Raw genomic sequence first — 56,437 nt, 5'->3', positions numbered from 1 at the left:
GCTCGGGGACGTCGACGAGTTTGTAGTCGGTGACGGGCGGGCGCCTGATCCGGCCGCTGCGCATGATGCCGCCGCCGGTCTCGGTCGCGCCGTAGCCGTCGGCCACGGTGACGTCGAGCAGCGACTCCATGAAGGCGTGCATCTGCTTGGACAGCGGCGCGCTGCCGCACATCGCCGAGATGACCCGCCCGCCGATGAAGTCTTGCCGCAGTTCGGCTTTCACCGCCTCGTCGCGCTGTTCGGCGGTGAGGCCGTCGCCGGCTCGTTGGTCGAGCTCCTTGCGGTAGCGGCGAAAGAACATGTCGCACACCCGGGGGACGAGGTTCAACGCGGTGGGCCGGACCAAGCCGATGTCGTCGAACAGGGTGGACATGTCGCTCTTGGCGGCGAAGTAGCCGATGCCGCCGGAGGACAGGGTGGCGATCAGCCACTCCAGCCCGTACACGTGCGACAGCGGCATATACTGCAGGTGGATGGCCGGGATCACCCGGCCGATGTCCACCGAGGGGCTGTGCGGGCGCTGCCAGATCCGGGTCATCATGTCGGCGGTGTACATCGCGCCCTTGGGGGTGCCGGTGCTGCCGGAGGTGTAAACCAGTGTGGCCAGCGGGTTTTCGCCCTGGCCCGGAACGTGGGCCTCCGGCGCCGGGCGCCCGCGACCGGACGCGAGCTCGGCGGCGAGCGCCACCATCTCGGCGCCGTGCCCGGCGTCGCGCAGGCGCGCGCGGGCGTCGTCGTAGCGGCCGCGCTGTTCGTCGTCGTCGCTGGTGTAATCGAACACCACCAGGCGCTGGACCGACGGTGCCTCGAGGACGACATCGACCGCGGTGCCGAGGGACTCGACGCTCACGGCCAGGATGCGCGGCGACGTCTCGGCGACGATCGGGGCGAGTTGGGCCGCCGTCGAACTGGTCTGCAGCGGCACGAACACCGCGCCCAGCCGGATGCACGCCAGGTAGTGCACGACGTAGTCGATGCTGGTGAAGCCCAGGACGCCGACGAAGTCGCCGGGGCGCAACCCGCCGGGCAGGCCGGAGCGCCACGCGGCGGCCAGCGCCGCGACCCGGTCACCCAGCTCGCGGTAGGTGATGGTCTCGAACCCCGACAGCAGGGACGTCGCCGCGCGCCCGGTCGCCGGATCGCGCGCCACCTCGCAGGCGCGCTGGCCGAGGGCGGGCCGATCGGCATAACCGCTCAGGTAGATGTCGACGACCTCGGCCAGCCGCAGTCCCGCGCGGTGCGCGGCCTCGGTCACCTCCTGCGACGGCGCGGCGGCCCGAAACTGCGGGTCGTTGGCGTACAGCTGTTCGACGCGCTCGGTCAGGCGCTGCTCGCGGCCCGAGTCGGTGACGGTGTCGGTCATCGGCGGCTTCCTCTCATCGCGGCGCGTGCCGGTGCCGTATACCCGTCCTGGCCCGTTCTAGCGGAGCCCGGTCAGCCCCACTGCCGTTCGATCGCTTTGATCAAGGCGGTCAGCGTCGCGTTCACCGGCGCCGCGACGCCGACCCGTGCGCCCTGGCGCGGCACCGCGCCGTTGATGACGTCGATCTCGCTGACGCGGCGGGCCTCGTGGTCCAGCAGCGCCGACGGTTTGGCGTCGGGCATCTGCGCGCCGAAGTCGCGCGCGTGGGCGACAGGGTCGGTGACGGCCACCGCGATGCCGGACGCGCGGGCGACGGTCCACGCCTCGGTGGCGGCGGCCCGGCTGACCGGAGCCATCTCCGGATCGTCCATCACCTGGCCGACGGTCATGCCGGTCAGCGCGCACGGCGCGCTGTAGGCGGCGTTGCAGATGAGCTTCTCCCACTGCATGGCGGCGATGTCGGTGACCGCGGCGGCGTCGAATCCGGCGTCGGTCCAGGCCCGCGCGATCGTTTCGACCGTCGCATGCGGCAGCGACGAGTGGGCGCCGAAGCGCATCGCCCGCATGGCGTTGTGATGCACATGGCCGGGGGCCACCCGCGACGCCCCGAACCCGCTGGCGATGCCGACGGCGACGCGCTCGGCGCCGACGATGCCGGCGACCGTCTCCGCCGATCCCAAACCGTTCTGGATGGTCAGCACCGGTGTGGCCGGCCCCAGCATCGGAAGGGCTTGGCGCGCACCGACTGTCACGTCGGCCGCCTTGATCGCCAGCACGATCAGATCCATCGGCTCGTCCGGCGCGGTGGTGCTGGCCCGCAGCGGCACCACCCGGTCGTAGCCCGGGCCGGTGACCCGCAGGCCGTCGCGGCTGATCCGTTCGACGCTGGGCTCGTGGCGGTCGATGGCCAGCACGTCGTTACCCGCGGTCGCCAGCCGGGCGGCGTAAATGGAACCCATTGCCCCGCAACCGATTACCGCGATCTTCATCCGCACCCTCCGGTCAGCTCCGCGATCAGTTCGGCCAGGCCGGCCTTCTCCTCGAGGCCGAACCCGGCTGCGTCCGTTGGCGCGATCCGGCCGCCCGAGACCACGCAGGCATCGGAATAGCCGCCGAACGGCGCGAACACTCCCGGGTAAGCCTCACACCCGCCCAAGCCGAGCCCGGCGGCGACGTGCAGGTTGATCAGGTGCCCGCCGTGCGGAAACGCGAACCGGCGATCGAAACCATGAGCCTCCAGGACGTCGAGCATCCGCATGTACTCGCCCAGCCCGTAGCTCAGCCCCGGATCCATTTGGAAGACATCACGATTCGGCCGCATGCCCCCGTAGCGAACCAGGTTTGTGACGTCCGGCACCGAGAACAGGTTTTCGCCGGTGGCCACCGCGCCGTCGTAGCGGTCCGTCACCGCGCGGTGCAGCGCGTAATCGAGGGGATCACCCGGCTCCTCGTACCAGCGCAGGCCGTAGGGGGCCAGCGCGTCCGCCCAGCGGGTGGCCTGTGCGCGGACGAAGCGGCCGTTCGCGTCGACCGCGACCCGTCCCGCGTCGCCGACGGCGTCGACGACGGCCTCGATCCGCGTCAGGTCCTCGCCCAGCGCGGCGCCGCCGATCTTCATCTTGACCGCGTCATAGCCGAGGTCGAGGTACCCGCGCATTTCGCGGCGCAGCCTCTCGACGCCGCCCTCGGCGTAGTAGTAGCCGCCGGCGGCATACACCGGCACCGCCGGCGCGGGATCCCGCCCGGCGTGGCGGGCGATCGTCACGCACGCGGGCTCGTCGCGCAGCTTGGCGTTGAGGTCCCAGCACGCCAGTTCCAGCGCTCCCGCTGCGGCCGCCCGGTCCCCATGACCGCCGGGTTTCTCGTCGGCCAGCGCGCGCGCCACGACCGCGGCCGGATCGAGGAACCCGGACGCATCCAGCAGCGTGTCGGGGGAGGCGGCCATTACCCGCGGGATCATCCGGTCGCGCAGGATCCCGCTCTGCGCAAACCGCCCGATCGAGTTGAACGCCACGCCCGCCACGGGCCGCCCGCCCCGGATCACGTCGGCGATCACCGCGACCAATGAGACGGTGTGACCGGAGAAGTTGACCACCGCGTTGGCGGGCCCGCCGCGTCGACCGCCCTCGAGGCCGACCGCCCGCTCGACGATCGCCGCGATCCGCATCACCCGCGCGTTCAGGACGTCAGGGTGAGCAATACCGCCTGCTCGAACGGCAGCCTGGCGAAAACCCGTCGCACGCCGCGGGACACGTGCGCCGCCGCCTCGGCCTTGGAGACCACGCGCGGATCGGCGACACCCACGGTTTTGCCCCGGGTGCGTAGGCGCCCGCCGCCCGCCGCGGTCAGGTTCTTCAGCCAATCCCGGTCGGGGCCATACGTCAGCAGGATCGCCACCCCGGGTTTGCCGTCGACCTCGGTGCGAAACACGTTCACTGGTGTGCGGTACGGCTTGCCCGAGCGCCGCCCCACGTGCTCCAGGATCCCGAAGGACGGGAGCCAACCGGCCCACATCCGCTGGATCGGGTTGGTGACGTGACGGTTGAACCGGGCAAGTCCTTGGGGGAGTTGCATCCTCCCATCCAACTCGCAGGCCCCGGGCCAGGACAACCCGATCTTTGTGGGGCCACGGGTCTAATGTCGTCTCATGGGGCAGGCGGCAGGTAACGAGGCCGCCCGGCGCGCGGAGGAGCTGGTGCGCCGGGGGGAGGAACTCGCCGCGGGCAAGGCCGTCACCGTGGACGACGCGCGCCGCGCCGCCGAGCGCGCCGAGGCGTCGCACGAGCGCGACGAGGAGGCTCACCGCCGCGGAGTGCAGCGCCACTACGACGCCGCCGTCGCGCACGAGCGGGCCGCCGAAGTCCATGAGCGCGCGGTCGCCCAGCGCCTCGGCGATGTCGCCGCGCACCAGCGCGCGGCGGAAAAGGAACGCGACGCCGCGCGCCACGACTATCAAAAGGCGCAGGAAGCCGAACGGCAAGGGGCCTGACCGGCCGACCGGCCTGCCCTGCTACACCCTGTAGTTGGACGGGCCGCGAAGGCTGGGACACTAGTCGTCATGGGAAGCAGTGATCGGGCGACCGCGCACGCCACCGGAGCCCCTCGGGCCACGGCGGCCTCGGCGCGGCTGTTCGAGGACGCCTGCGCCGTCATTCCGGGCGGCGTGAACTCTCCCGTTCGAGCATTCACCGCGGTCGGCGGGACGCCGCCGTTCATCACGCAGGCGCGCGGCTGCTGGCTGACCGACGCCGACGGCAACCGCTACGTGGACCTGGTCTGCTCGTGGGGCCCGATGATCCTGGGCCACGCCCACCCCGCCGTGGTCGACGCCGTCGCGAAGGCCGCCGCCTCGGGCCTGTCGTTCGGGGCGCCCACGCCTGCGGAGAGCGAGCTGGCCGCCGAGATGATCGGGCGGGTGGCACCGGTCGACCGGGTCCGCCTGGTCAACTCCGGCACCGAGGCCACCATGAGCGCGGTGCGGCTGGCCCGCGGCTTCACCGGCCGGGCCAAGGTCATCAAGTTCTCCGGCTGCTACCACGGCCATGTCGACGCGCTGCTCGCCGACGCGGGCTCCGGGGTGGCGACGCTGGGTCTGCCGTCCTCACCGGGCGTCACCGGGGCGACGGCGGCCGACACCATCGTGTTGCCCTACAACGACATCGAGGCCGTGCGCGAGACCTTCGCCCGGTTCGGCGACCAGATCGCCGCGGTGATCACCGAAGCCAGTCCCGGCAACATGGGGGTGGTTCCCCCCGCGCCCGGCTACAACGCGGCACTGCGGACCATCACCGCCGAACACGGCGCGCTGCTGATCATCGACGAGGTGATGACGGGCTTCCGTGTCAGCCGAAGCGGTTGGTACGGAATCGATCCCGTCGACGCCGACCTGTTCACCTTCGGCAAGGTGATGAGCGGCGGGTTGCCGGCCGCCGCCTTCGGGGGGCGGGCCGAGGTGATGGAGCGGCTGGCGCCGCTGGGCCCGGTGTATCAGGCCGGCACGCTGTCGGGAAACCCGGTCGCGATGGCCGCCGGGCTGGCGACACTGCGCAACGCCGATGCCGCCGCCTACACGACCCTGGACGCCAACGCCGACCGCCTGGCCGGGCTCTTTTCCGACGCGTTGACGAATGCCGGTGTGGCGCACCAGATTCCGCGGGCCGGCAACATGCTCAGCGTGTTCTTCTCCGACACTCCGATCACGGACTTCGGCTCCGCGCGCGCCAGCCAGACCTGGCGTTATCCACCGTTCTTTCACGCGCTGCTGGACGCGGGCGTCTACCCGCCGTGCAGCGCCTTCGAGGCGTGGTTCGTCTCGACCGCGCTCGACGACGGCGCCTTCGACCGCATCGCCGAGGCGCTGCCGGGCGCCGCGCGGGCCGCCGCCGAAGCCGAGGAGGGGAAGTCCTGATGGCCGAGCAGACCCGGGTGCACGTCGTGCGGCACGGCGAGGTGTACAACCCGAGCGGCGTCCTCTACGGGCGGCTGCCCGGGTTTCACCTGTCCGAGGCGGGCCGGGCGCAGGCGGCCGCGGTGGCCGACGCCCTCGATCACCGCGACATCGTCGCGGTGATCGCCTCGCCCCTGCAACGCGCCCAGGAAACCGCCGCGCCCATCGCCGCCAAGCACGGCCTCCCCGTCGACACCGACCCGGACCTCATCGAATCCGCCAACTTCTTCCAGGGCCGGCGCGTCAGCCCCGGCGACGGCGCCTGGCGCGACCCCAGGGTGTGGTGGCAGCTGCGCAACCCGTTCCGGCCGTCGTGGGGGGAGCCCTACACCGAGATCGCGGCCCGGATGGAGACGGCGGTGGACAAGGCCCGCGCCCGCGGCGCCGGCCACGAGGTGGTGTGCGTCAGCCACCAACTGCCGGTGTGGACGCTGCGCCTGCACCTGACCGGTCAGCGGCTGTGGCACGACCCGCGGCGGCGGCAATGCGGCCTCGCGTCGGTGACCACCCTGGTCTACGACGGCGACCGGCTGGCCGGCGTCGAGTACTCCGAGCCGGCGGCCCCTTGAACATACGAGGGCTGGCGATGACCGGGGCCGCGCTGGCGACCCTGGTTTCCGGCCTGCTCGCCGGCTGTTCCTCGGGCCACGATGCGGTCGCCCAGGGCGGCACCTTCGAGTTCGTCTCGCCCGGCGGCAAGACCGACATCTCCTACGACCCGCCGTCCAGCCGTGGCCGCCCCGGCCCCCTGGCGGGCCCCGACCTGGCCGACCCCGCGCACACGCTGTCGCTGGACGATCCGATCTTCGCCGGCCGGGTGGTGGTCATCAACATCTGGGGGCAGTGGTGCGGGCCGTGCCGCGCCGAGGTCACCCAGCTGCAGCAGGTGTATGACGCCACCCGCGGCGCCGGGGTGTCGTTTCTCGGCATCGACGTCCGCGACAACAACCGGCAGGCGGCACTGGACTTCGTCAACGACCGCCACGTCACGTTCCCGTCGATCTACGACCCGGCCATGCGCACGGTGATCGCGTTCGGCGGCAAGTACCCCACCACCGTGATCCCCTCCACGCTGGTCCTGGACCGTCAGCACCGCGTCGCGGCGGTCTTCCTGCGCGAGATGCTGGCGGGCGACCTGCAGCCGATGGTGCAACGATTGGCCCACGAGTGACCGGTTTCACCCAGATCGCCGCCGCCGGACCGCTTTTGGTGGCGCTCGGCGCGTGCCTGTTGGCCGGGCTGGTGTCGTTCGCCTCGCCCTGCGTGGTGCCACTGGTGCCCGGCTACCTGTCGTACCTGGCCGCCGTCGTCGGCGTGGACGAACAACCGCCCCCCGGCGCCGTGAAAGCCCCGCCGGGCGCGCGCTGGCGGGTCGCGGGATCGGCGGCGCTGTTCGTCGCCGGGTTCACCGCGGTGTTCATCCTGGGCACCGTCGCCGTCCTGGGCATGACGACCACGCTGATCACCAACCAGCTGTTGCTGCAGCGGGCCGGCGGCGTGCTGACCATCGTGATGGGCCTGGTGTTCGTCGGGCTCATCCCGGCCCTGCAGCGCCAGGCGCGGTTCAGCCCGCGGCAGCTGACGACGGTCGCCGGGGCGCCGGTGCTGGGCGCGGTGTTCGCGCTGGGCTGGACGCCGTGCCTGGGGCCGACGCTGGCCGGCGTGATCACCGTCGCCTCGGCCACCGACGGCGCCAGCGTGGCGCGCGGCATCGTGCTGGTGATCGCGTACTGCCTGGGGCTGGGGATCCCGTTCGTGCTGTTGGCATTCGGCTCGGCGGGCGCGGTGGCGGGCCTGGGCTGGCTGCGCCGGCACACCCGGGCCATCCAGGTGTTCGGCGGCGTGCTGCTCATCACCGTCGGCGCCCTGCTGGTCACCGGGGTGTGGAACGACTTCGTCTCCTGGCTGCGCGACGCGTTCGTGTCCGACGTGAGGCTCCCGATTTGAGGCAACTCCTCGCGTGGGGGCGCAACACGTGGCGCGCGCTGACCTCGATGGGCACCGCGCTGGTGCTGCTGTTCCTGCTCGCGCTCGGCGCCATCCCCGGCGCCCTGCTGCCGCAGCGCAACCTCAACGCCGGCAAGGTCGACGACTACCTCAAGGCCCACCCCGTGATCGGGCCCTGGCTGGACCGGCTGCAGGCGTTCAACGTGTTCTCCAGCTTCTGGTTCACCGCCATCTACGTGCTGCTGTTCGTGTCCCTGGTCGGCTGCCTCACCCCACGGATGATCGAGCACGTCCGCAGCCTGCGGTCCACCCCGGTCGCCGCCCCGCGCAACCTGGCCCGGCTGCCCAAGCACGCCAGCCACCAGATCCGGGCCGGCGCCGAAGAGCTCAACACCCTGGCCAACGCGATCACCGACCGGCTGCGCGGCTGGCGCACCGCCATCCGCCACGAAGACGGCGCGGCTTCCGACGTCGTGGAGGTGTCCGCGGAAAAGGGCTACCTCCGCGAATTCGGCAACATCGTCTTCCACTTCTCGCTGCTGGGCCTGCTGGTCGCGGTGGCCGTCGGCAAGCTGTTCGGCTACGAGGGCAACGTGATCGTCATCGCCGACGGCGGCCCCGGCTTCTGTTCCGCGTCGCCGGCCGCGTTCGACTCGTTCCGAGCCGGCAACACCGTTGACGGCACCTCGTTGCACCCGCTGTGCATCCGGGTCGACGACTTCGCGGCGCACTACCTGCCGTCCGGGCAGGCCACCTCGTTCGCGGCGAACATCGCCTACCAGTCCGGCGAGGACCTGACCGCCAACACCTGGCGCCATTACCGGCTCGAGGTCAACCACCCGCTGCGGCTCGGCGGTGACCGGGTGTACCTGCAGGGGCACGGCTACGCGCCCACCTTCAGCGTCACGTTCCCGGACGGGCAGGTCCGCACGTCGACCGTGCAGTGGCGACCCGACAATCCGCAGACCCTGCTCTCCTCGGGCGTGGCCCGCATCGACCCGCCGGCCGGCACCTATCCCACCCCGGCGGAGCGCCGCGCGCACCAGATCGCGATCCAGGGCCTGCTCGCGCCGACCGAGCAGCTGGACGGCACGCTGCTGTCGTCGCGGTTCCCGGCCCTGAACGCCCCCGCGGTGGCCGTCGACATCTACCGCGGCGACACCGGCCTGGACACCGGGCGGCCCCAGTCGCTGTTCACCCTCGATCCCCGGCTGATCGAGCAGGGCCGGCTGACCAAGGAGAAGCGGGTCAACCTGCGCGCGGGCCAGGCGGTCCGGATCGACCAGGGGCCGGCCGCCGGCACCGTGATCCGCTTCGTCGGCGCCGTGCCGTTCGTCAACCTCCAGGTCTCCCACGACCCCGGCCAGACCTGGGTGCTCGTCTTCGCGATCACGATGATGGGCGGTCTGGTGGTGTCGCTGCTGGTGCGCCGCCGCCGCGTGTGGGTCCGTCTGACGCCCGACGCCGGCGGGGCACCCGGTACGGTGAACGTCGAGCTGGGCGGGCTGGCGCGCACCGACAACTCCGGGTGGGGCGACGAGTTCGAGCGATTGACCGAGCGGTTGCTGGACGGATTGGGCGGGGCCGGCCGCGCCGAGACGCCCCCCGCGTCCCAAAGGAGTTCTCAGGTGGACGTCACATGAACACGCTGCACGTCAACGTCGAGCTGGCGCGCTACTCCGACTGGGCGTTTACGTCGGCCGTCGTCGCGCTGGTCATCGCGCTGCTGCTGCTGGCCTTCGAGCTGGCGTACGCCGGCGGGCGCCGCGCGGACCAGCGCGCCCGGGTGCTGGCCGGCGCGGTGAGCGCCGACTCCGCCACCCCCGGGGTGGTCGAACAGCCGGACCAGCGCCCGCTCGACGAGCGCGTCGGGCGGGCCGGGTTGTCCGTGGTGTACCTGGGCATCGGCCTGCTGTTTGCCTGCCTGGTGCTGCGCGGCCTGGCCACGGTGCGGGTGCCGTGGGGCAACATGTACGAATTCATCAACCTGACCTGCCTGTGCGGGTTGATCGCCGGGGCCGTCGTGCTGCGCCGCCCCCAATACCGTCCCCTGTGGGTCTTTCTGCTGCTGCCGGTGCTGATCCTGCTCACGGTGTCGGGACGCTGGCTCTACACCAACGCCGCGCCCGTGATGCCCGCGTTGCAGTCCTACTGGCTGCCCATCCACGTGTCCGTCGTCAGCCTGGGATCCGGGGTGTTCCTGGTCGCCGGGATCGCCAGCATCCTGTTCCTGCTGCGCACCTCGCGGCTGGGGGATCCCGATACCGACAGCGCCGCGGCCCGGCTGGTGCGGCGCTTCCCGGACGCGGAAACCCTGGACCGCATCGCCTACCGCACGACGATCTTCGCGTTTCCGGTCTTCGGGTTCGGGGTCATCTTCGGGGCCATCTGGGCCGAAGAGGCCTGGGGCAGGTATTGGGGCTGGGACCCCAAAGAGACCGTGTCCTTCGTCGCGTGGGTGATATACGCCGCCTACCTGCACGCCAGGTCGACCGCCGGATGGCGGGACCGCAAAGCCGCGTGGATCAACGTCGCGGGCTTTGTGGCGATGGTCTTCAATTTGTTCTTCGTTAATCTGGTGACTGTCGGCCTGCATTCGTATGCGGGCGTCGGGTGAGAGCGAACAACCGCCCCGAATAACGCACACAACGGAATAGCGCACGACAAGCGCACAACAAGGGGGAATGCAGTGTCCGAGCATCCAACGGCGGGCGTGGGGGCGCCCGAACAACCGACCACGCAAATTCCCCCACAGACGTCATCGGCGCCCGCCCAGCAGGACGCGGGCGAACCGCAACCGGAGTCGGGCGGGGACGCCCCGACTCGCGCCTTCGCCGGATTCCGCACCGAGCGCCGCGTCCCCACCCCCGAACACCAGCAGGCGGCCCCGCCCACCGCGCCGCGGCCCGGCGCCATGCCGCCGTGGGACTCCACCCCGGTCACCGGCATCCCGCGCGTCGACCCGACCGCCTACGGCGCCTATTACGCCGGGCCGGACGCCCCGCCCACCCAGATGCAGGGGGCGCCGCAGCGCCCCGAGCACCTCCCGCACACGCCGTATCCGGAGCTGTCCACCGGCATGTTGCTGCGGCCGGTCCAGCCGCCGCCGTCCGACGGGTGGCGGCTGCTGCTGTACAAGATGTCCGGCGGGCTGATCAACCTGGGCGAAAGCCCCCGGGCCAGCCGCTACAACAACCTGGTCGCCCAGGTGAACCGGCCGTTGCGCGGCTCGTACCGGGTGGCGTTCCTGTCGCTGAAGGGCGGTGTCGGCAAGACGACGATCGCGGCGACGCTGGGCGCCACCTTCGCCTCCATTCGCGGCGACCGCGTGGTGGCCGTGGACGCCAACCCCGACCGCGGCACGCTGAGCCAGAAGATCCCGCTGGAGACCGCCGCGACCGTGCGTCAGCTGCTGCACGACGCCGGAACCATCGAGCGCTACAGCGACGTGCGCCGCTACACCTCGAAGGGTCCCAGCGGCCTGGAGGTGCTCGCCTCGGAGACCGACCCCGCGATCTCGGAGGCCTTCAGCGCCGAGGACTACGGGCGGATCCTGGACATCCTGGAGCGGTTCTACGGCCTGGTGCTCACCGACTGCGGACCCGGCCTGCTGCACTCGGTGATGAAGTCGGTGCTGGACAGGGCCGACGCCCTGGTCGTGGTCAGCTCGGCCTCCATCGACGGCGCGCGCAGCGCGTCGGCCACGCTGGACTGGCTGGACGCCCACGGCCACGAAGACCTGGTCCGCAATTCGATCGCGGTCATCAACGGGGTGCGCCCGCGCCCCGGCAAGGTCGACATGAACAAGGTGATCGAGCACTTCTCCCGGCGCTGCCGCGCGGTCCAGCTGGTGCCGTTCGACCCGCACCTGGAGGAGGGCGCCGAGATCGACCTGGAGCGGCTGCGGCGGCCCACCCGCGAAGCGCTCACCGAGCTGGCCGCCATCGTCGCCGACGGATTCCCCGGCGACCAGCGCAACCCGGGAGTCCTGGGCTAGCGGCGGTCGCTATCCAGCTGGCTAGCGCGGGTTGTTATCGCCGTGGCCCAGCCGCCGCAGGAAATCCGGATCGTCGTCGGGTCCGATGACGCGCGTCTTCGGTCGGTGGACCTGGGATCGCGCGGCACGCCAGCCGACGTAGATCAGCGTTCCCAAAATCACGACGAGCAGCAGGTAGACCACACAACACCTCCTTCGGGCGAATATACCCGCGCCGTAGGCTTTGGCTGTGTCACACGAAGGTAGCGACAACACCATCGGGGGCCCGGGAAACGGCGCTGGCGGCGAGAGCGCCGAAAACCACGTCGTCGTCCCCGTTTTGGCATATATGGCGGCGCGGTTGCTGCTGGCGGTCGTGCTCACCGCCGTGATCTATGGCGTCGCGCGGTTGGCGGGCATCACGCAGTTCCCCCTCGTGGTGGCCGCGCTGTTCGCGCTGATCATCGCGATGCCGCTGGGCATCTGGGTGTTCGGGCCGCTGCGCCGGCGCGCCACCGCGGCGCTGGCGATCGCCGGCGAACGGCGCCGACGGGAGCGCGAGCTGCTGCAGGCCCGGCTGCACGGGGACGCCCCGCCCGACGAGACGCGCGAGGACGGGTGAGGGCTCAGCCGTTGGGCAGCCGGACGACCTGGGCGGCATAGCTCAGGCCGGCGCCGTAACCGATCAGCAGGGCCAGGTCGCCGGCCTTGGCCGCCCCGGTCGCCAGCACCTCGGCCATGGCCAACGGGATGGACGCCGCCGAGGTGTTGCCGGTGTGCTCGATGTCGTTGGCGATCACCGCGTCCGGCCGCAACTCGAGGCTCTTGGCCAGAATCTCGTTGATTCGGCTGTTGGCCTGGTGCGGCACGAAGACGTCGATCTCGTCGGGCCGGATCCCCGCCGCGTCCATGGCCTGCTGGCCGACCTTGCCCATCTCGAAAGCCGCCCAGCGGAAGACCGCGCTGCCCTCGAGCCGCAGGAAGGGGCGCGGGCCGGTGGGATTCTCCAGGTAGTCGAGCCAGTCGATGTCCTGGCGGATGGCGCTGGCCTGGTTGCCGTCACTACCCCAGACGGTCGGCCCGATGCCCTGCGTGGGCGTCTCGCCCACCACCACGCCGGCCGCGCCGTCGGCGAAGATGAAGCAGTTGCTGCGGTCTTGCATGTCGATCGTGGGGGACAGCTTCTCCGAGCCCAGGACCAGCACCCTGGCGGCGGTCCCGCCGCGGATCATGTCGGCCGCGACGCCCAGCGCGTACCCGAACCCGGCGCAGCCCGCCGAGATGTCGAAGGCGGGCACGCCGGTGGCGCCCAGCGCCGCCGCGACCGCGGGGGCGCACGCGGGGGTCTGCAGGAGGTGGGTGCTGGTGGCCACGATGACGCAGTCGATGTCGGAGGCCTCGAGGGAGGCCTTGGCGATCGCCTCCCGCCCGGCCTCGGTCGCCATCGAGGCGGCGGATTCGTCGCGTGCGGCGAACCGGCGCGTCTTGATCCCGGTGCGCGAATAGATCCACTCGTCGGAGGAGTCGATGTTTTCGCAGAGCTCGTCGTTGGTCACCACGCGTTCGGGGCGGTATGACCCGACGCTGAGCAAGCCGATGTTGGTGGGCCCGCTGGTCGCGGAAATCTGCTTCATTGCGGTCCTTCGCTATCCCCGGGGCAGACGCAAAAGTACCCCACCAGCGCCGTTTTCGGGGGCCTTTGCCTCTGCTCGCACTCTAGGTACCTATCGCCAGCGCGGCCGCCACCGCGATCGCCCACACCACCATCGCCAGCCCGGTGTCGCGCAGCACCGGGATCAGCTCCGGGCCGCCGCGGCCCGATCGCACCGGGGCCATGGCGCGCAGGGCCAGCGGCGTGGCCACCAGTCCGGCGGCGCACCACGGGGTGGCCACCATGAGCGCCAGCGTCAGCACACCGGCGGTGCCCAGCAGCGCCTGATACAGGACGCGGGTGCGGGCGTCGCCCAACCGCACCGCGAGGGTGATCTTCCCCGACCGCGCGTCGGTGGGGATGTCGCGCAGGTTGTTGGCCACCAGCACCGACGACGACAGCGCCCCGACCGACACCGCCAGCAGCAGCCCCACCCAGTCCACCCGCAACGCCTGCGTGTACTGGGTGCCGAGCACGGCGACCAGCCCGAAGAACAGGAACACCGCGACCTCGCCAAAACCGGCGTAGCCGTAGGGTTTCGAGCCGCCGGTGTACAGCCACGCCCCGGCGATGCAGGCCGCGCCCACCGCGATCAGCCACGGCGCGCTGAACAGCGCCAGCACCACCCCGGCGAGCGCCCCGATCGTCAGGCTCGCGAGCGCGGCGCCCAGCACCGCCCGCGGGGCCGCCAGCCGCGAGCCGACCAGGCGCACCGGACCGGCCCGGTCGTCGTCGGTGCCGCGGATGCCGTCGGAGTAGTCGTTGGCGTAGTTGACGCCCACGGTCAGCGCGAGCGCTACGGCCAGCGCCAGCAGCGCCTTCCACCACACCGCGGATCCCAGCCAGGCCGCGGCGCCGGTGCCGGCGACGACCGGCGCCACCGCGTTGGGCAACGTCCGCGGCCGCGCACCCGAAACCCACTGCCCGAGATTGGCCACAACGTCATCCTGCCAGGATGCGGGCCGCCGCTCCCCAGGCCCCGCGATCACCGCGTGGTCATGCACCACAATGGTCGGATGCTCGGAGTCATCGGCGGCAGCGGCTTCTACACCTTCTTCGGATCCGACGCCGACGACGTCACGGTCGACACCCCCTACGGAGCGCCCAGCGCCCCGGTCACCGTGGGCGCCATCGAGGGACACGACGTCGCCTTCCTGCCCCGCCACGGCGCCAAGCACGAATTCTCCGCGCACACCGTTCCCTACCGGGCCAACATGTGGGCCCTGCGCAAACTCGGCGTGCGGCGGGTGCTCGCGCCGTGCGCGGTCGGCAGCCTCAAACCCGAACTCGGCCCGGGCTCCATCGTGGTGCCCGATCAGCTGGTCGACCGCACCCGGGGCCGCGCCGACACCTATTTCGACTCCGGCGGGATCCACGTCGACTTCGCCGATCCGTACTGCCCGACGCTGCGCGCGGCGGTCACCGACCTCCCCGGCGTGGTCGACGGCGGCACCATGGTGGTGATCCAGGGGCCGCGCTTTTCCACCCGCGCCGAAAGCCGGTGGTTCGCCTCCGCCGGGTTCTCGCTGGTGAACATGACCGGATACCCGGAGGCCGTGCTCGCTAGGGAGCTCGAAATCTGTTACGCGGCAATCGCTTTGGTGACCGACCTGGACGCCGGCGTGAGCGCCGGGGAGGGCGTGCGGACCGTCGACGTGTTCGCCGAATTCGAACGCAACATCGGGCCGTTCAAGGCGTTGGTGCGCGCGGCCATCGGCCGGGTCGCCGCCGACCGCACCTGCACCACCTGCCTGCCGCACACCGGGGTGACGCTGCCCATCGAGCTGCCATGAGGGTGTTGTTGACCGGCGCGGCCGGGTTCATCGGCTCGCGGGTGGGCGCCGCGCTGCGCGCCGCCGGCCACGACGTCGTCGCCGTCGATGTCCTGCTGCCCGCCGCGCACGGCCCGAACCCGGTGTTGCCGAAGGGATGTCACCGCGTCGACGTGCGCGACGCCGACGCGCTGGCCCCGCTCCTGGACGGCGTGGACGCGGTGTGCCATCAGGCGGCGATGGTGGGCGCCGGCGTGGACGCCGCCGACGCGCCCGCCTACGGGGGCCACAACGACCTGGCCACCACGGTGCTGCTGGCGCAGATGTTCGCCGCCGGGGTGCGGCGCCTCGTGCTGGCGTCCTCGATGGTCGTCTACGGGCAGGGGAACTATCACTGCCGACGGCACGGGCGCGTGGACCCGCTGCCGCGCCGGCGCGCGGACCTCGACGCCGGGGCCTTCGAGCACCGGTGCCCGGTCGGCGGGGAGGAGTTGGCGTGGCGCCTCGTCGACGAGGACGCCTGCCTGCGCCCCCGCAGCCTGTACGCGGCCGGCAAGACCGCGCAGGAGCATTACGCGCTGGCCTGGTCGGAGGCCACCGGCGGCTCGGTGGTGGCGCTGCGCTACCACAACGTCTACGGCCCCGGCATGCCGCGCGACACCCCGTATTCGGGCGTGGCGGCGATCTTCCGGTCTTCGCTGGAAAAGGGCGAGCCGCCAAGGATTTTCGAGGACGGCGGCCAGATGCGTGACTTCGTGCACGTCGATGACGTGGCCGCCGCCAACGTCGCGGCGCTAGCGCACGACGACGGTTTTCTCGCGGCCAATGTCTGCTCGGGGCAGCCGATTTCGATCTTCGAGGTGGCCGCGGCGCTGTGCGACGCGCGGGGCGGTTCACTGTCGCCGGTGGTCACCGGTGAATATCGCAGCGGCGACGTGCGCCACATCGTCGCCGACCCGTCCCGGGCGGCCGAGGTGCTGGGGTTTAGCGCTTCGGTCTTACCGGGTGACGGGTTGCGCGAGTTCGCGTTCGCGCCCCTTCGGTAAACCCCTACGTTTGCGGCGGGCGGAAGATCTGGGGCCCCCGCACCGGTATCTGCCGCGTGCCGGAGTCGTCGCCGCGAAAGATCCGGGGCGAGCCGGCCAGCGGCGGGATCTCCGCGGTGGGCGGGTCGCTCTCCGCGCCGGGCCCCCCGGTGGGCATGCGGGTGGTGGCCGCGGCCGACGGCCCGGCGGCCTGGCCCACGCGGACCCGGGTGGTCGGCGCCGCCGCATTCGCGTCGGCCGCGCGCTTGCGGGCGGCGCGGCGAGCCAGGCGCCGCCCGTGCAGTTGCCCGGCCACGACGGCGGCCGCCAGGATGCCCAGCGCCAGCCCGCACAGCGTCACGTCGAAGGTGCTGGTGATCTGCTGGGCGAGGTCGTTGCCGTAGACAGGTTGCTGCGCGGGCGAATTGGGCGAGTCGGCGAACCGCGGCGCCAGCGCGACGCCGACGATCACGCGGGCGACGCTGAGGGCGGCGACGAGCCCGCACAGCGACGTGACCAGTCGCGCCGAGATTCCGGCCAGGCGGCGGCGCAGCCAGATCGCCAGGGCCGCGGTCACCAGGTCGAACGCGGCCAGCACCACGCTGTCGTACCCGGAGAACGGATAGTTCAAGGCGATGCCGACGACAAGGTCGGTGAGCCGCATCGCGATCGACCCCACGGCCCAGACGGCGATGAGCAGCAAGCCATTTCGGGTCGTGGACCGCCACGCGGATTCCTCCGCCGGCGACGGGTTGCGGTGACCGAACAGGGCCCGCGGCGCGAAGATGGCCGCCCCGGCCGCCCAGGCGAGGTAACCCTCGAACCCGACCCCGGCGGTCGAGGTGTTCTGGGCGATGCCGTGGAACGCATCGAGGTCGCGGCCGACGGGCAGGATCCACACCAGGATCCCCGCGGCCAATGCCGACGCACCCAGTGCGACGGTGGTCAGCCGGCTCGCCTGGGTGCGCTGCAGCAGCCACCTGGACGCGACCAGGACCGCGACCAGCGCCACCACCCCGTACACCACCGCCGTGGCGATCACCGCGATGTTCTGCTTGCCGAATTCCGCCGCGCCGTTAGTGCTTTGCAGCGCGTAGCGCACCCGCCAGTACAGGTTGAACCCGAAGCTGAGCACCGCCGCGAGCATCGACAGCGCGCCGATCATCCGGGCGGAGCGATGCCAGCCCGTGTACTCGTCGTCGGCCGGGATCGGCCCGGCCGGCACCGCCTGGGCGCTGAGCAGCGAGCCGGCGACGCCGACCCACGCCCCGGGCCCCACCCCGCCGGGCACGGTGACCGTGCCCCCGAACCGGACGGTCTCGTACGCGTCGAACGCGATGACGGCGAGCACCAGCAGCAGATAGGGGGCGTTGAGCGCCAACCGAAGCCGCGCCGCGGACGCCGGGTTGAACCGCTCGCCGCCCGACCGCCAGGAACCGGCCACCGCGACGGCGGCGACGGCGAGCACCGTCACAGCGAGCAGCACCGCGAACAGGGCCGGACTGCTGTCGGGAATCCCGACACCGAAGTACAGATTCCACGGCAAGAACACGGCGAGCACCAACAGCACCACCGCGGTCGCGTCGCTGACGATGGCCCGGCGCCGTCCCGTGCCCGCGGCAACGGGTGTCGTGCCGCCGGTGGCGTGCGGGCGGATGATGCGGGGCGCGGGCGCCTGCTGGGCCCGGGCCCCGATGGGGCCGGTTGGCGTGTCGTCGCTGCTCTGGCTCACCATGCCCCCCGGGATTCAAGGACGACTACTTTCGGCGCAGCTGCCGGTGTCCGGCGGGGGAATGCCCTGCCGAGCCACATGCACCGCTCGCTTGCGAACATATTCTCCGTTCGGCTGCCGTGGCAGTGGCTGGGACGGGCCGCTGGGCGGAGGCGATTCCGCGGCGACCGTCCTGTCCTTCGAAAAGCTGGTTACGCTGCGCTAGTGGCGAACCTTGTCGCCGAATGACTGATACTGCCGACGGTATCGCAAGTGTAATGATGCCGGGACATTGCTGGTGCGGGGTGGCCAGGGTGAAGGAGAAGCGGGATGGACGTCGTTTTGGGGGTCGCGGTCACCGGTCCCGTCGCCCGCCTGGCGCTCCTGGGGTCGGGCGCCCAGGGCACCGACGTGATCGACCAATCCGTCATCGATCTCGCCGACAACCCGCTCGGCACGCTCACCGAGACCGTGGTCGGAACCAATCGCTTGTTGGCCGACGAGAACCACCGGTTGGTCGGCACGCGCCTGTGCTGGTCCGACGAGCCACGGGCTGACGAGCTGCGGCGGGCGCTGGAGGACTCCGGCGTTCACAACGTCGCGGTGCTCTCGGAGTCGCAGGCCGTCGCCGCCCTCATGCGGGCGGCCGGGCGGCCCGGCGCCGCGCTCGTGATGGACGACGCGACGGCCACCCTGTCGGTGGTGGGCCCGGACGCCGGGGACCCCGACGCGCCGCCGACCGTGTTGGCCAGCCAGCCGCTGACCGGCGCCACGGGCCCGGACGCTACCGCCGCGTTCCAGACGATGATGGCGAACCTCGGCACGCATCCCGACGCGCCGGGGGAGGTGTATCTGCTCGGCGCCTCGCCCGACCTCAACCGGGTCGCCGACGAATTGCGCGACGCGTCCACCATGCGGGTGCAGGTCGCCGAGGACCCCACGTTTGCGCTCGCGCGCGGCGCCGCGATCGCCGCGGCGGCGGCGTCCGCGCCGGATGCGACGGCCATGGCGCCGGCCGTCGGCCTGACCGGTGACGCGACCGCGATGGCCCCCGCCGCCGGGGACGCGACCGCGATGGCCCCCGCCGCCGGCCTCACCGGGGACGAGACGACGGTCGTGCCCGCGCCGGACGCCGAGGAGCCGCAGCTGGCGTACTCGATGGCCGACGAGGGCGGGGTCTATCCGGGCGAGATGGACGAGTACGACCCCGAATTCGACGACTACGACTACGGCCCGGAGTTCGGCGACGACGCCGAGGCCGGCGAGGACGCGCCGACGAAGCTGTCGCGGCGGTCGCTGGTGATCGGCAACGCCGTCATCGCCTTCGCGGTCATCGGATTAGCGTCGCTGGCCACCGCGATCGCGGTGGCCGTCCGCCCGACCGCCGCCCAGCAGCCGGTGGTGGGCGTGCAGAACGGCACCCCGGGCAAATTCATGCCGATCTTGCCGAGCCAGCAGCAGGCGCCGCTGCCCCCACCCCCGCCCGAGGCGCCCAACGCCGGGTTCCAGGGCGGCACCGTCCCGGCTCCCGAACACGTCGCGCCCCCGTCCGGAGGCGGCCCGCAGGTCGCTCCCGTTCCCGAGGCGCCGAGCAACCCCGGTGTCGTGCCCAACCCCGATCCGGGTTGGGCGCCGCGGCCGAATCCTATTGTGCCGGTTCCTATTCCGATTCCCATTCCGATCCCGGGGTGGCAACCGCCCTACAACCCGCCGTACAACCCGACGACGCCCTACACGCCGCCGACCATCACGACGTCCCAGCCGCCGACGACGACGTATTCGCCCCCGACGACGACGTATTCGCCGCCGACGACGACGTACTCGCCGCCGACGACGACGTATTCGCCCCCGACGACCACGTATTCGCCCCCGACGACGACGTATTCACCCCCGACGACCACGCACGCACCCCCGACGACGACGTATGCGCCGCCGAGCACCAAGGCGACCACCCAACCGCCGGTGCAGACGCACACCCAGCAGACCGCGCCGCCGACGCACTCGCAGCAGCCGCTGTTCCCGCAGGAGCCCCGCACGCACCGCGGGTTCTGACGCGTGCCCGGCGCCGACGGCCTGGTCACGGTGGTCCTGCCGTGCCTCAACGAGGAGGAGTCGCTGCCGGCCGTGCTGGCCGCCATCCCGGCCGGCTACCGGGCGCTGGTGGTCGACAACAACAGCACCGACGACACCGCCGGCGTCGCGGCGCGCCACGGCGCCCGGGTCGTCGCCGAACCACGGGCCGGGTACGGCGCCGCCGTGCACGCGGGCGTGATGGCCGCGACGACCCCGATCGTGGCGGTCATCGACGCCGACGGCTCGATGGACGGCGCCGACCTGCCGCGGCTGGTCGCCGCGCTCGAGCAGGGCGCCGACCTGGTGACCGGCCGGCGCCGGCCGGTGCCCGGCCTGCACTGGCCGTGGGTGGCCCGCATCGGGACCGTCGTCATGAGCTGGCGGCTGCGCACCCGCCACGGCCTGCCGGTGCACGACATCGCGCCCATGCGAGTGGCCCGGCGCGAGGCGCTGTTGGCGCTGGGCGTCGCCGACCGCCGATCCGGTTATCCGCTCGAGCTTTTGGTGCGCGCCGCGGCCGCCGGCTGGCGCGTCGTCGAACTCGACGTCAGCTACGGCCCGCGCACGGGCGGCAAGTCGAAGGTCAGCGGATCGCTGCGCGGCAGCATCACCGCGATCCTCGACTTCTGGAAGGTGATCTCGTGACCGCCCTGCCGGTGACGCTGCTGGTGGTCGCCAAAGCGCCCGAGCCGGGCCGGGCCAAGACGCGGCTCGCGGCGAGCGTCGGCGACCGCGTCGCCGCCGAGATCGCCGCCGCCGCACTGCTCGACACGCTGGACGCCGTGGCCGACGCGCCGGTGGCGGCGCGGGTCGTCGCCCTCACCGGGGACCTCGGCCGCGCCGCGAGCGCCGCCGATATCCGGCGGCGACTGGCGTCCTTCACCGTGATCGCCCAGCGCGGCGACGATTTCGCCGCACGCCTCGCCAACGCGCACGCCGACGCCTCGTCGGACGGGCTGCCGGTGCTGCAGATCGGGATGGACACCCCCCAGGTCACCGCCGAGCTGTTGACCGGCTGCGCGCGCCGGCTGCTCGAGGCGCCGGCCGTGCTCGGGCCGGCCCGCGACGGCGGCTGGTGGGTGCTGGGCGTGGGCGCACCGGCGATGGCCCAGTGCCTGCGCACCGTACCGATGTCGGCGCCCGACACCGGGGAACTGACGTTGAAGGCGTTGCGCGACACGGGCATCGACGTCGCGACGGTGCAGACGCTGGCCGACGTCGACGTCGTCGACGACGTCGCCGCGGTGCGCGAGGCCTGCGGGCCCGACAGCCGCTTCGCGCGGATCACCCGCGCGGCCGGCCTGTGAGCGCGGAATCGGCGGTGCGTCTGGCGCTTTGAGTGTGAATCGTTGGATTTGGGAGTGCAGCCAGGGCGGAGAAATCGCTGAAATCCCGCCGCTCGTTCACACTCAAAGCCCAGGATTCACACTCGTTGCCCTCAGCTCACACTCGTACCGGACCTACCAGTTCGTCAGGATGATCGTGTTGAGCGCAATCGCGCCGGCGGCGTTGAGCGCCAACCAGATCCGGTGCGAGCGCACCGGCAGCAGCGCGGTCGCCGCGGTGAGCCAGATGGTGAACGGCAACCAGATGCGTTCCACCTCGGCCTTGCTGAGCATGCTCAGGTCCGCGCACACGACGGCGGCCAGCACGCCCAACAACAGCAGGTGAAAACCGGAGCGGCGACGGACGGCGGCCCCGTCGAACACCCGCCCGAGCCCGGCGACGCCGCCCAGCCCGATCGCGCACACCACGCACGCCAGGTTGGCCCAGCTCCAGTACTGAAACGGCCGGTCCTTGGCGATGCCCTGCCAATAGCGTTGCTGCACAAGGTGATAGCCGTCGAACCAATAGAACCCGGCGACGGCGAAGGCCACCGCCACCCCGATCGCGGCCAGCGCCGCCGGACCGAGCGCCCGCAGGATCGCCCTCCAGTCCGCCGCGGACGCCAGCACCGCCGCCGCCGGCAGCCCCATCAGCATCAGGCCGTAGTTGCAGAACACTCCCCAGCCCAGCAGCAGCCCGGCCGCGGCGGCGGTCAGGGCGGGGAACCGGACCGGGCGGTGCACCGCCACGGCCAGCAGCGCGATGCCCCACGCGGCCACGCCGGCGAAGTATCCGTCGGCGGAGACGGCCACCCAGATCGCCGTCGGCGCCAGCGCCACGAACGGGGCTACCCGCCGCGCGGTGGACTCGTCGGCCAGCGCGCGCACGCCGACCACCACCGCGGCGGCGGCGCTCGAGCCGGCCAGCAGGCACAGCAGCCCGGCCCAGGCGCCGCCGTGCAGACCGATCCGGTCCAGCCAGACGAACGTCAGCAGCGCCCCGGGCGGATGCCCCGACACGTGGGTGGTCCACGAATGCGGTTGGTAGTCCACGATCCGGCCGGCGAACGTGCGCAGCGTGGCTGGAATGTCGGTGACGCCCGGCACCTGCGACAGGTATTCGTCCCGGGTGGTCAGCCGGCCGGCGAAGCCGCGCTGCCAGCCGTCGATCATCGCCAGCGCGAACGCCCACCCGCCGGCGACGGCCCAGCTGCCCAGCGTCAGCGCCCGCCACGAAAGTCGTTGCGCCAGAGTCGGTCCCCACGCGACGACGACGACGGCGAGGGCAATGGCCGGGCCGGTGCCCCAGCCGGCGTGGATCAGCCACTCGCCGAAGATCGGCGCCGAGCCGGCGTGGGTGGCGAACTTTTCCGCCCCGACATCCAGGCGCGGCCGGACCCCCAGGTTCATCCGCGGCAGCACGAACGCCGCCGCCACCAGCGCCGCGCCGATCGACACCGCGACGGCGTCGCGCACCGCCTGCCGTCGACCCCGCCTCACGGACGCACAGCCTATTGATCGCTCGCGCCGGCGAAGCGGCGCACCAGCGCCGCGCGGTCGACCTTGCCGATGCCGCGGCGCGGCAGCGCGTCGACGACGTGCACCTCGCGCGGCGCCGCGGTGGCGTCCAGGGCGCGCGTCACGTGCGCGCGCAGCGCCTCCACAGTCGGCGCCACGCGGCCGTCGTGCACCACGATCGCGGCGACCACCCGCTGCCCGAGGCGTTCGTCGGCCACCCCGAACACCGCGCAATCGCGGACGGCCGGGTGGCTGCACAGCGCCGCCTCGACCGGCTGCGGCAACACCGTCAGCCCGCCGGTGCTGATCGCGTCGTCGGCGCGGCCCAGGACCGTCAGCACGCCCGCGCCGTCGATGGCGCCGAGGTCGTCGGTCACGAACCAGCCGGGCTCGGCGAACGGGTCGGGGTCGATGGGGTCGCGGTAGCCCTTGGCCACCGTCGCGCCCCCGATGACGATGCGCCCGTCGGCCACCCTCAGCCGCACCCCGGCCAGCGGGACGCCGTCGTAGACGCACCCGCCGGCGGTCTCACTCATGCCGTAGGTGCGCACGACGGTGATTCCGGCCGTGGCCGCGGCGTCCAGGACCGGACGCGGCGCGGGCCCGCCGCCGAGCAGCACGGCGTCGAGTTCGGCGAGGGCGGCCGCGGCCGCCGGGTCGGCGAGCGCCTTGGCCAACTGCGCGGCGACCAGCGAGGTGTACCGCCTGCCGGGGCCCAAAGCGCCGATGGCCCTGGGCAATTCGGTTTCATCGAAGCCGCCGGTGACATCCATCTCGACCGGCGACGTGCCGGCGAGCAGGCTGCGGACCAGCACCTGCACCCCGGCGATGTGGTGTGGCGGCAGGGCGAGCAGCCAGCTGCCCGGGCCGCCCAGGCGGTCATGGGTGGCCGCGGCGCTGGCCCGCAGGGCGGCCGCTGTCAGCAGGGCGCCCTTCGGGTTGCCGGTGGTGCCCGACGTCGCCGCCACCAGGGCCACGTCGTCGTCGATGGTTTCCCCGACGCGCAGCCCCGCCCGCAGCGCCGCCGACTCGCGATCGTCGCCGACGGCTACCAGCGCCGGGTCGCGTCCCTCCAGCACGCCCGCCAGGGCGGGCAGCAGCGTCTCGGCCGCCGCGCCCGGCGGGACGTGCAGCGCGCGCAGTACGGCTATGCCGGATCCCCGGCCTGATCGGCGTCGTCGAAGGGCCAGCCCTGGGCCGCCAGCCGCACCCGTACCCGCTCGACGTCCTGCGGCGACGGCAGCTCGTCGGTGATCTGGGTGATCAGCACGCCGATGTCGACGTCGTCGAACTCGCCGCGCCGAACCAGCTCGCACGCCACGGCCTTGGCTTCGTCGTTGGACAGCCGGCGGGCCAGCAGCGCGAGCACCGGGAACGTGTCGGTGGGTGGCACGCCCTCGGGGTAGCCCGCGCGGAGCCACGAGACGATGGAATTGAGAAATCCGTTCACGCGGATACAGCTCTCCCCGGCGTCCGGTTCGCCGACTCGATGGGCATCAAACGATGCTACTTGGGTTTCGCTCCAAGCAGCGGATAGCCGGTGTGATGGGCGATGAAATCGCGGGCAATGTAGAGCAACGCCAGCGCGATCACCGCGATGACCAGCGCGTAGATGCTCCACGCCAACGCAGTCAGCATCGGGTTGCGCCGCGGGGCGGAGCCGTTGCTGGCGCCGTCCAGACTGATGTCGCCCGCCCCCGCGGACTGCAGCCGGATCCCGAGGGCGAACAGCCCCGGCAGGGCGGCGCCGGCCAGCATCGCGAAGACCAGAATCTTCAGGCTCGCCTGGTAGTTGAACCAGTCGCCGATGTGGCTCATGAGGCGTTGGCTTTCAGCGACGGGTCGTCGGAGTCGTACCGGGCGGACACGCCGCCGAGCGTGGGTCCGTCATCGCCGGGCGGCGGCTGGTCGGCGGCCTGCAGCCCGCTGGTCAGATCGCCCTTCCATTCGGCGTTGACGTTGTGGTGGTCGACCTTGACCCTGCGCGACCGGAGGTAGATGGTGGCCGAGACCGCGACCAGCAGCGCGAAACCGGTGATCGCCCCCGGGTAGCCGCCGATCAGGTGCACGATGCCGTAGGTGAAGGCGCCGACCAGCCCCGCCAGCGGGAGGGTGACCAGCCAGGCGACCCCCATGCGGCCGGCGACGCCCCAGCGGACCTCGCCGCCGGGCTTGCCCAGCCCGCTGCCCAGCACCGAACCCGTGCACACCTGGGTGGTCGACAGCGCGTAGCCGAAGTGGGCCGACAGCAGGATCACCGCGGCCGAGGAGGATTCGGCGGCCATGCCCTGCGGCGACTGGATCTCGACCAGGCCCTTGCCCAGCGTGCGGATGATGCGCCACCCGCCGAGGTAGGTGCCGGTCGCCATGGCCAGCGCGCAGCTCACGATGACCCACAGCGGCGGCATGGTGGCGGTCTTGCTGACCGAGCCGTAGGAGATGAGCGCCAGGAAGATGATGCCCATCGTCTTCTGTGCGTCGTTGGTGCCGTGGGCGAGCGAGACCAGCGACGCCGAACCGATCTGGCCGCGCCGGAAACCGGCCTCCGTGCGGGCCTTCGGCACGCCGCGGGTGATCCGGTAGACCAGCCAGGTGGCGACCGCGCCGATCGCGATGGCCAGGATCGCCGACACGACGGCCGGGATGATGGCCTTGGAGATCACGCCCTTCCAGATCACGCCGTGCGCGCCGACGGCAGCGATCGTGGCGCCGACGATGCCGCCGATCAGGGCGTGCGACGAACTCGAGGGGATGCCGAGCAGCCAGGTCAGCAGGTTCCAGACGACGCCGCCGACCAGGCCGGCGAACACCAGCTCCAGCGTCACGATGTTGGAGTCGATGAGGCCCTTGGCGATCGTGGCGGCGACGGCGGTGGACATGAACGCGCCCACCAGATTCAGTACCGCCGAGAGCAGAACCGCCGTTTTGGGCTTGAGCGCGCCACTGGCGATCGAGGTCGCCATCGCGTTGCCCGTGTCATGAAAGCCGTTGGTGAAATCGAAAGCCAGTGCCGTGATTACGACAATGATCAAGAGGAACAATTGGATGTTCACAGGGCCTGATTCTGGTGGTAGGGGCAATCCATTGTCGAATGCGGCATGACATGAAACGCGGGTGTACCTTGAGTCGTCGCCAGATGTTACCTCTCAGTTAACCGGAATTTCCCTGCCGTTCACCTCGGGTGTCGCGGCGCAACGGGTGGTCCGGGGGGATCTGGATGAAAATGAGCGTGATGCCGTCGGGGTCGAGCACGTGCATCTCGTGCAGGCCCCAGGGTTCCTGACGCGCCTCGCGGGCGATCGACACGCCGCGGCCGCGTAGCTCGGCCTGGGTCGCCTCGAGGTCGCGGACCTGCAGCCACAGCGCGCCCGGGAACGGGCCGCGGGAATGGTCCGGGGAGCCGTACCCGGCCAGCTCCAGCAGCGACTGCCCGGCGAAAAACACTGTGCCGCCGCCGTATTCACGCGCTATCGCCAGGCCGATCTCGTCGCGGTAGAAGGCCAGGGACCGCTGGTAGTCCGCGGGCCGGAGCAGCATCCGGCTGGCCAGGATCTCCATAACTCGTGTCTATCACACGGGCCCGATCGCGCCGGTCCGGTCAGCGGTCGCCCTTGCGATTGGGCTGGATGCTCTGGCGCTGCATGACGGCGTTGACCCAGCGGGGGCCAAAGGTGTCCAGCGCCTTGGCCGCGATCGCCATGCGCGGCGCGATGCGCACCGGGCGGGTGCGGGCGGCGGTGATCATCCACTCGCCGGCCTCTTCCGGCGTCAGCGCCGGCACGCCCTCGTAGGCCTTCGTGGGCGCGATCATCGGGGTGGCCACCAGGGGGTAGTACAGCGCCGTGGAGTGCACACCCCGCTCGCCCCACTCCGTTTCGATGACCCGGCTCACGGTCGACAGCGCGGCCTTCGACGCGTTGTACACCGAGAACAGCGGCGACGCCTCCGAGAGCACCCCCCACGTCGAGACGTTGATGATGTGGCCGTCGCCGCGTTCGATCATTCCCGGCGCCAGGCCGCGGATCAGCCGCAACGGCGCGTAGTAGTTGAGCACCATGGTCCGTTCGACGTCGTGCCAGCGCTCCAGCGACTCGGCCAGCGGCCGGCGGATGGACCGGCCGGCGTTGTTGATCAGGATGTCGACGCCGCCGAGCCGCTTCTCGACGTCGGCGACCAGCGCGTCGACGGCGTCCATGTCCGAGACGTCGCAGGCGATCGCCGTGGCGTCACCGCCCGCCGTGGTGATCCGCTCGGCCAGTGCGTCCAGCAGCTCCTGGCGACGGGCCACGACGACCACCGTGGCCCCCTCGCGGGCGAACTGCTCGGCGGCGGCCTCGCCGATGCCCGACGACGCCCCGGTGAGCAGGATGCGCTTGCCCGCCAGCTCGATCGGCTTGATCAGCGGCCGGTTGACCAGCACCTGCGGGGCCATCGGCGGTCGCATGGTGGCCAGCACCAGCTGGTCGGTGAACCGGCGAAGCGGACTCTTGCTCACGGGACGCGAGTCTAGGCGGGCGGGCGGGCTCAGAAGTACCGGGGAAACCGGCTCCAGTCGGGGTCGCGCTTTTCCAGGAAGGCGTCGCGGCCCTCGACGGCCTCGTCGGTCATGTAGGCCAGCCGGGTGGCCTCGCCCGCGAACAGCTGCTGGCCCACCAGGCCGTCGTCGAGCAGGTTGAACGCGAACTTCAGCATGCGTTGCGCCTGAGGGGATTTGGCGTTGATCTCGCGCGCCCATGCGATGGCTTCGGATTCCAGCTCGGCATGGTCGACGACGGCGTTGACCGCGCCCATGTGGTGCATCTGCTCGGCGGTGTAGGCCCGGCCCAGAAAGAAGATCTCGCGGGCGAACTTCTGGCCCACCTGGCGGGCCAGGTAGGCGCTGCCGTAGCCGCCGTCGAAGCTGCCGACGTCGGCGTCGGTCTGCTTGAAGCGGGCGTGCTCGCGGCTGGCCAGGGTGAGGTCGCAGACCACGTGCAGGCTGTGCCCGCCGCCGGCCGCCCACCCGTTGACCAGGCAGATGACCACCTTGGGCATGAACCGGATCAGCCGCTGCACCTCGAGGATGTGCAGCCGTCCGGCCCGGGCGGGGTCGACGGTGTCGGCGGTCTCGCCGCTGGCGTACTGGTAGCCGCTGCGCCCGCGGATGCGCTGATCGCCGCCGGAGCAGAACGCCCAGCCGCCGTCCTTGGGCGAGGGGCCGTTGCCGGTCAGCAACACCACGCCGACTCCCGCGGACATCCGGGCGTGGTCGAGCACCCGGTAGAGCTCGTCGACGGTGTGCGGCCGGAACGCGTTGCGCACCTCGGGCCGGTCGAACGCCACCCGCACCGTGGCGTCGTCGACGTGCCGGTGATAGGTGATGTCGGTCAGGTCGCCGAAGCCCTCAACGGGACGCCACTGGTCGGCATCAAACGGGTTGTCACTCAACGTCTTTGAACTCCTATGCCGGGTCCAGCCGGAATACCGGACACACGCCGGCCAGCGCCTCGAACTCTTCGGGGCGGCCGTCGGTGACCAACCCCGAGCGCTTCATGAAGCCGACCCCGGTGGGCACCTCGGTGGGAAACGCCCGCAGGAACGGGCGCGCCACGTCGGCGGGCAGCTCCACCATCCTCACCCGCTCGCGGTGCCGGCCGCGGGCCAGCGTCGCGTGCTCGGCGGCGCGGACGTTGCGGATCCAATCCGCGCCCGGAAACCCGCCCACCACATAGCGTTTGCCGTCCACCGTCATCGGTGTCACCGGCGTCGACCGTGGCGTGCCGGACTTGCGGCCCGGCACGGTCAACACCACCGGGCTTTCACCGCCGAAGCTGAGGCCCAGCCGGGAGAGCTGAATGAACACCTTGTTCGCCGGCTTCAGCCACCAGGGCGGCTTGAGCCCGTCAGCGCGTGCCATGCCTGACACACTAGTCAGCTCCGGGACGCCTCCCGGAAGGGCTCGGCGCCCTGCGCCCAGGGGTCGACGCCGGGTGTGGCGACCGCGTCGAGCCGGGCGATCGCCTCGGCGCTCAGCGTGACGTCGGCCGCGGCCATGTTCTCCTCGAGGTGGGCGATCGACCGGGTGCCCGGAATCAGCAACGTGTTCGGCGCATGCGCCAGGATCCAGGCCAACCCGACCCGGGCGCCGGAGACGCCCAGCTCGCCGGCGATGCCGGCCACCACCGGATCGTCGGCGACCTTCGGGAATCCGGGCAAGGCGGAGCCGAGCGGGAAGTACGGCACCCACGCGATGCCCTCGTCGACGCACAGCTCGAGCGCGGCTTCCTGGGAGCGGTCCAGCAGGCTGTAGGCGTTCTGCACACAGGCGATGCCGGCGGGCAGCGCCCGCCGCAGCACGTCGAGCGACACGCTGCTGAGCCCGATCGCGCCGATCTTGCCCTCGTCGCGCAGGGCGATCATCTCGGCCAGCTGGTCGTCGAGGTCGACGATCTGATCGCCCTCGGCGGCCATGCCGATGCCCGAGTCGAGCCGCCGCAGGTTCACCACCGGGACGCGGTCGAGGCCGAGCTGGCGCAGGTCGTCCTCGACGGCGGCGCGCAGCTCGGAGGGCCGTTGCGCTGGAGCCAGCGGGATGGGTTGCTCGCCGGTGTAGCGGGCGCCGACCTTGCTGACGATGACGAGGTCGTCCGGGTAGGGGGCCAGCGCCGCGCGGATCCGGCGGTTGACCTCGCCGGGACCGTAGAACGACGCGGTGTCGATGTGGTTGACGCCGAGGTCGATCGCGCGCCGCAGCACCGCCGCCGCGTCCTGCGGGGAGGTCTCGAACAGTTGCATGGCGCCGTAGCCCATGCGGGCGACGGGATGCGATCCGATGGTGCCGATGCCGCCGGGGTTGAGATCGGTCATGGTGCTCCCTTGATCGTGAGACACTGGAAAAATGCGGAGGGTCCTCCGCTTTCGTCAGCGTAGCAGAAACGGAGGTGCCTCCGCTTTGGTGGGAAGGTCGGATGCGCGCCGCAATCGCGAGCGGCTGCTGTTGGCGGCCACCGCGGCGTTCACCGAGCACGGCGCGGCGGCCTCGCTCGAGTCGATCGCCCGCGACGCGGGCGTCGGGATCGGCACGCTGTACCGCCATTTCCCCAATCGGGAGGCCCTCGTCGAGGCCATCTACCGGGCCGAGCTCGCCGAGGTGGCCGCGGCCGCCGAGCAGCTGCTCGGGCGGCATCCGCCCACGACGGCGCTGCGACGCTGGATGGACCGCTACGCGGGCTTCGTGGCCGCCAAGCGCGGCATGGCCGAGTCCCTGCAGGCGATCTTCGATTCTGGCGCAATGGAACCCAGCCAGACCCGCGACAGCATCGTCGGCGCCGTCGAGCTGCTGTTGCGGGCGGGCGCCGACGACGGCAGCCTGCGCGCCGACGTGCGCGCCGACGACGTGGTGTCCAGCCTCATCGGCATCTTTTTGGTCAGCGGTTCATCGGAGCAGACCGGCCGCATGCTCGACCTGCTGGTGGCCGGCGTCTCGGCGACCTGACCGAGCGCCCGGCCAGCCGGGCGCCGCGCCGCCAGCGCCCGGCGGGCCGGGCGCTCGGCGCAACCCGCGCAATGCTCAACCCACCGAGCGTTCGGCGCCCTCCCAGAACTGCGCGCGCACGGCCTTCTTGTCCGGCTTGCCCAGCCCGGTCAACGGCAGCGATTCGGCGATCACCACCCGCTTGGGTGACTGCACCGAGCCCTTGCGGTCCTTGACCGCGGCCTGGATCTCGGCGGTCATCTTCTCGATCGCGGCGTCGTCGCGGGGCGCGTCGGAGCGCAGCACCACCACTGCGGTGACGGCCTCGCCCCACTTCTCGTCCGGCGCGCCGACCACGCATACCTGGGCGATCGCCGGGTGCTCGGCGACGACGTCCTCGACCTCGCGGGGGAAGACGTTGAAGCCACCGGTGACGATCATGTCCTTGACCCGGTCGACGATGAAGTAGAAGCCGTCCTCGTCCTCGCGGGCCATGTCGCCGGTGTGCAACCAGCCGTCTTTGAAAGTCTTCGCCGTCTCGTCGGGCAAATTCCAGTACCCGCCGGCCAAAAGCGGTCCGCTGACACAGATTTCGCCGGGCTCGCCCTGGGGGACCGGCTTGCCGTCCTCGCCCAGCAGCGCCACCCGCGCGAACAGGGTCGGGCGCCCGCACGAGGTGAGCCGCTTCTCGTCGTGCTCGTTCTTGGCCAGGTAGGTGATGGCCATCGGCGCCTCGGACTGCCCGTAGTTCTGCGCGAAGATCTTGCCGAACCGGCGGATCGCCTCGGCCAGCCGAACCGGGTTGATCGCCGACGCGCCGTAATAGACGGTCTGCAGCGACGACAGGTCGCGGGTGTGCGAATCGGGGTGGTCCATCAGCGCGTACAGCATCGACGGCACCAGGAAGGTGGCCGTAATGCGTTTCTCCTCAATGGTTTTCAGCACATCTGCCGGGTCGAACTTGGGCAGCACGTGCATCTCGCCGCCCTTGATCAGGGTGGGCAGGAAATACGCCGCCCCCGCGTGCGAGAGCGGGGTGATCATCAAGAACCGCGGATCCTCCGGCCACTCCCACTCCGAGAGCTGGATCTGGGTCATCGACGAGATCGACTGCGCGGTGCCCATCACTCCCTTGGGCTTGCCGGTGGTGCCGCCGGTGTAGGTCAGGCCGATGACCTGATCCGGCGGCAGGTCCGCGGCGACCAGCGGCTGCGGGTCGTACTGGGCCGCCTCGGCCGCCAGGTCGACCGCGACACCGTTCAACGCCTCGGGCACCGGCCCGATGGTCAGGATCTGCTTGAGCCCCGGCACCTTCTCCAGCAGGGCCAGCGCGCGCTCGACGAACATCGGGTTGGGGTCGATGATCAGCGAGCTGATGCCGGCGTCGTTGAGCACGTACGCGTGGTCGTCCAGCGAGCCCAGCGGGTGCAGGGCGGTGCGCCGATAGCCGCGGGTCTGGCCGGCGCCGATAATCAGCAGCACCTCGGGGCGGTTGAGCGACAGCAGTCCGACCGCCACACCGGTGCCCGCGCCGAGCGCCTCGAACGCCTGGATGTACTGACTGATCCGCTCGGCCATCTGACCACCGGTCAGCGTGGTGTCGCCGAGGAACAGCACCGGCTTGTTCTTGTGGCGCTTGAGGGCGCCCACGAGCAGGTGGCCGTTGTGGGTCGGGTTGCGCAGCAGCTCGTCACTCATGTGGCAAGACTAGAACGTGTTGCAATTTGGGTCAGCCGCACCCTCGAAGACCCCACCGATCATTACCATCCCTATCCATGGGGCAGGCAGATCTCGTCGTGACCGGAACCATCCTGACCGTCGACGAGGCCCGGCCCACTGCCGAGGCGCTCGCCGTGGCCGACGGCCGGATCGTCGCCGTCGGGACTCGTGCCGAGGTCGCCGACGCGATCGGGCCCGACACCCAGACCGTCGACGTCGGTGACGGCTGCGTCATGCCGGGATTCGTTGAGGCCCATGGCCATCCGCTGATGGAGGCGGTCGCCCTGTCGGACCGCCTCGTCGACATCCGCCCGGTCACCATGCGCAGCGCCGACGACGTCGTCGCCGCGGTGCGTTCCGAGGTCGCGCGGCGCGGATCCGACGGCGCCTACCTCAACGGCTGGGATCCGCTGCTGCAGAACGGACTTCCGGAGCCGACGCTGGGCTGGCTCGACGGCATCGCGCCCGACACCCCGCTGGTGATCATGCACAATTCCGGGCACAAGGCGTACTTCAACTCGCGCGCCGCCCAGCTGCACGGCCTGAACCGCGACACCCCCGACCCCAAGGGCGCCAAGTACGGCCGCGACGCCGACGGCGAACTCGACGGCACCGCCGAGGAGACCGGGGCGGTGTTCCCGCTGCTGGGCGGGGTCATCGACTTCGCCGACTATCCGCGGATGCTGCTCGCCGAATGCGCCCGGCTCAACCGGGCCGGGCTGACCACCTGCTCGGAGATGGCCTTCGACCCCGGCTTTCGGCCGTTGGTGGAAGGGCTGCGCTCCCAGCTGACGGTCCGGCTGCGGACCTACGAGATCTCCAACCCGCAAATGTCCACCGACGCCACACCCGGGCAGGGCGACGACATCCTGCGCCAGGTCGGCATCAAGATCTGGGTCGACGGCTCGCCCTGGATCGGCAACATCGACCTCTCATTCCCGTACCTGGACACCGAGGCCACCCGCATCATCGGCGTCGCGCCCGGGTCCTGCGGCTGCGCCAACTACACGAAAGAGCAGCTGCACGAGATCGTCGGCGCCTACTTCCCGCTCGGCTGGCCGATGGCCTGCCACGTGCAGGGCGACGCGGGCGTCGACACCATCCTCGACGTCTACGAAGATGTCCTCAGGCGCCATCCGCGCGACGACCACCGGCTGCGGCTCGAACACGTCGGCGCCATCCGGCCCGAGCAGCTGCGGCGCGCCCACGACCTCGGCGTCACCTGCAGCATCTTCGTCGACCAGATCCACTACTGGGGCGACGTCATCGTCGACGGGCTGTTCGGCGAGGAGCGCGGAACCCGTTGGATGCCAGCGGGATCCGCGGTGGCCACCGGGATGCGGATCTCGCTGCACAACGATCCGCCGGTCACGCCCGAGGAGCCGCTGCGCAACATCAGCGTGGCGGTGACCCGCACGGCGCCCAGCGGCCGGGTGCTCGGACCCGAGGAGCGGCTGACGGTCGAGCAGGCGATCCGCGCCCAGACCATCGACGCCGCCTGGCAGCTGTTCTCCGACGACGTGATCGGCTCGCTGGAGGTCGGCAAGTACGCCGATCTCGTGGTGCTCTCGGCAGACCCGCGCACCGTGTCCCCCGAGCGGATCGCCGACCTCGACGTGCGGGCGACCTATCTGGCGGGCCGCCAGGTCTACAGCGCGTGACGCCGCCCCTCGAGGACCTGCTGGACCGCCTGCACGTGGTGGCGCTGCCCATGCGGGTGCGGTTCCGCGGCATCACCACCCGCGAGGTCGCGCTGATCGAGGGCCCGGCCGGCTGGGGGGAGTTCGGGGCTTTCGTCGAATACGAGCCGCCCGAGGCCGCGCACTGGCTGGCCTGCGGCATCGAGGCCGCCTACCGGCAGCCGCCGCCGGTCCGCCGGGACCGCATCCCGATCAACGCCACGGTGCCGGCCGTGCCCGCCGCCCAGGTGGGCGAGGTCCTGGCCCGCTTTCCCGGCGCGGGGACGGCCAAGGTGAAGGTCGCCGAGCCCGGCCAGACGCTGGCCGACGACGTCGCCCGGGTCAATGCGGTGCGCGACCTGGTGCCGACCGTGCGGGTGGACGCCAACGGCGGCTGGAGCGTCGAGCAGGCGGTCGAGGCGGCCGCGGCGTTGACCGCCGACGGCCCGCTGGAGTACCTCGAACAACCCTGCGCGACGGTCGGCGAACTCGCCGAGCTGCGGCACCGCGTCGACGTGCCGATCGCCGCCGACGAAAGCATCCGCAAGGCCGAGGACCCGCTGGCCGTGGTCCGCGCCGGGGCGGCCGACATCGCGGTGCTCAAAGTCGCCCCGCTGGGCGGTATTTCGGCCATGCTCGCCATTGCCGACCAGATCGACATCCCCGTCGTGGTCTCCAGCGCGCTGGACTCGGCGGTCGGGATCGGCACCGGGCTGACCGCGGCGGCGGCACTGCCGCGGCTTCGGCACGCCTGCGGGCTGGGCACCGGCGGGCTGTTCGTGGACGACGTGGCCGAGACCGCCCCGCCCGTCGACGGGCACCTGGCCGTGGGGCCGGTGACGCCGGATCCGGCGCGGCTGGCCGCGCTGGCGGCACCACCCGAGCGTCGGCAGTGGTGGATCGACCGGGTCAAGGCGTGCCATCGGTTGCTTGTACCGTCGTCCGGGTGATCAACCTGGCTTACGACGACCGCGGCTCCGGTGAGCCCGTGGTCTTTATCGCCGGCCACGGCGGCGCCGGACGGACCTGGCACCCCTATCAAGTCCCCGCGTTCCTGGCGGCCGGATACCGCGTCATCACCTTCGACAATCGCGGGATCGGCGCCACGGAGAACGCCGACGGCTTCTCGACGCAAACGATGGTCGCCGACACCGTGGCGCTGATCGAGGGGCTGAACGCCGCCCCCGCCCGCATCGTCGGAATGTCGATGGGCGCCTTCATCACCCAGGAACTCATGCTCGCCCGGCCGGATCTGGTCAGCGCGGCGGTCCTGATGGGCACCCGCGGCCGCATGGACCGTGCGCGGCAGTTCTTCCGCGACGCCGAGGCTGAGCTGGCCGACGCCGGCGTCACGCTGCCGGCCGCCTACGAGGCGAAAATCCGCCTGCTGGAAAACTTTTCCCGCAAGACGCTCAACGACGACACCGCGGTCGCCGACTGGATCGCGATGTTTTCCACCTGGCCGGTCAAGCCCACCCCGGGCATGCGCGCCCAGCTGGACGTCGCGCCCTACACCAGCCGGTTGTCGGCGTACCGCAGCATCGCGACGCCGGTGCTGGTGATCGGCTTCTCCGACGACGTCCTGACGCCGCCGTATCTGGGCCGGGAGGTCGCCGACGCGCTGCCCAACGGCCGCTACATGCAGATCCCCGACACCGGGCACCTCGGGTTCTTCGAGCGGCCCGACGCCGTCAACGCCGCCATGCTCAAGTTCTTCGCCGAGCCGCGATAGGCGCCCGGCCGAGCCGCGCTAGGTTCCCGGCCGAGCCGACGTAGGCGCCCTCGCCGAGCCGAGGTAGGCGCCGAGTGTCGACTTGTGGGGCGAAATCGCGGCGATTTGCCCCAACAACTCCACGCTCGACGTGTGCTAAGCGGGCTGTGACACCCTGTAGGAGTGAACCCCTCGACGACCCAGGCTCGCGTGGTCGTTGACGAGCTGATTCGCGGCGGCGTCCGCGACGTGGTGTTGTGCCCGGGTTCGCGGAACGCGCCGCTCGCCTTCGCGCTGCAGGACGCCGACCGGTCGGGCCGGATCCGGCTGCACGTCCGCATCGACGAACGCACCGCCGGCTACCTGGCCATCGGCCTGGCGATCGCAGCCGGCGCGCCGGTGTGCGTCGCCATGACGTCCGGCACGGCCGTGGCCAACCTGGGCCCGGCCGTGGTGGAGGCCAACTACGCGCGGGTGCCGCTGATCGTGCTGTCGGCCAACCGGCCCTACGAACTCCTGGGCACCGGGGCCAACCAGACGATGGAGCAGCTGGGCTACTTCGGCACCCAGGTCCGGGCCACCATCAGCCTGGGCCTCGCCGAGGACGCCCCCGAGCGGCTGGACGCGCACAACGCCACCTGGCGCTCGGCCACCTGCCGGGTGCTGGCGGCCGCCACCGGATCGCGCACCGCCAACGCGGGACCCGTCCAGTTCGACATCCCGCTGCGCGAACCGCTGGTGCCGGATCCCGAACCCCGCGGCGCGGTGCTCCCGCCGGGCCGCCCGGGCGGCCGGCCATGGACCTACACCCCGCCGGTCACCTTCGACCAGCCGCTGGAGATCGACCTGACGCCCGACACGGTCGTCATCGCCGGCCACGGCGCCGGCACCCATCCCGCCCTCGCCCAGCTGCCCACCGTGGCCGAACCGACCGCGCCCGCCCCCGAAAACCCGCTGCACCCCCTGGCGCTGCCGTTGCTGCGGCCCAAGCAGGTGATCATGCTCGGCCGCCCGACCCTGCACCGCCCGGTGTCGGCGCTGCTGGCCGACCCCAAGGTGCCGGTGTTCGCGCTGACCACCGGCCCCCGCTGGCCCGACGTCTCGGGAAACTCGCAGGCCACCGGCACGCGGGCGGTCACCACCGGGGCGCCGAACCCGGCGTGGCTGCACCGGTGCGCCGAGACGAACCGGCACGCGAACGACGCGGTGCGGGGCCAGCTCGCGGCGCACCCGCTGACCACCGGTTTGCACGTCGCGGCGGCGGTGGCCGACGCGCTGCGGCCCGGCGACCAGCTGGTGCTCGGGGCGTCCAACCCGGTCCGCGACGCGGCGCTGGTCGGCCTGGACACCCACGGCATCCGGGTGCGCTCCAACCGCGGGGTAGCCGGGATCGACGGCACCGTGTCCACCGCGATCGGGGCGGCACTCGCCCACGAACGCGTGGGCGACCCGGACAACCCGGCGCGGACCGTCGCGCTGATCGGCGATCTGACCTTCGTGCACGACAGCTCCGGGCTGCTGATCGGCCCCACCGAACCCACCCCGCGCCGCCTGACCATCGTGGTCTCCAACGACAACGGCGGCGGCATCTTCGAACTGCTCGAGCAGGGCGACCCCCGGTTCTCCGACGTGTCGTCGCGGATCTTCGGAACCCCGCACGACGTCGACGTGGGGGCGCTGTGCCGCGCGTATCACGTGGAGAGCCGCCAGATCGAGGTCGACGAATTGCACGCCGCCCTCGACGATCCCGGCCCCGGGATGCGGGTGCTGGAAGTCAAGGCGGATCGCTCCTCGTTGCGGCAGCTGCACGCCGCCATCAAGGCGGCGCTGTGAGGCACGCATAGATGGCGAGATCCCCAAAGGTTCTGCTGCACTTACTGATTCACGGACGCAGCGACGAACCTCCGAAAACGCCTGCCAGGGTCGCGTTGCGATGGGCCCGGATCGCGGTGCTGATCGTCGCCGGCCTGGTCACGCTGCAGTCGGTGCTGCTGGTGGCCGGCGCGTGGCGCAACGACCTTGCGATCACCCACAACATGGGCGTCGCGCAGGCGGAGGTGCTCAGCGCCGGGCCGCGCCGCTCCACCATCGAATTCGTCACCCCGGAGCGGGTCACCTACCGCCCCGAACTCGGGGTGCTCTACCCGTCCCACCTGACCACCGGGATGCGAATCTACGTCGAGTACAACAAGAACGACCCGAACCTGGTCCGCGTGCAGCACCGCAACGCGGGGCTGGCGATCATCCCGGCGGGGTCCATCGCGGTGGTGGCCTGGCTCGGGGCGGCGGCGCTGCTGGTGGCGCTGGCGCTGCTGGACAAGTGGCTGGACCGCCGCGCCGAAACCGCCGAACCTGCAAATTTCGCGTGACGGACGCCCGTTGGCAACCTTGTCGACAGGCGGCGCTGAGACGGTGATGGGGTGCGCGTTGCCATCGTCGCGGAATCTTTCCTGCCGGAAGTCAACGGTGTCAGCAACTCGGTGATCCGGGTGCTCGAGCACCTGCGCCGCACCGGCCACGAGGCCCTCGTCATCGCCCCCGACACGCCACCCGGCGAACCGCCGGCGGAGCGCATTCACGACGGCATCCGCGTGCACCGGGTGCCCGCACGAATGTTCCCGAAGGTGACCACGCTGCCGCTCGGCGTGCCGACGCCCCGGCTGGTGAGCGTCCTGCGCGGATTCGACCCGCACGTCGTGCATTTGGCGTCGCCGGCGCTGCTGGGGTATGGCGGGGTGCGCGCGGCGCGGTGGTTGGGGGTGCCGACGGTCGCGGTGTATCAGACCGACGTCCCGGGTTTCGCGGCCAGCTACGGCATCCCGATGACGGCACGGGCCGCGTGGGCCTGGTTCCGGCACCTGCACGGCCTCGCCGACCGCACGCTGGCGCCGTCCACGGTGACGATGGAAGCGCTTGTCGCCCACCGTTTTCCACGGGTGCACCGGTGGGCGCGCGGCGTCGACGTGCTGCGGTTCGCGCCGTCGGCGCGCGACGAGGCGCTGCGGCGGAGGTGGTCACCGCACGGCAAGCCCATCGTCGGGTTCGTGGGCCGGCTCGCGCCGGAAAAACACGTCGAGCGGCTCGCCGGGCTGGCCGCCGGCGGCGCGGTGCAGCTCGTCATCGTGGGTGACGGCGTCGACCGCGACAAACTGCAATCGGCAATGCCGACAGCGGTTTTCACGGGTGCGCTCTACGGCGACGAGCTCGCCGCGGCGTACGCCAGCATGGACGTGTTCGTGCACCCCGGTGAGCACGAGACGTTTTGTCAGGTCGTGCAGGAAGCGCTGGCGTCGGGGTTGCCGGTCATAGCCCCCGACGCCGGCGGCCCACGTGACCTCGTCACCCCGTGGCGTACCGGTCTGCTGTTGGGGGTCAACGAGTTCGAGGCCCGGCTGCCCGAGGCCGTCGCGCACCTGCTCGCCGAACGGGCGCGCTACGCGCCGGCCGCACGGCGCAGCGTCGTCGGCCGCAGCTGGTCGGTGATCTGCGACGAGCTGCTCGGCCACTACGAGGCGGTGCTGTCGCCGTTCGAGCGGCGCCGGCTGTCCGCCAGGCGGTACGCGCAGGGGGAGTGACGGCGCGATCAGCCCTGCGCCAACTCGGCGACGGGCTGCCATTCCTCCCAGGTGCGGAGCCGGCTCTCGTAGTCGGCCTTGGCCGTCTCCAGCGGGGACGAGCCGAAGAACACTCGCAGCGGCGGCTTTTCGGCGTCGACCACCTTCAGTAGCGCGGCCGCCGAGGCGGACGGGTCGCCCGGGCTGGCCCACCGCCGGCTGCGTTCGGCCTCGACGGCCGCGCGGAGGTCGTCGTAGGCCGGCAGCCGCTCGGCGTGCCTGGCCGAGGCGCCGGCCCAGTCGGTGTCGAAGCCGCCCGGCTCGATCAGCGTGACGTGCACACCGAACTGGGCGACCTCCTGGGCCAGCGCCTGGGAAAAGCCTTCCAGCGCCCATTTCGACGCGTGGTAGATGCCGACCAACGGGAACGCGGTGATGCCCCCGATCGAGGACACCTGGATGATGTGGCCGCTGCCCTGCTCGCGCAGGTACGGCAGCGCGGCCTGGGTGATCCACAGTGCGCCAAACACATTGGTCTCGATCTGGTCGCGGGCGTCTCGCTCGGAGAGTTCCTCGACGAACCCGAACTGCCCGTAGCCGGCGTTGTTCACCACGATGTCGAGGCGGTCGAAGTGATCGTGCGCCCGCTTGACGGCCGCGAAGTCCGCGGCGCGGTCGGTCACGTCCAACTGGATCGGCAACAGCGCGTCGCCGTGCTTGCGCACCAGATCGTCCAGCGACGCCGTATCGCGCGCGGTGGCGGCGACCCTGTCGCCCCGCTCGAGTGCCGCGATCGCCCACGCCCGTCCGAAACCGCGCGATGTACCGGTGATGAACCACACTTTGTCAGTCACGCAGAGTTGCAACGCTGCTGTCGCCGCGGAATTCCCTGGGGGTACCGTCCGTGTGGTGAGCCGCGCCGAGTTGGACAAGGACCCCCGCGACGTCGCGTCGATGTTCGACGGCGTCGCCCGGCGCTATGACCTGACCAACACCGTGCTCTCGATGGGCCAGGACCGCCACTGGCGCAAGGCCACCCGGGCGGCGCTGGAGATCGGGCCGGGCCAGCGGGTGCTGGACCTCGCCGCGGGCACCGCGGTATCGACCGTCGAGCTGAAGAAATCCGGGGCGTGGTGTGTGGCCGCCGATTTCTCGGTGGGCATGCTGGCGGCGGGGGCGGCGCGCCACGTGCCGAAGGTTGCCGGCGACGCCACCAGGCTGCCGTTCGCCGACGACGTATTCGATGCCGTCACAATCAGTTTCGGGCTACGCAACGTCGTCGACACCCAGGCCGCGCTGCGCGAGATGGCGCGCGTCACCCGCCCGGGCGGCCGATTGGTGGTGTGCGAGTTCTCCACCCCCACCAACGGCCTGTTCGCCACCGTCTACAAGGAGTACCTGATGCGCGCGCTGCCGCGGGTGGCGCGCGCGGTGTCCAGCAACCCCGAGGCCTACGTGTACCTGGCGGAGTCGATCCGGGCGTGGCCCGATCAGGAGGGGTTGGCGCAGCAGCTCACCCAGGCCGGCTGGGTGGGAGTGCGGTGGCGCAACCTGACGGGTGGCATCGTCGCCCTACACGCCGGGCACCTGCCCCCGCGCTGAGACGGACTTAGTGGTTGCCGGCCGCTTGGACGACGTCGATGTGCTCCGGGCAGTAGTGGTCGACCGCCGCGCCCAGGAACTGCAGCGACTGGCCCTCGGTGGTGCCGCGCGGCAGGTTGCGCTGGATGAACGTCGCGGACTGGTGGGCGTCGTGGTCGACGCCGTGGTCGATCCGGTCGCAGGTGATCTTGCCCAGCCAGGCCAGTTGGTCCTGCGGCTGGTAGATGCCGAACCCGTTGACCGTGTTCTTGAACGGCGCGTCGTAGTCGCTGGGCGGCGACGGCGTCCGCGGGGTCGGGTACGGCGCCGTCGGCGGCGGGTCCGCCTGGGCGGGCGCGGAGAGCGGCGCCGGCGCGGCCAGCGCGAAAGCAGCAACAGCAGCGGCAGCGGCACCGATAGTAGCCAGCATCGTTCCCTTCATTAGCTGGACTATACACGCCCGGTTCCGGCCGCGCCGACAAACGGCGGGCGCCGATCGTGCGTCCCGGCAGGGTCGCCGCGCCCTCCGACCAGCGGCGATGCGGCCGCGGCTCAGCTGAACGGGGTGCGGCGGTCGATCAGCCGGGACAGCCGGCCACCGCCCCGCCAGGCGCGCGCGACCCAGTCCGCGTCCTCGTCGGTGACCAGGTTGGCCATCACCCGCACGGCGATGGTCATCAGCGTCGTCGAGCGCATCGCGATCGGCCCGGTCGCGGGCAGGAATCGCTGAAAGGTCAGTAGCAGCGCCAGCCGGCGCGCCACCGAGAAGCCGCGACCGTAGTGCTCCCGCAGCAGCGACGGCCACGCCTGCGACAGGTCGCGGCCGTCCAGCAACTCGGCGGCCAGCCGGCCCGTCTCCAGCCCGTAGTCGATGCCTTCGCCGTTGAGCGGGTTCACGCACGCCGCGGCGTCGCCGATCAGCATCCAGTTGGGCCCGGCGACCCCGGACACCGCGCCGCCCATCGGCAGCAGCGCCGACGACACCGCCCGGGGCGGGCCGACAAAGCCCCACTCGTCGCGGCGCAGGTCGGTGTAGTGGTCGATCAGCGGCCGCAGCGCCAGCTCGGCGGGTCGTTTCGATGTCGACAGCGCCCCGACGCCGATGTTCACCTCGCCGTTGCCGAGCGGAAAAATCCAGCCGTAGCCGGGCAGCACTGTGTCCTTGGAGCCGTCGGGTCCGCGTAGCTCGAGATGCGAGGTCAGCCAGGGGTCGTCGGCGCGCGGCGTGCTCAGGTACCCGCGGGCCGCCACGCCGTACACCGTCTCCTGGTGCCAGCGCCGGCCCAGCTTGCGCCCCAGCGACGAACGGGCGCCGTCGGCCACGATCAACTGCCGGCACCCGACTTCGGTGCCGTCGGCCAAGGTCAACGATGTCACCCGTCCCGATGAGTCATGTTGCACGCCAACGGCTTTGGTGCCCAGCAGCATCCGCGCTCCGGAATCCTCGGCGACTTTGCGGATCCGGTCGTCCAGCTCGACGCGGGCCACCGCGCTGCCGGTCGACGGGAAGGACGGGCCGGGCCAGTCCACCTCCACCTCGCCGCCGAACCCGCTCATCCGCAGCCCGCGGTGCCGGATGCGGGCGTCCAGCCAGTCCCCGAGCCCCAGGCGTTCGCACTCGGCGACCGCGCGCGGGGTCAGCCCGTCACCGCAGGCCTTGTCGCGGGGGAAGCTCGCCGAATCGATAACCAGGACCTCGCGGCCTGCGCGCGCGGCCCACGCCGCCGCCGCCGAACCGGCGGGTCCGGCGCCCACCACCACCACGTGGGCTCGGGTCGCTCCCGTGTTCATGCACACCAGTATGTTTGGTCCCGTGAATACTCCGGCGACGGTGGTGGCGGGCGTTGATCTCGGCGACGCGGCCTTCGCGGCGACGGTGCGCGACGGTGTCGGGCGGATCGAGCAGCTCATGGACACCGAACTGCGCAGCGCCGACGAGATCATGACCGAGTCGCTGACCCACCTGTTCAAGGCCGGCGGCAAGCGGTTCCGGCCGCTGTTCACCGTGCTGTCGGCGCAGCTGGGGCCCAATCCCGACGCCGCGGACGTGACGATCGCCGGCGCCGTGATCGAGCTGGTGCACCTGGCCACGCTGTATCACGACGACGTGATGGACGAGGCCGAGGTGCGCCGCGGCACGCCCACCGCCAACGTGCGCTGGGGCAACAACGTCGCGATCCTGGCTGGGGACTATCTGTTCGCCACCGCCTCGCGGCTGGTGTCCCGGCTGGGGCCCGAGGCGGTGCGGCTGATCGCCGAGACATTCGCCCAGCTGGTGACCGGGCAGATGCGCGAGACCCGCGGCCTGACGGGGGCGGCCGAGGGGGCGGACCCGATCGAGCACTACCTGAAGGTGGTCTACGAGAAGACCGCGTGCCTGATCGCCGCGGCGGGCCGCTTCGGCGCGATGTTCTCGGGCGCCGACGCCGACCAGGTGGAGCGGCTGAGCCGCCTCGGCGGCATCGTGGGCACCGCCTTCCAGATCTCCGACGACATCATCGACATCGACAGCGACTCCCGCGAGTCCGGCAAGCTGCCCGGCACCGACGTGCGCGAGGGCGTGCACACCTTGCCGATGGTCTACGCGCTGCGCGAACCCGGCCCCGACGCGGCGCGGCTGCGCGAGCTGCTGGTCGGGCCCATCGACGACGACGAGACGGTGGCCGAGGCGCTGGCGCTGCTGCGGGCGTCGGAGGGCATGGCCAAGGCCAAGCGGTCGCTGCAGGATTATGCGGCGCAGGCACACCAGGAGCTGGCGCTGCTGCCCGACGTGCCCGGCCGGCACGCGCTGCAGACGCTGGTCGACTACACCATCAGCCGGCACGGCTAGCGCGTCACGGAACTCCTTCGGCCGTCTCGGGCGTTCAATAGTCGACAATGAACGAGTGTTCCGGAGTGTGCTCCGGAATGTCCTAGGAGGACACCGATGACCTGGCATCCGCATGCCAACAGGTTCAAGACGTTTGCCCTCTTGGTCGGCATGTCCGCGTTGATCGTGTTTGTGGGCTCGTTGTTCGGCAAGACCGCGATGTTTCTCGCGGTGCTGTTCGCCATCGGCATGAACGTCTACACCTACTACAACAGCGACAAGCTGGCGCTGCGGGCGATGCATGCGCAGCCGGTTTCCGAGCTCCAGGCGCCGGCGATGTACCGGATCGTCCGGGAGCTGGCCACCGCCGCGCACCAGCCGATGCCCCGGCTGTACATCAGCGACACCAACGCGCCCAACGCGTTCGCGACCGGCCGCAATCCGCGCAACGCCGCGGTGTGTTGCACCACCGGCATTTTGGGCATCCTCACCGAACGCGAGCTGCGCGCCGTGCTGGGACACGAGCTGTCGCATGTCTACAACCGCGACATCCTGATCTCCTGCATCGCCGGTGCGATGGCGTCGGTGATCACCGCGTTGGCCAACATGGCGATGTTCGCCGGCATGTTCGGCGGCAACAGCCGCGACGGCGAGAATCCCTTTGCGCTGCTGCTGGTTTCGTTGCTCGGCCCGATCGCGGCGACGGTCGTGCGCCTCGCGGTGTCCCGGTCGCGGGAATACCAGGCGGACGAATCGGGCGCGGTGTTGACCGGGGACCCGCTGGCCCTGGCGTCGGCCCTGCGCAAGATCTCCGGTGGGGTCCAGGCGGCCCCGCTCCCGCCCGAGCCCCAGCTGGCCAGCCAGGCACACCTGATGATCGCCAGCCCATTTCGAGCCGGCGAGCGGATCGGGTCGCTCTTCTCGACGCACCCGCCGATCGAGGACCGCATCCGCCGCCTCGAGCAGATGGCCGGGCGGTAGGAAACGGCGGTAAAACGCCGCGTGCACACCGGCCGAACCGCACGTAACATCGGAGTTAGCTGTAGTCCTAGGCTTTCCATTGATGGAAGCGGTGATGGCGATGTCGCACTCTGACTCGATCGATATTCACGAAGCCGGGCTGGCGCTGAATCTGCCCGATTTGGTCTTCGAGACCCGTGCCGGTGCCGGGATGAACCAGGAACAACTGGCGCACGCACTGGGCACCACCCGCGAGGCCGTGGCCGCGTGGGAGAGCGGGGACGAGGTGCCGCGCGTCGACGTGCTGCAGCGCCTGGCGCAGGTGTGCGGCAAGCGGCTGCACATCAGGATCGACGTCGACTGAGCGCGCGGCGCGCTATAAGCGCGGGGCGCGCAATTACGCTGCGGCCCCGGGCGCCTGGGCCTCGACCAGCGGTTCGTCCGCGGCGCGGTGACCCGTCTCCATCACACCCCGGATTTCGACGGTCCCGCCTGTCGCCTCGTGCTGCCGCTGCCAGTCGGTAATCGTTTGGTGCGCAGCGTGATCGAGGTAATGGACCGAGATCGCCACCGTCACCGTCGCGCCCCGCGGAACCGACGTCAGCATCCGCGTCAGCCTCGGGAGCGCCAGGAAGGTGCAGGCCGCGCCCTCGATCGTCACCCGCCATTCGTCGCCAACCGGCTCCGCCTCGATCTTGGCCCGGATCACTCGCCATCCGGTCAGCGCGATGGCCAGTGCGAGGCCGATCAGCACGCCGTGCAGCAGATTGAGGAAGATGACGCTGACGGCGGTCACCACGTACACGGCGAGATCGCCGTGCTTCATTGCGGTTTCGATGTGCGCCGGCTTGAGCAGCTGGACGCCGATGACGATCAGCAGACCGGCCAGCGCGGCGGTGGGGATCTGCTCGACCAGTCCGGCGAACGGAATGGTGAACAGCAGGATCCAGACGCCGTGCATGATCGCCGACGCCCGGGATTTGGCGCCCGCGTTGACATTTGTGGAGCTGCGGACGATGACCCCGGTGATCGGCAGCCCGCCGACGGTCCCCGAGATGATGTTGGCGGCGCCCTGTCCCACCAGCTCCCGGTTGAAGTCGGTGCGTGGCCCGTTGTGCATCCGGTCGACCGACACCGCCGACAGCAGGCTCTCGACGCTGGCAATGAGCGCGACGGTGATCACCCCGACGGTGAACGCGCCCCAGTTGCCGTGGGGAAGGTCGGGCAGCCTCAGCGCGTCCAGCGGTGACCCCTCGAGGTCGATCCGGCGCACGTGAAACGGGAAGACGACCGAGAGCGCGGTGACCGCCACGATCGCGACCAGGGGACCCGGTACCCGGCGAGCCTTGGCGGGCACCCACCGCCAGGCGACCATGATGACGATCACCAGGACGCCCAGGATGACCCCCGGCCGGTGCGCACCGACGACCTGCCCGGGCAGGCCGATCAGGTTGTGCCAGGCGGTGCTCTTGGATTTTCCGCCCAGCAACACGTGCGCCTGCTGCAGGGCGATCGTGATGCCGATGCCGGCCAGCATGGCGTGCACGACGACCGGTGAAATCGCCAGGGCGGCGCGCGCCACGCGGCTCAGCCCCAACAGCACCTGCAGGGTCCCGGCGGCGACGGTGATCAAACACGTGATGCCCCAACCGAACTCGGAAACCAGCCCGGCGACGATGACGGTCAGCCCGGCCGCGGGGCCGCTGACTTGCAGCGGGGAGCCCCCCACGCTGCCGACGACGATGCCCCCGACGATCGCGGCGATCAGGCCGGCGAGCACCGGGGCGCCCGAGGCGATCGCGATTCCCAGCGACAGGGGGAGCGCGACCAAAAAGACCACCAGCGAGGAGGGCAGGTCGTGCCGGATGATGCCGCGCAGCCGGTCGGCGCGTGACGCGGTGGGGAGCCGATCGCCCGCCCGTTCAATGTCTTGCATCGGTCACGTCCCTCGTTGGGAGTTTGCGGGGGATGTTCCGATATCCGCCCTTCTTGCGGCCAGTTACATCTTCGTAACGGGTTGGCGTGCAGCGGATTACATCCGGACGACGAGCAGGATCGCAACCGGAAAATCACTGACTACCTGGTCTGACGGTATTTTGCTGGCAAACCGGGGTCAAGCGGACGTGAGCGGCCCATAGAGAACGCAAAGATTTGAATTTGGCCAGCCCGCGACGCCCAGGTCAGAAGCCCGCGCCGTGCACCTCGTGGCCGGGCACCTCGGCGATCAGGCCGCGGTAGGCCTCCTCGACGGACGAGCCGTGGTTGATCACGGCGTCGACCTCACGGGCGATGGGCATGGTGAGGCCGAATTCGTTGGCAAACTCCATGATCACGCTGGCGGCCTTGACCCCCTCGGCGACCTGGTTCATCGAGGCGATGATCTCGTCGATCGGTTTGCCCGCCCCCAGTTGTTCACCGACGTGACGGTTGCGGCTGCGCTGGCTGGTACACGTGACGATCAGGTCGCCCAGCCCGGCCAGCCCCGGGAAGGTGTCCGGGTCCCCACCCACCGCGACGCCCAGCTTCGTCATTTCCCGCAGCGCGCGGGCGATGACCAGCGCTCGGGTGTTTTCGCCGATGCCCAGCGAGTACCCCATGCCGACGGCGATGGCGAACACGTTCTTCAAAGCCCCGGCCATTTCGGCCCCGATGACGTCGTCGGTGGTGTACACGCGGAAGCGCCTGGTGCGGAACAGCCCGGACAGCCGCGTCGCCAGATGCTGGTCGGGCATGGCCAGCACCGCGGCGGCGGCGTAACCCTCGGCGACCTCGCGCGCGATGTTCGGACCGGCCAGGATGCCCGCGGGGTGCCCGGGCAGCACCTCCTCGACGATTTGGGACATGCGCATGTTGGTGCCCTGCTCGAGGCCCTTGACCAGGGACACCACCGGCACCCACGGCCGCAGCTCCCGGGCCAGCTCGGTGAGCACCCCGCGGAAGCCGTGCGAGGGCACGCCCATGACCACGACGTCGGCGGAGTTCGCCGCCTCGGCGAAGTCGGTGGTGGCGCGCAGGGTGTCGCTCAGCTCGACGTCGTTGCCGAGGTAGCGACTGTTGCGGTGGTTGTCGTTGATGTCGCGGGCGGTCTCCTCGGAGCGCACCCATTGCAGCGTCGGCCCGCGGCGCGCGCAGATTGAGGCCACGGTGGTGCCCCAGCTGCCGCCACCGAGGACAACGACTTTGGGTTCGCGCTTCTCAGATGCCATGGCGATCAGCGTATTGCCGACATCTGAGATTTGGGAGTAGTTCACGAACTCCCGTGCGTGGCTATCCGGCCAGCGCGGTGCGGTCGGCGGTCCGGCCGAACACCATTGCCTCCTCGATGCGGTCGAAGCGGTAGTCGATGGCGTCGGCGAGATAGTTCTGCCGCACGTTCCACGGCCGCTTGGTGCCGGACTTAGGCAGCGCGTGCACCGAGCGCAACACGTAGCCGGCGTTGATGTCCCACGACGGCTTCTCGGTCATCGGCTCGTTGCCGCGGTGCGGGGCGGCGCGCGTGTAGCCGTGAGAGGCCATGTGCTCCATGAGTTTTGCCGTCGCCCGGGCGGTGATGTCGGCCCGCAGCGTCCACGACGCGTTGGTGTAGCCCACACACCAGAACAGGTTCGGCACGTCTTCGAGCATGTGCGCCTTGTAGACGAACCGGTCGCTGGTCTTGATCTCGTTGCCGTCCAGGCTGATCGTGGCCCCGCCCAGCGCCTGCAGCTGCAGGCCGGTGGCGGTGACGATGACGTCGGCGTCGAGGTGCCCGCCGGACTTGAGTGCGATGCCGGTCGCGTCGAAATGGTCGATGTGGTCGGTGACCACGTCGGCGCGCCCGGCGCTGATGGCCTCGTACAGGTCGGCGTCGGGGATCAGGCACATCCGCTGGTCCCAGGGGTTGTACCGCGGCTTGAAGTGGGTGTCGACGTCGTATCCGGCCGGCAGGCTGTTGATCGCCTTGCGCCGCAGCAGCCACCGCACGAACCCCGGCGCCTTGCGGGACAACGCGAAGAACACCGCCTCGGTCAGGGCGCTGTACATGCGGACGACCAGATGAGCGGGCTTGCGGGGCAGCAGTTTTCGCGCGACGGCGGCGACCGTGCCGTACTTGGACGCCGAGATGAGATAGGTGGGCGAGCGCTGCAGCATGGTCACTTTCGCGGCGCGGTCCGACAGCGACGGCAGCAGCGTCACCGCGGTCGCGCCGCTGCCGATCACCACGACCTTCTTGCCGGCGTAATCCAGGTCCTCGGGCCAGTGCTGGGGGTGCACCACCGTGCCCTGGAACTCCTCGATGCCCGGGAAGTCGGGGGTGTAGCCCTCGTCGTAGTTGTAGTAGCCGCTGCCGAAGAACAGGAAGCGGCCGCGGTAGAGCCTGCGCTCCCCGCCCTGTTCGACGGTGACCGTCCAGGTGTCGGTCGCGGAGTCCCAGTCCGCCGAGCGCACGTAGCTGTCGAACCGGATGTGGCGGTCGATGCCGTACTTGCGCGCGGTGGCGGCCAGGTACTCGCGGATGTGCACGCCGTCGGCCACGCCCTCTTCGCGGGTCCACGGCTCGAACGGGAAGGACAGCGTGAAGATGCTGCTGTCGGAGCGCACCCCGGGGTAGCGGAACAGGTCCCACGTCCCGCCGATCTGCGCGCGCCGCTCCAGGACGGTGTAGGTCAGCTGGGGATTGCGTTCGGTGATCCGGTAGGCGGCGTCAATGCCGGAGATGCCGGCGCCGACGATGATGACGTCGAAGTAGTCGGCCTCGGTCGCGCCGTGGCCGGCGGCCTCCTGGGGCGTCACGGTCATCGTGAACCTCGCTCAAATTGTGGGACTCGTCACTAGCCTAGAGACCCACCGGTTGGTCGGGCTAGGAAGTCGCGAAACCGCGCGGGCCGCACCGTCGCGCTCGCGACCGGCGATCACCGGTAGTTGACGAACTGCAGCGCCACGTCCAGGTCGGCCTGCTTCAGCAGCGCTTGGACGGCCTGCAGGTCGTCGCGCTTTTTGCTGGTGACCCGGATCTCGTCGCCCTGGATCTGGGTCTTGACGGACTTGGGGCCGTCGTCGCGGATCAGCTTGGTGATCTTCTTGGCGTTCTCGCTGCTGATGCCCTGCTTGAGCGAGCCGCTGACCTTGTAGGTCTTGCCGGAGGCCTGGGGCTCGCCGGCGTCGAAGGCCTTCATGGAGATGTCCCGGCGGATCAGCTTCTCCTTGAAGACGTCGACGGCCGCCTTGACGCGTTCCTCGGTGGACGACGTCAGCTCGATAGCCTCGTCGCCCTTCCAGGCGATCGTGGTGTCGGTGCCGCGGAAGTCGAACCGCGTGGCCAGCTCCTTTGCGGCCTGGTTGAGCGCGTTGTCGACCTCCTGGCGATCCACTTTGCTGACGATGTCGAACGATGAGTCCGCCATGCATTCCGTCCCTTCATCCGGTGATAGGCGTTTGTGCTTTGTCTACTCGCTCGTTGTAACCTGTCTGGCGGCAGGTTGCCCGAGCGGCCAATGGGAGCGGACTGTAAATCCGTCGCGAAAGCTTCACAGGTTCGAATCCTGTACCTGCCACCACAGTTTTTGGTAGGCCCGCGCGCCGTCGCACACCGCGAATTTCGGTTTGCCGGGGCGCACTCGTGTGGCGCTCCGCGCGGTCGTTCCGCCCGCCGCGATTCCCGGTCGCCCGGGCGGCCGACCAGGGGCCGGCGGCGACGTTGTGCGACACGTGCGCAATTTCTACAAATTGGTTGTAAAAATTTGCGCCACGGCGGTGTGGCGGGCCCCGGGGCGGGTATCGCTGTGAGAGCGCGATTTGTAGGGGGCGACATGTCTATCAGTCCCGCCACACTCTCAATACTCCGCGAGTGCCGCACGGCACTGGCGACGGCGCGCGAATCGGCCCTCGCCGCGCAGGCCGGGCTGGCCGGCGTCCGCAAGGCCCGCGCCGCCGAGCTGGCCGAGAAGATCGCCGATGCCATCGCCTTCGCCGACCGGCTCTGCTTCGTCGTCCAATGCGACCTGCGCGCCGGGCAGTGACCTTCGAGCGTCAACGCCAAGCCAGGCACCCTCCCGGTTCGACTCCTCCAACCCATCGACCGGGAGGGTGTCTTCTGCCCAACCAGGACAGCGTGTTTCAGGCCGGATGCAGGCTGACGGGCACCCCCGAGTAGCGCACCATGCCGGTCACCACGTCGATGTCGTCCTTGTTGGTCAGGCGGTTGACGTTGGCCGCGTGGTGGCCGTGCGGGATCGACACCGCACCGCGCCGAATGGAGTCGTCGACCTTGGCGATGCCGGTCAGTTCGCCGTTCGCGCTGCGCACCGTCACCTTCTGCCCGTCGGCGACACCCGCGGCGGCGCCGTCCTCGGGGTGGATGAGAACCTCGGGGGCTTCACCGAGAAAATCCAGCTGCCCGTTGAGCTTTCGGCGCTGCCGGCGCGGCACCAGCACCAGCGGCGCGGGCGGTTTCAGGCCCGCGAGTTGGTCCACCAGCAGCGGCGGCGCCAGCCGCCAGCCGCCCATCCGCGCGACGTGCTCGTCGACCCAGGCCGCGGGCAGCTCGCGCGGGGCCTCGGCCCAACCCACCGCCGCCACCTCGTCGAATCCCGTTCGGGCGCCGGCCAACAGGACGGCGAGCACGTCGTCGTCGGTGCTGGTGTCGGGATCGCCGAGATTGCCGAGCTCGTAGCCGAGCCGGCGGCCGAGTTCGGCGAACACCCACCACATCGAGCGGCGTTCGCCGACCGGCTCGACGACGGCCGGGCTGTATTGCACGGACACATGCGAACTCAGGATGTCGTGGATGGTGATGTCGGGGCGTTCCAGCGGGTCCTTGGTGGGCAGGACGTGGGTGGCCAGCTCGGTGGTCTCGTTGTTGATGATCTCGGTGGTCGCGAACACCTCGAGGCTCTGTAGGGCCGGAATCAGCTTGCCGGTCTCGGGGAACGAGGTGACCAGGCTGCCGCCGACGTTGATCAGGGCGCGGATGTTGCCCGCGGCGATCTCGTCGGGCAGCGCCGCGCAGGGCCACTCGTTGATGAACGCCTGCGCCTCGGGGCGGCTGCGCGGTCCCGGACCGAAGGATCCCTCGATCGGCGTGACGGGCAAAAACTCGCCGAAAGTCTCGAGCTGGTAGGCGAATCCGGGGTGAAACCACGTCCCGCCGGGCCGGTTCATCGCGCCGGTGAGGATCATCAGCACCCAGGCGAGCCACTGCGTGACGTTGGCGCGCTCGGCGGTCATCGTGACGCCGGTGCCGGTTTCGACCGCGACGCACTTGGCGGCCCGCACGCCCGCAAACAACCGGGCCAGGTCGGCCTCGGCGACATCGGCCAGCTTCGCGGTGTGCTCGAGCGTGAACGGCTCGACCGCACGCGCCAGCTCGTCGATGCCCTGCACGGGAACGTCGGATTTCATTCCGTCGCGCAGGATCTCGCGCACCAGGTAGGCGAGGACGGCGTGGTCGGTGCTGGGCCGCGGCGCCAGATGGGCGGTGGCCAGCCGGGCGGTCTCGGTGCGACGGGGATCGATCACCCACACCTGCCCGCGCCGCGCGATCTCGCGCACCGTGCCGGTCGGATTGGGCATCGAGATCGCATGTCCATGCGAGACAACGGGATTGACGCCGACGAGCATCAGGAAGTCGGCGTTGTCCAGGTCGGTCCGGCCCGATAGCCCCATGAATCCGCCGACCAGATCCGAGACCAAAGGCTTGGCGGTGCCGTCGATGGTCAGGGGGCTGAACTTGGCCGGTGTGCCAATCGCGGCGTGCAGCGCCTCGGCCATGCGGAAGCCGGCGCTTTCCATGGTGGAGAAGTAGAACGCGACCGATTGCGGCCCGTGCCGGTCGATGATGTCCTTCAGCCGCGTGCCCAGGTCGTCGAGGCAGGCGTCCCATGTGGTGTCGCGCAGGCGGCCGTCCGCCCGCATCCTCGGGCGTTCGAGCCGGTCGGGGTGGTGGTGCAGTTGCGGCAGGGCGCGGCCCTTCGGGCAGGTGTAACCGCGGGAGAAGGGATGCTCCTGATCGCCGCGAACGCGGAGCACCTCGTCACCCTCGACGTCGACGAGGATGCCGCAGACGGAGGTGCAGACGCGGCAGAAGCTACGCACCGTTTGCATACTTGGGCAACGTACTCTCGCAATTCGAGAACGCCTATCGCATTTTCGAGAATGGCGGCACATTTTCGGCCAATGGCGCTCTCCGGCAAACGCCCGTGGTTAGGCGGCCCCTAGTTAGGATCCACCGGTGACCGATACGACCACCCCGCCGGTGGCGGACGAATCCGAGGACCGGCCGCAAATACCGCTGCGCACCCGTGGCCGCTGGCTGCGATGGGGGCTGCTGTCGGTGTGGGGCCCCGGCCTGGTGGTGATGCTGGCCGACACCGATGCCGGGTCGCTGATCACCGCGTCGCAGTCCGGCGCCCAGTGGGGCTACCGGATGGTGCTGCCGCAGCTGATCCTGATGCCGGTGCTCTACGTCGTGCAGGAAATGACCGTGCGGCTGGGCATCGTCACCGGGCGCGGCCACGGCTCGCTGATCCGGGAGCGGTTCGGCCGCGGCTGGGCGTGGCTGTCGGCGTTCACCCTGTTCGCCTCGGCGATCGGGGCGTTGCTCACGGAGTTCGCCGGGGTGGCCGGCGTGGGTGAACTCTTCGGCGTCTCGCGCTGGGTGAGCATTCCGGTCGCGACCGTCGCGCTGCTGGCGCTGGCCCTGACCGGTAGCTACCGGCGCGTCGAGCGCATCGGCCTGGTCGTCGGCGCCGCCGAACTGGCCTTCCTGGTGGCGATGGTCATGGCCCGGCCCGACCCCAGAGCCCTCGTGGACGGGTTGTCGTCGATGCCGCTCGGCAACTCGTCATACCTGCTACTGGTCGCGGCCAACGTCGGCGCGGTCATCATGCCGTGGATGATCTTCTACCAGCAGGGAGCGGTGGTCGATAAGCGCCTGTCGGAGAACACGATTCGCCAGGCCCGTTACGACACCGCCTTCGGCGCGGTGCTGACCCAGCTGATCATGATCGCGGTGGTGGTCACCATGGCGTCCACCATTGGGACGAGCGGCGCGCACGGCGGCGGCGCGGAACTGGAGACCGTCGGCCAGATCGCCCAGTCGCTCACGCCCTACCTCGGCCGAGTCGGCGGGACGGTGCTGTTCGGGCTCGGCATGCTGGGCGCGGCGCTGGTGGCCGCGATCGTCGCCTCGCTCGCGGGCGCGTGGGGGCTCGCGGAGGTGTTCGGCTGGAAGCACACGCTGAACGAGCGGCCCAACCGCGCCACCGCCCGGTTCTACATCACGTATTCGCTGGCGCACATCGTGGGCGCGGTGCTGGTGCTGGCCAGCGTCGACCTGGTCAATCTGGCCGTCGACGTCGAAGTCATGAACGCGTTGCTGCTGCCCATCGTGCTGGGCCTGCTGCTCGCGCTGGAAGCCAGGGCCCTGCCCGAGCAGTGGCGCATGCGCGGGCTGCACAAATACGTCACCCGCGCGCTGTGCTTCGTGACCATCGGGTTCGGCCTGTACATGGTTCCGCAGGCCCTCGGCTGGATCTGACCGCGGGCGACCGTCAGAACCAGGGCCCGGGGTAGTGGCCGTCCTGGTCTTGCACCATGACGATCTCCTTGCACTCGCCGTTGGACGACGGCGCGGTCTCGCCGCGGCACACCAGCGTCCATCCGGATATCCGCTCGAACGGGCGTGTCGACCAGCCGGACGCGACGGGATCCGTTGCAGGAAGGGCGATTACCGAGAACGTGCCGCCGCTGCCGGTGAGGTAGAGGTGGTCTTCGAAGAACGCCAGCTTCGAAATCGACATCTTCTTGGCGTCGTCGCGGCTCTTGAGCAAGTCCCACTGTTGGCTGCGCAGGTTCCACACCCCGAACCCGAACGAGGAGTTCTCCGAATTGTGCCCGTCGACAAACAGTTTCCCGTCGGACAGGGCCGCGCTCAGCCCGCCGCCGGAGATCCGGTCCGAATCGCCGATCTTGATGAGGGATTTGGCGTTGAGGTCATAGAACATCGTGGAGACGGCCGGTGGGTTGCGCGACTCCCGGTGGGTGATCTTCACAAGTTTGTCTGGGCCCTCGGCCAATTCGGCGTCCACGGATTGCGCGTCGTCGTCCTGGTAGATCGCCTCCCCGTTCGGGCGGCGCAGCTCGGCCCCCGAGGCCTTGCCGGGATCGGCGTTGCGGGGGAACGCAATGACGTCCTGCCAAACTCGGGCGGGCTGGGGATCGTCCCACATGATCGACAGGTCGGCGCCGGACAGGACCACGGTTCGGGGCGGCGACGCGGGGGCGTGCCCGTCGGTGAAGGCGTTCACCCACGCCACGCCCGAGGCGGTCGGGGCCAGTCCCCATTCCTTCGGCGCCGCCAACCTCAGGCCGGGGGTCGGCGGCTGCAGTTCTTTGGTGGCGACCTGGTGGCCCGAGGACCAGTCGTAGGAATACGCGGTGGTCCTTGAGATTTCGGGCGCCGGGGCCTGGGCGGGCTTGACGGTGGTGACCACGTAGACGACCTTGAGGTCGGCGGCGGCGCCGGTCAGCGCGCACATGGCGCCGGTGAGGTTCTCGCCGGCGGCGATCGTGGGGATGGCCGGCGCGACGTACTGTCCCGTCTTCGGGTCGAAGATCTTCGGCCGGATGTCGTCGAGTGCGGATTTGCCGGCCGAAAAGGTCTGCGGGCAGCCGAAATACGCCGTGCCGCCGTAGCTCTTCCAGTCCTTTTCCAGCGGGCCCGTGATCGGGGCGGGTCCCGCACGGGTGGTCGTTTTCGACGCCGACGTCGGCGCGGTGGGGGTCAGCGGGGGCGCCGACACGGTTTCCGAGCAGGACGACAGCGCCAGGCAGGCGACCGCGGCGGCCGCCGGTCCCCAGGTTGCGCGCATCGAAAACCCCCGTGAAGTTCGTGTAACCCCCGCAGCGTAAGGCCGCCCCGGCGCCACCGCGACTCGGCGGATTGCCAACGGCGTCGCGTTGGGTGTGAAGCCTTGGCTTTGACTGTGAAGCCACGGCGGCCGCGCTCGGCGTGTCGTCGCCCTCAGCGCACAGTCAAAGCCGTGGATTCACACCCGAATCCGCGAGCTCACACCCGAATCCCTGAGCGGCGCCGGATGCCTAGCGGTCGAACTCCAGCGGCAGGCTCAGCGGGCCGCTCAGCGTTCCCATCGGCTTCCACGGAGCCGGGCCGGCGATGCGCGGATTGCGCAGGCGGGCGGTCAAGACGGTCAGCGCCTCGGCGATCTCGCGCCTGGCCAGGTTGGCGCCCAGGCAGTAATGCGCGCCGCCGCCGAACGTCAGGATCGGCGGGGCGCCCTCGCGGGTGATGTCGACGCGGTCCGGGTCGTCGTAGACGGTGGGGTCGCGGTTCGCCGCCCCGGTGTTGAGCAGGACCATCGTGCCGGCGGGAAACACGTAGCCGTCGACCTCGGCGTCCTCGGCCACCAGCCGCAGCGTCCCGCACACGATCGGCGAGTGCCGCATGGTCTCCTCGACCGCGCGCATCGCCAACTCGGGTCGCCGGCGCAGCAGCTCCCACTGTTCCGGGTGCTCGCACAGCAGGTGCACCGACGCGGCGACCTGGTTGCGGGTGGTGTCCGTCCCCGCCAGCAGCAGCCCCCCGGCCAGCATGCGCAGTTCGGCCGCGTCGAGGCGGTCGCCCTCGTCCTCGGCGCGGATCAGGTCGGACAGCAGGTCGTCGGTCAGGCTGCGGCGGCGCCCGGCGACCATCTCGTCGACATAGGCGTCGAGTTGGCGCCACGCGCGCATCACGACGGGCTCCACTTCGGTCAGGTCGGCGGTGAAGCTGAACGCCTTGAACACGTCGTCCGCCCACAGCGAGAACCGTTGCCAGTCCTCGCGGGGCGCCCCGAGCAGCGCGCAGATGATCGGCACGGGATACGGGCGCGCGATGTCGGTGACGACGTCGCAGCGCCCGGCGCCGGCGACCCGATCGACCAGTTCGTTGAGCACGCCGACCATGGTGTCGTGCAGGCGCAGGGTGGCCTTCGGCGTGAACGCCTTGGAGGTCAGGCTGCGCAGCCGGTGGTGCGCGTCGCCCTCGAGGCACAGCAGGCTGTTGACCACCTTGTCCCACAGCGGGCCCGAAGTGATGCCCTGGACAAGGAGATTCAGGCCGGGCGGGATCTGGAACCGCGTGTCCCGCAGGACGGACCGGACCATGTGGTACCCGAGCACCTCG

The 56,437-nt window shown here is 70.8% G+C and carries 56 protein-coding genes and 1 tRNA gene (2 of these 57 cut by a window edge); 28 read left to right on the top strand and 29 right to left on the bottom strand.

Features of this window, described 5'->3' with window-relative positions:
- The 4 genes from car to P6281_RS22980 all read right to left on the bottom strand — a co-directional run.
- Positions 1-1,363 carry the start of a carboxylic acid reductase gene (gene car, locus P6281_RS22995; protein WP_008261110.1) on the bottom strand. 2,204 nt of this gene lie to the left of the window's left edge, so 1,363 of the gene's 3,567 nt are visible here — the first part of the coding sequence; it begins with the start codon at positions 1,361-1,363; its stop codon lies beyond the left edge, outside the window.
- Positions 1,364-1,434: 71 nt separating this feature from the next.
- Complete coding sequence (locus P6281_RS22990) at positions 1,435-2,352, bottom strand: ketopantoate reductase family protein (RefSeq protein WP_008261107.1); 918 nt, start codon at positions 2,350-2,352, stop codon at positions 1,435-1,437.
- The gene (locus P6281_RS22985; protein WP_008261105.1) at positions 2,349-3,530 is read right to left on the bottom strand and encodes an enolase C-terminal domain-like protein; all 1,182 of its coding nucleotides are present in this window, start codon (positions 3,528-3,530) and stop codon (positions 2,349-2,351) included. The genes P6281_RS22990 and P6281_RS22985 overlap by 4 nt, the downstream gene beginning before the upstream one ends.
- 11 nt (positions 3,531-3,541) lie before the next feature.
- Positions 3,542-3,937: a nitroreductase family deazaflavin-dependent oxidoreductase gene (locus P6281_RS22980; protein WP_008261103.1), complete on the bottom strand. Its 396-nt coding sequence runs from the start codon at positions 3,935-3,937 to the stop codon at positions 3,542-3,544.
- Between the two features lie 73 nt (positions 3,938-4,010).
- On the opposite strand from P6281_RS22980, the gene P6281_RS22975 reads away from it, so the two are divergent.
- The 8 genes from P6281_RS22975 (at position 4,011) to P6281_RS22940 (ending at position 11,754) form a co-directional block, all read left to right on the top strand.
- Positions 4,011-4,352, top strand: a complete 342-nt coding sequence (locus P6281_RS22975; protein ID WP_008261101.1) for a hypothetical protein — start codon at positions 4,011-4,013, stop codon at positions 4,350-4,352.
- A 69-nt stretch (positions 4,353-4,421) separates the two neighbouring features.
- Positions 4,422-5,771: a glutamate-1-semialdehyde 2,1-aminomutase gene (gene hemL / locus P6281_RS22970; protein ID WP_008261098.1), complete on the top strand. Its 1,350-nt coding sequence runs from the start codon at positions 4,422-4,424 to the stop codon at positions 5,769-5,771.
- Positions 5,771-6,379, top strand: a complete 609-nt coding sequence (locus P6281_RS22965; RefSeq protein ID WP_008261096.1) for a histidine phosphatase family protein — start codon at positions 5,771-5,773, stop codon at positions 6,377-6,379. The genes hemL and P6281_RS22965 overlap by 1 nt, the downstream gene beginning before the upstream one ends.
- A gap of 17 nt (positions 6,380-6,396) precedes the next feature.
- Positions 6,397-6,981 (top strand): TlpA disulfide reductase family protein, encoded by a 585-nt coding sequence (locus P6281_RS22960; protein WP_008261095.1) that lies wholly within the window; start codon positions 6,397-6,399, stop codon positions 6,979-6,981.
- Positions 6,978-7,757: a cytochrome c biogenesis CcdA family protein gene (locus P6281_RS22955; protein ID WP_008261093.1), complete on the top strand. Its 780-nt coding sequence runs from the start codon at positions 6,978-6,980 to the stop codon at positions 7,755-7,757. The genes P6281_RS22960 and P6281_RS22955 overlap by 4 nt, the downstream gene beginning before the upstream one ends.
- 47 nt (positions 7,758-7,804) lie before the next feature.
- On the top strand, positions 7,805-9,400 hold the full coding sequence (gene resB / locus P6281_RS22950) for a cytochrome c biogenesis protein ResB (RefSeq protein WP_008261091.1): 1,596 nt from the start codon (positions 7,805-7,807) through the stop codon (positions 9,398-9,400).
- Positions 9,397-10,374 (top strand): c-type cytochrome biogenesis protein CcsB, encoded by a 978-nt coding sequence (gene ccsB / locus P6281_RS22945; RefSeq protein WP_008261089.1) that lies wholly within the window; start codon positions 9,397-9,399, stop codon positions 10,372-10,374. The genes resB and ccsB overlap by 4 nt, the downstream gene beginning before the upstream one ends.
- 72 nt (positions 10,375-10,446) lie before the next feature.
- Positions 10,447-11,754, top strand: a complete 1,308-nt coding sequence (locus P6281_RS22940) for a MinD/ParA family ATP-binding protein (protein WP_008261087.1) — start codon at positions 10,447-10,449, stop codon at positions 11,752-11,754.
- A 21-nt stretch (positions 11,755-11,775) separates the two neighbouring features.
- Here the strand turns inward: P6281_RS22940 and P6281_RS22935 are convergent, their stop codons facing one another.
- Entirely contained in the window at positions 11,776-11,937 is a 162-nt protein-coding gene (locus tag P6281_RS22935) for a hypothetical protein (RefSeq protein WP_008261085.1), read from the bottom strand.
- Positions 11,938-11,983: 46 nt separating this feature from the next.
- On the opposite strand from P6281_RS22935, the gene P6281_RS22930 reads away from it, so the two are divergent.
- Positions 11,984-12,355, top strand: a complete 372-nt coding sequence (locus tag P6281_RS22930; RefSeq protein WP_008261083.1) for a DUF4229 domain-containing protein — start codon at positions 11,984-11,986, stop codon at positions 12,353-12,355.
- A gap of 4 nt (positions 12,356-12,359) precedes the next feature.
- On the opposite strand, the gene P6281_RS22925 is transcribed toward P6281_RS22930, so the two are convergent.
- Positions 12,360-13,367, bottom strand: a complete 1,008-nt coding sequence (locus P6281_RS22925) for a beta-ketoacyl-ACP synthase III (protein ID WP_008261082.1) — start codon at positions 13,365-13,367, stop codon at positions 12,360-12,362.
- Positions 13,368-13,449: 82 nt separating this feature from the next.
- Positions 13,450-14,322: a 1,4-dihydroxy-2-naphthoate polyprenyltransferase gene (locus P6281_RS22920; protein WP_008261080.1), complete on the bottom strand. Its 873-nt coding sequence runs from the start codon at positions 14,320-14,322 to the stop codon at positions 13,450-13,452.
- A gap of 78 nt (positions 14,323-14,400) precedes the next feature.
- Here P6281_RS22920 and P6281_RS22915 point away from each other — a divergent pair, with 78 nt between their 5' ends.
- Both P6281_RS22915 and P6281_RS22910 read left to right on the top strand, forming a co-directional pair.
- A complete protein-coding gene (locus tag P6281_RS22915) occupies positions 14,401-15,177 on the top strand; it encodes an S-methyl-5'-thioadenosine phosphorylase (protein WP_014385852.1) in 777 nt (258 codons plus the stop codon).
- On the top strand, positions 15,174-16,202 hold the full coding sequence (locus P6281_RS22910; protein ID WP_008261075.1) for an NAD-dependent epimerase/dehydratase family protein: 1,029 nt from the start codon (positions 15,174-15,176) through the stop codon (positions 16,200-16,202). Before P6281_RS22915 ends, P6281_RS22910 begins: the two co-directional genes overlap by 4 nt.
- A gap of 4 nt (positions 16,203-16,206) precedes the next feature.
- Here P6281_RS22910 and P6281_RS22905 read toward each other — a convergent pair whose 3' ends face one another.
- Positions 16,207-17,916 carry a DUF7937 domain-containing protein gene (locus P6281_RS22905; protein WP_095662970.1) on the bottom strand — a complete coding sequence of 570 codons (1,710 nt, stop codon included), beginning with the start codon at positions 17,914-17,916 and terminating at the stop codon, positions 16,207-16,209.
- A 306-nt stretch (positions 17,917-18,222) separates the two neighbouring features.
- On the opposite strand from P6281_RS22905, the gene P6281_RS22900 reads away from it, so the two are divergent.
- From P6281_RS22900 to P6281_RS22890, 3 genes are read left to right on the top strand one after another with little or no spacing between them, the layout of a single operon-like run.
- Entirely contained in the window at positions 18,223-19,944 is a 1,722-nt protein-coding gene (locus P6281_RS22900; protein WP_008261073.1) for a hypothetical protein, read from the top strand.
- A gap of 3 nt (positions 19,945-19,947) precedes the next feature.
- Positions 19,948-20,610: a glycosyltransferase family 2 protein gene (locus tag P6281_RS22895; protein ID WP_008261072.1), complete on the top strand. Its 663-nt coding sequence runs from the start codon at positions 19,948-19,950 to the stop codon at positions 20,608-20,610.
- On the top strand, positions 20,607-21,272 hold the full coding sequence (locus tag P6281_RS22890) for a TIGR04282 family arsenosugar biosynthesis glycosyltransferase (RefSeq protein ID WP_008261071.1): 666 nt from the start codon (positions 20,607-20,609) through the stop codon (positions 21,270-21,272). The genes P6281_RS22895 and P6281_RS22890 overlap by 4 nt, the downstream gene beginning before the upstream one ends.
- 153 nt (positions 21,273-21,425) lie before the next feature.
- Here the strand turns inward: P6281_RS22890 and P6281_RS22885 are convergent, their stop codons facing one another.
- The 10 genes from P6281_RS22885 to P6281_RS22840 all read right to left on the bottom strand — a co-directional run bounded on the left by P6281_RS22885 (position 21,426) and on the right by P6281_RS22840 (position 29,654).
- A complete protein-coding gene (locus P6281_RS22885; protein ID WP_008261061.1) occupies positions 21,426-22,766 on the bottom strand; it encodes a hypothetical protein in 1,341 nt (446 codons plus the stop codon).
- 35 nt (positions 22,767-22,801) lie between these two features.
- Complete coding sequence (menE, locus tag P6281_RS22880) at positions 22,802-23,887, bottom strand: o-succinylbenzoate--CoA ligase (RefSeq protein ID WP_008261059.1); 1,086 nt, start codon at positions 23,885-23,887, stop codon at positions 22,802-22,804.
- Positions 23,888-23,955: 68 nt separating this feature from the next.
- The gene (locus P6281_RS22875) at positions 23,956-24,258 is read right to left on the bottom strand and encodes a DUF3349 domain-containing protein (RefSeq protein ID WP_008261050.1); all 303 of its coding nucleotides are present in this window, start codon (positions 24,256-24,258) and stop codon (positions 23,956-23,958) included.
- Positions 24,259-24,314: 56 nt separating this feature from the next.
- Entirely contained in the window at positions 24,315-24,626 is a 312-nt protein-coding gene (locus P6281_RS22870) for a hypothetical protein (RefSeq protein ID WP_008261049.1), read from the bottom strand.
- Positions 24,623-25,861, bottom strand: coding sequence for an inorganic phosphate transporter (locus P6281_RS22865; RefSeq protein ID WP_008261048.1), 1,239 nt, complete (start codon positions 25,859-25,861; stop codon positions 24,623-24,625). Before P6281_RS22865 ends, P6281_RS22870 begins: the two co-directional genes overlap by 4 nt.
- Before the next feature lie 97 nt (positions 25,862-25,958).
- Entirely contained in the window at positions 25,959-26,366 is a 408-nt protein-coding gene (locus P6281_RS22860; RefSeq protein ID WP_008261047.1) for a VOC family protein, read from the bottom strand.
- A 40-nt stretch (positions 26,367-26,406) separates the two neighbouring features.
- Positions 26,407-27,303, bottom strand: a complete 897-nt coding sequence (locus P6281_RS22855; RefSeq protein WP_008261046.1) for an SDR family oxidoreductase — start codon at positions 27,301-27,303, stop codon at positions 26,407-26,409.
- 29 nt (positions 27,304-27,332) lie between these two features.
- On the bottom strand, positions 27,333-28,235 hold the full coding sequence (locus tag P6281_RS22850) for a 1,4-dihydroxy-2-naphthoyl-CoA synthase (protein ID WP_008261045.1): 903 nt from the start codon (positions 28,233-28,235) through the stop codon (positions 27,333-27,335).
- Between the two features lie 13 nt (positions 28,236-28,248).
- Positions 28,249-28,704, bottom strand: a complete 456-nt coding sequence (locus P6281_RS22845; protein ID WP_008261044.1) for a nitroreductase family deazaflavin-dependent oxidoreductase — start codon at positions 28,702-28,704, stop codon at positions 28,249-28,251.
- 14 nt (positions 28,705-28,718) lie between these two features.
- Entirely contained in the window at positions 28,719-29,654 is a 936-nt protein-coding gene (locus P6281_RS22840; protein WP_008261042.1) for an aldo/keto reductase, read from the bottom strand.
- An 85-nt stretch (positions 29,655-29,739) separates the two neighbouring features.
- Between P6281_RS22840 and P6281_RS22835 the strand changes: the two genes are divergently transcribed.
- Positions 29,740-30,282: a TetR/AcrR family transcriptional regulator gene (locus P6281_RS22835; RefSeq protein ID WP_038537675.1), complete on the top strand. Its 543-nt coding sequence runs from the start codon at positions 29,740-29,742 to the stop codon at positions 30,280-30,282.
- 75 nt (positions 30,283-30,357) lie between these two features.
- Here the strand turns inward: P6281_RS22835 and fadD8 are convergent, their stop codons facing one another.
- Complete coding sequence (gene fadD8, locus P6281_RS22830; protein ID WP_014385846.1) at positions 30,358-31,959, bottom strand: fatty-acid--CoA ligase FadD8; 1,602 nt, start codon at positions 31,957-31,959, stop codon at positions 30,358-30,360.
- Positions 31,960-32,036: 77 nt separating this feature from the next.
- Between fadD8 and P6281_RS22825 the strand changes: the two genes are divergently transcribed.
- From P6281_RS22825 to P6281_RS22800, 6 genes are all read left to right on the top strand, one after another.
- Complete coding sequence (locus tag P6281_RS22825) at positions 32,037-33,641, top strand: amidohydrolase (protein WP_014385845.1); 1,605 nt, start codon at positions 32,037-32,039, stop codon at positions 33,639-33,641.
- Between the two features lie 50 nt (positions 33,642-33,691).
- Complete coding sequence (locus P6281_RS22820) at positions 33,692-34,609, top strand: o-succinylbenzoate synthase (RefSeq protein WP_373306604.1); 918 nt, start codon at positions 33,692-33,694, stop codon at positions 34,607-34,609.
- On the top strand, positions 34,606-35,391 hold the full coding sequence (locus P6281_RS22815) for an alpha/beta fold hydrolase (RefSeq protein ID WP_009951861.1): 786 nt from the start codon (positions 34,606-34,608) through the stop codon (positions 35,389-35,391). Before P6281_RS22820 ends, P6281_RS22815 begins: the two co-directional genes overlap by 4 nt.
- A gap of 162 nt (positions 35,392-35,553) precedes the next feature.
- Positions 35,554-37,203: a 2-succinyl-5-enolpyruvyl-6-hydroxy-3-cyclohexene-1-carboxylic-acid synthase gene (gene menD, locus P6281_RS22810; RefSeq protein ID WP_041785228.1), complete on the top strand. Its 1,650-nt coding sequence runs from the start codon at positions 35,554-35,556 to the stop codon at positions 37,201-37,203.
- Between the two features lie 11 nt (positions 37,204-37,214).
- A complete protein-coding gene (locus P6281_RS22805; protein WP_324738532.1) occupies positions 37,215-37,739 on the top strand; it encodes a DUF3592 domain-containing protein in 525 nt (174 codons plus the stop codon).
- Between the two features lie 51 nt (positions 37,740-37,790).
- Positions 37,791-38,945, top strand: a complete 1,155-nt coding sequence (locus P6281_RS22800) for a glycosyltransferase family 4 protein (protein ID WP_014385842.1) — start codon at positions 37,791-37,793, stop codon at positions 38,943-38,945.
- Between the two features lie 8 nt (positions 38,946-38,953).
- Here P6281_RS22800 and P6281_RS22795 read toward each other — a convergent pair whose 3' ends face one another.
- A complete protein-coding gene (locus tag P6281_RS22795; protein ID WP_014712416.1) occupies positions 38,954-39,778 on the bottom strand; it encodes an SDR family oxidoreductase in 825 nt (274 codons plus the stop codon).
- 55 nt (positions 39,779-39,833) lie between these two features.
- Here P6281_RS22795 and P6281_RS22790 point away from each other — a divergent pair, with 55 nt between their 5' ends.
- The gene (locus P6281_RS22790) at positions 39,834-40,526 is read left to right on the top strand and encodes a demethylmenaquinone methyltransferase (protein ID WP_014712415.1); all 693 of its coding nucleotides are present in this window, start codon (positions 39,834-39,836) and stop codon (positions 40,524-40,526) included.
- Positions 40,527-40,533: 7 nt separating this feature from the next.
- Here the strand turns inward: P6281_RS22790 and P6281_RS22785 are convergent, their stop codons facing one another.
- Both P6281_RS22785 and menJ read right to left on the bottom strand, forming a co-directional pair.
- The gene (locus P6281_RS22785) at positions 40,534-40,947 is read right to left on the bottom strand and encodes a DUF732 domain-containing protein (protein WP_008261015.1); all 414 of its coding nucleotides are present in this window, start codon (positions 40,945-40,947) and stop codon (positions 40,534-40,536) included.
- A gap of 110 nt (positions 40,948-41,057) precedes the next feature.
- A complete protein-coding gene (gene menJ, locus P6281_RS22780) occupies positions 41,058-42,296 on the bottom strand; it encodes a menaquinone reductase (protein ID WP_036459730.1) in 1,239 nt (412 codons plus the stop codon).
- Between the two features lie 22 nt (positions 42,297-42,318).
- Here menJ and grcC1 point away from each other — a divergent pair, with 22 nt between their 5' ends.
- From grcC1 to P6281_RS22765, 3 genes are all read left to right on the top strand, one after another.
- Complete coding sequence (gene grcC1 / locus P6281_RS22775; protein ID WP_008261013.1) at positions 42,319-43,335, top strand: nonaprenyl/(2E,6E)-farnesyl/geranylgeranyl diphosphat synthase; 1,017 nt, start codon at positions 42,319-42,321, stop codon at positions 43,333-43,335.
- Between the two features lie 96 nt (positions 43,336-43,431).
- Positions 43,432-44,295 (top strand): zinc metalloprotease HtpX, encoded by an 864-nt coding sequence (gene htpX / locus P6281_RS22770; protein WP_008261012.1) that lies wholly within the window; start codon positions 43,432-43,434, stop codon positions 44,293-44,295.
- A gap of 82 nt (positions 44,296-44,377) precedes the next feature.
- Positions 44,378-44,638: a helix-turn-helix transcriptional regulator gene (locus tag P6281_RS22765; RefSeq protein WP_008261010.1), complete on the top strand. Its 261-nt coding sequence runs from the start codon at positions 44,378-44,380 to the stop codon at positions 44,636-44,638.
- 33 nt (positions 44,639-44,671) lie between these two features.
- Here P6281_RS22765 and P6281_RS22760 read toward each other — a convergent pair whose 3' ends face one another.
- From P6281_RS22760 to P6281_RS22745, 4 genes are all read right to left on the bottom strand, one after another.
- On the bottom strand, positions 44,672-46,210 hold the full coding sequence (locus P6281_RS22760) for a SulP family inorganic anion transporter (RefSeq protein WP_009951853.1): 1,539 nt from the start codon (positions 46,208-46,210) through the stop codon (positions 44,672-44,674).
- Positions 46,211-46,454: 244 nt separating this feature from the next.
- A complete protein-coding gene (locus tag P6281_RS22755; protein ID WP_008261006.1) occupies positions 46,455-47,480 on the bottom strand; it encodes an NAD(P)H-dependent glycerol-3-phosphate dehydrogenase in 1,026 nt (341 codons plus the stop codon).
- Positions 47,481-47,541: 61 nt separating this feature from the next.
- Positions 47,542-49,053, bottom strand: coding sequence for a flavin-containing monooxygenase (locus P6281_RS22750; protein WP_009951851.1), 1,512 nt, complete (start codon positions 49,051-49,053; stop codon positions 47,542-47,544).
- A 113-nt stretch (positions 49,054-49,166) separates the two neighbouring features.
- Positions 49,167-49,658: a YajQ family cyclic di-GMP-binding protein gene (locus P6281_RS22745; RefSeq protein WP_008261003.1), complete on the bottom strand. Its 492-nt coding sequence runs from the start codon at positions 49,656-49,658 to the stop codon at positions 49,167-49,169.
- Between the two features lie 69 nt (positions 49,659-49,727).
- Between P6281_RS22745 and P6281_RS22740 the strand changes: the two genes are divergently transcribed.
- Together P6281_RS22740 and P6281_RS22735 are read left to right on the top strand one after the other, a co-directional pair.
- Positions 49,728-49,811 (top strand) — tRNA-Tyr (locus P6281_RS22740).
- A 252-nt stretch (positions 49,812-50,063) separates the two neighbouring features.
- Positions 50,064-50,273, top strand: a complete 210-nt coding sequence (locus P6281_RS22735; protein WP_009951849.1) for a hypothetical protein — start codon at positions 50,064-50,066, stop codon at positions 50,271-50,273.
- A 97-nt stretch (positions 50,274-50,370) separates the two neighbouring features.
- On the opposite strand, the gene P6281_RS22730 is transcribed toward P6281_RS22735, so the two are convergent.
- Entirely contained in the window at positions 50,371-52,356 is a 1,986-nt protein-coding gene (locus P6281_RS22730; RefSeq protein ID WP_009951848.1) for a molybdopterin-containing oxidoreductase family protein, read from the bottom strand.
- Positions 52,357-52,483: 127 nt separating this feature from the next.
- On the opposite strand from P6281_RS22730, the gene P6281_RS22725 reads away from it, so the two are divergent.
- A complete protein-coding gene (locus P6281_RS22725; protein WP_008260998.1) occupies positions 52,484-53,791 on the top strand; it encodes an NRAMP family divalent metal transporter in 1,308 nt (435 codons plus the stop codon).
- 13 nt (positions 53,792-53,804) lie between these two features.
- Here P6281_RS22725 and P6281_RS22720 read toward each other — a convergent pair whose 3' ends face one another.
- Complete coding sequence (locus P6281_RS22720; RefSeq protein ID WP_014383327.1) at positions 53,805-55,124, bottom strand: hypothetical protein; 1,320 nt, start codon at positions 55,122-55,124, stop codon at positions 53,805-53,807.
- Between the two features lie 229 nt (positions 55,125-55,353).
- Positions 55,354-56,437, bottom strand: the 3' portion of a protein-coding gene (locus P6281_RS22715) for a cytochrome P450 (protein WP_008260994.1). 146 nt of this gene lie beyond the right edge of the window; the window shows 1,084 of its 1,230 coding nt (coding positions 147-1,230); its start codon lies off the right edge, out of view; it ends in the stop codon at positions 55,354-55,356.

The sequence above is a fragment of the Mycobacterium sp. 5-140-3-2 genome (assembly GCF_035666375.1).
Taxonomy (GTDB): Bacteria; Actinomycetota; Actinomycetes; order Mycobacteriales; family Mycobacteriaceae; genus Mycobacterium; species Mycobacterium intracellulare.
Note: the sequence above shows the minus strand (reverse complement) of the source record. Positions and strands in the feature narration are given on the sequence as shown.

Bases quoted from the DNA above. Each gene is read 5' to 3' on its own strand.
- P6281_RS22990 (WP_008261107.1), bottom strand. From the start codon at position 2,352: ATGAAGATCGCGGTAATCGGTTGCGGGGCAATGGGTTCCATTTACGCC.
- P6281_RS22985 (WP_008261105.1), bottom strand. From the start codon at position 3,530: ATGCGGATCGCGGCGATCGTCGAGCGGGCGGTCGGCCTCGAGGGCGGT.
- P6281_RS22980 (WP_008261103.1), bottom strand. From the start codon at position 3,937: ATGCAACTCCCCCAAGGACTTGCCCGGTTCAACCGTCACGTCACCAAC.
- P6281_RS22975 (WP_008261101.1), top strand. From the start codon at position 4,011: ATGGGGCAGGCGGCAGGTAACGAGGCCGCCCGGCGCGCGGAGGAGCTG.
- hemL (WP_008261098.1), top strand. From the start codon at position 4,422: ATGGGAAGCAGTGATCGGGCGACCGCGCACGCCACCGGAGCCCCTCGG.
- P6281_RS22965 (WP_008261096.1), top strand. From the start codon at position 5,771: ATGGCCGAGCAGACCCGGGTGCACGTCGTGCGGCACGGCGAGGTGTAC.
- P6281_RS22960 (WP_008261095.1), top strand. From the start codon at position 6,397: ATGACCGGGGCCGCGCTGGCGACCCTGGTTTCCGGCCTGCTCGCCGGC.
- resB (WP_008261091.1), top strand. From the start codon at position 7,805: ATGGGCACCGCGCTGGTGCTGCTGTTCCTGCTCGCGCTCGGCGCCATC.
- ccsB (WP_008261089.1), top strand. From the start codon at position 9,397: ATGAACACGCTGCACGTCAACGTCGAGCTGGCGCGCTACTCCGACTGG.
- P6281_RS22925 (WP_008261082.1), bottom strand. From the start codon at position 13,367: ATGAAGCAGATTTCCGCGACCAGCGGGCCCACCAACATCGGCTTGCTC.
- P6281_RS22915 (WP_014385852.1), top strand. From the start codon at position 14,401: ATGCTCGGAGTCATCGGCGGCAGCGGCTTCTACACCTTCTTCGGATCC.
- P6281_RS22910 (WP_008261075.1), top strand. From the start codon at position 15,174: ATGAGGGTGTTGTTGACCGGCGCGGCCGGGTTCATCGGCTCGCGGGTG.
- P6281_RS22905 (WP_095662970.1), bottom strand. From the start codon at position 17,916: ATGGTGAGCCAGAGCAGCGACGACACGCCAACCGGCCCCATCGGGGCC.
- P6281_RS22900 (WP_008261073.1), top strand. From the start codon at position 18,223: ATGGACGTCGTTTTGGGGGTCGCGGTCACCGGTCCCGTCGCCCGCCTG.
- P6281_RS22870 (WP_008261049.1), bottom strand. From the start codon at position 24,626: ATGAGCCACATCGGCGACTGGTTCAACTACCAGGCGAGCCTGAAGATT.
- P6281_RS22860 (WP_008261047.1), bottom strand. From the start codon at position 26,366: ATGGAGATCCTGGCCAGCCGGATGCTGCTCCGGCCCGCGGACTACCAG.
- P6281_RS22845 (WP_008261044.1), bottom strand. From the start codon at position 28,704: ATGGCACGCGCTGACGGGCTCAAGCCGCCCTGGTGGCTGAAGCCGGCG.
- P6281_RS22840 (WP_008261042.1), bottom strand. From the start codon at position 29,654: ATGACCGATCTCAACCCCGGCGGCATCGGCACCATCGGATCGCATCCC.
- fadD8 (WP_014385846.1), bottom strand. From the start codon at position 31,959: ATGAGTGACGAGCTGCTGCGCAACCCGACCCACAACGGCCACCTGCTC.
- P6281_RS22825 (WP_014385845.1), top strand. From the start codon at position 32,037: ATGGGGCAGGCAGATCTCGTCGTGACCGGAACCATCCTGACCGTCGAC.
- P6281_RS22820 (WP_373306604.1), top strand. From the start codon at position 33,692: ATGCGGGTGCGGTTCCGCGGCATCACCACCCGCGAGGTCGCGCTGATC.
- P6281_RS22805 (WP_324738532.1), top strand. From the start codon at position 37,215: ATGGCGAGATCCCCAAAGGTTCTGCTGCACTTACTGATTCACGGACGC.
- P6281_RS22785 (WP_008261015.1), bottom strand. From the start codon at position 40,947: ATGAAGGGAACGATGCTGGCTACTATCGGTGCCGCTGCCGCTGCTGTT.
- menJ (WP_036459730.1), bottom strand. From the start codon at position 42,296: ATGAACACGGGAGCGACCCGAGCCCACGTGGTGGTGGTGGGCGCCGGA.
- htpX (WP_008261012.1), top strand. From the start codon at position 43,432: ATGACCTGGCATCCGCATGCCAACAGGTTCAAGACGTTTGCCCTCTTG.
- P6281_RS22765 (WP_008261010.1), top strand. From the start codon at position 44,378: ATGGAAGCGGTGATGGCGATGTCGCACTCTGACTCGATCGATATTCAC.
- P6281_RS22760 (WP_009951853.1), bottom strand. From the start codon at position 46,210: ATGCAAGACATTGAACGGGCGGGCGATCGGCTCCCCACCGCGTCACGC.
- P6281_RS22755 (WP_008261006.1), bottom strand. From the start codon at position 47,480: ATGGCATCTGAGAAGCGCGAACCCAAAGTCGTTGTCCTCGGTGGCGGC.
- P6281_RS22750 (WP_009951851.1), bottom strand. From the start codon at position 49,053: ATGACCGTGACGCCCCAGGAGGCCGCCGGCCACGGCGCGACCGAGGCC.
- P6281_RS22745 (WP_008261003.1), bottom strand. From the start codon at position 49,658: ATGGCGGACTCATCGTTCGACATCGTCAGCAAAGTGGATCGCCAGGAG.
- P6281_RS22735 (WP_009951849.1), top strand. From the start codon at position 50,064: ATGTCTATCAGTCCCGCCACACTCTCAATACTCCGCGAGTGCCGCACG.
- P6281_RS22730 (WP_009951848.1), bottom strand. From the start codon at position 52,356: ATGCAAACGGTGCGTAGCTTCTGCCGCGTCTGCACCTCCGTCTGCGGC.
- P6281_RS22720 (WP_014383327.1), bottom strand. From the start codon at position 55,124: ATGCGCGCAACCTGGGGACCGGCGGCCGCCGCGGTCGCCTGCCTGGCG.